Genomic DNA, 57671 nt, shown 5'->3' with positions numbered 1-57671 from the left:
GCTCATGAAAATCCCGATCAAAAAGATAATATTGATTTTTACCATTTTGTCAAGGCTTACCAAACCATCCAAAAGTTCTTTAAGGAAAAGGAACAAGATAAGCAAGCCTTCCTAAAAACTTTGCTCGATAAGTGTGTGGTGCTTTGGTATGAAACACAGGATGATGAAAATGAGGTTTTTAGACGACTCAATAGTGGTAAAATCCCTTTAATGGAAACAGAAATCATCAAAGCCTTATTTTTAAGTAAGGATTTAGGTGAGGATGTAAATACGCTTATAGAGAGATCACAAGCTTGGTATCATTGCGAAAAGACAACCCGCGCCGAGCAGGATTTCATCTACTGTGTTTTGAGCCCTGTCCATGAAAAAGACATCTTAAAAGATGGGTTTTTGCGCGATGACATCCAGAGAATAGAAATTTATTTAAAAGCCATTGTTAAACCAACGGGCAAGGATCGCTATTTGTTGGAACATTTTTACCATATTTACCAAGAAAAAGGTCAAGAGGGCATAGAAGAGGAGTGGGATCGGCTCAAAGATGCTATAGCCACCCTTTCTGGCTTTGCGTCTAAAAACAAACCAGACCGGGAGATTTTCCATCATCTAGGGTTTTTGACATTGGAGGGAGCAGATATTTACGCAATCTATAAAACATGGCTAGAAGATAGCTATAACGATAGGTTTGCTGCATTTTTATTTGCAGAAGCGAAAAAGAGAGCCCGTGCATGTTTGCAAAAAAAGAAAGGCGAGATGAGGGAGATAGAAGATCTGCAATATTCTAGCGATAAGAGGAAATTGCAAACTCTGCTTGTACTCTTTAATTTAGCATACCTCATTGATCAGCAAATGGCGGAGTGTTTTAGATTTAACCGCTTTGTTTTGGAGAGATGGAGTTTAGAACACATTTACGCACAAAACTCCCAAAGCATTGCTAAGAACATTGCTCAAGAGCAAAAAGATGAGGTGGTTGCATGGCTTAAAGAGGTGAAAGAACATATAGAGGATGATTCAGAGCTCAAAAAAGAAATCCAAGGGACTTTAGAGCAACTTAAAAACACTTCTTTAAAAAATTTAGATTTAGAGGTCTTGTTTAAGCGCATTGATCAAAATTTTGAAGATGATGAGAATTTACACCGCATTTCTAACCTCACTCTGCTAGACAGACGCGCCAATAGCCAAATAGGCAATTTAATTTTCAGCCACAAGCGCGCAGAAATCCAAGAACTGCAGAAACAAGATAGATTAATCCCCATCACTACCCAAAGGGTCTTTAACAAAGAGTTTTCTAAGGAAAAAGACAACCCCAATGTCTTCACTAGAGCCGATCAAAAAGACTACTTGGAAGAAATTAAAAAATATCTTCACAAGTATTTGGAGGTCTAATGCAAGTCTTTTCTCTTACAACATTTTTACAAACTTACAAGGCAGTCAAAGTTCCCATGTTGCAAAGAGACTACGCACAAGGGCGCAAGAGTCAAGAGAGCACCGCCAACGCCTTTTTAGAAGTTCTCTTTAACACCTTGCAAACAGGGCAAGACTTGCACCTAGATTTTATTTATGGCTATAAAGAACAGACTTGTTTTATCCCCATTGATGGGCAACAACGCCTAACCACGCTTTGGCTCTTGTATTTTTATTGCTACAAGAGAGCCAATCAACTAAATGGGGTGCGCGCCTTGCTTGCCAAATTCACTTACGCTACCCGTCTTGGCTCTAAGGATTTTTGCCAAAACCTCATCAAGAAAGATTTCAAGCTTGATGACCAAACTCCCAGCCAAACCATTAAAAATATGGGAGGAATTATTGTAGGGAAAGACGATTCAGACAACGACCCCACCGTTAAGGCCATGTTGCGCATGCTAGATTTAATCCATGTACAATATAAAGAGTGCCCCAACATCACCCTAGAACACTTGGAGTGCATCACCTTTACTGTCTTTGACATGGAAGACTTTAAATTGGGCGAAGAACTGTACATTAAGATGAACGCCAGAGGCAGACAACTTAGTGCCTACGAAAACCTAAAAGCCTTTATGGAAGCCAAGCAAAATATACCAGCTAGCCTACTAGAAAGTATAGATAATAAATGGAGCGATTATTTTTTTGAGGGGAAGCCTAATAATTTAGACAATCGGGGCTTGTGTTTTTTGCATTACGCCAATGTCTTTTTCAGTTTGGAGAGCAGCACTAGAGAAGACATCAGCGAAGCTATCAACCCCAATAAGCCCATCAATGCGTTTTACGCGCCCTTGCAAGAGTTGCAACATATCCAAACCTTAGATCACGCGATGGATTTGCTAGTAACCCATAATGCCCAGGGTTTTTTCAATATCAACGCCGCGTTTTTCCATTTAAGGACAGAAGAAGGCAGGGTGGAGTATGGGATTTTAGAATATAAAAAGATCGCTTACTTCTTTGCTTTGTTGGCTTTAGCCAAGCACTGCCCAAAGCCTAGTCAAAAAGCCTTCCAAGATTATTGGCGGGTGTGCAAGCATTTCATTGAAAACCACCGCTTGGGCGACCCTACAAACCTTAAGAGTTTTGGGCAATTGTTCAATTTTATCGCCCCCGGGGCGCAGGATATTTACCGCTTTTTAGACCAACACCCTACCCATAGCTTCCACTCTGACATTTACGCCCTTGAAGTGCGCAAAGCCCGCCTGATCTTACAAGATCGCCAAACTAAGCAAGGGTGGGAGGCAATCCTCAATGCAACCAGCGATCATGAATTTTTGCGCGGTTGGGTGGATTTTTTGCTTAACTTTAGCGATGCGCATTTTGATGAAAAAACCCCATTTAGCAAAAACTTTAACTACAACTCTCCCAACCTAGAGAAGTTCCAACAATACGCCACGCTCACCATGCAAATTTATAATGAGGATTTTTTAGACCAACACTTCCGCCTATTCCAAAGGGCATTTTTATGTGTGGGGAATTATAGCTTTTATTACACTAATTTCTTTTATGGCAACAACCCCACCCAGCACTTTTTAGATCGCGAGGCAATCCATGATCTTTTAGAGGGAAGTTTCAATACGGGACTCCCCTACTTTAAAACATTCTTGGATAAATTGAGCGGAGCGGGGGACTTAGAAAAGAAAATGCGTAATTTTTGGGGAGACTATACCAAGAGCAACGCATTTTTACAGAGGGGGTGGTGGGATCAGCTTTTGATCAAACAAAAAGGGTTATTTGAATTTGTGAATGCCAAAAAAGACATTGCTCCAAGAAGCCGTAGAATCGCTTTTGAATGGCATGATAGCGTGATGATAAGGGTATTTCTTTGCAATGGGACAAAGCTTTTTTACAGCACGGCTCTTGATTTACTAGGCTTTGGCTTTTATCTCTATTGCCAAGAAAAAAATATCACTGGGCTCAGTCCATACATTAATGACAATAAAGAGAAAAACTACCCCAAAAGCACCCACTTTAAAATCCATGGCAAACGCGTTTGCGCAGATAGCCAAAATAAAACGATTCACATTGGTAAAGAGAGTTATCCTATCGATCTAGGCAATGTATTTAGTTCTTTTGATCGGGTGTCAAAAGAGGCCTTTGATATTTGAGAGAGGTTATCGTTAAAATCTTTTCACAAAGACTATCACAGCGCGCTAACAACAAGAATATTGCATTACTGATACGCCCCGTCGATGCTAATTCTAGCCAAGTCGCTAGAAAGCGTGCGTATGTGGGCTTGGTTGGTAGAAACATTGATGCTCGCATCAGTTTTGAACAAATCGCTAGGCTGGTTGCTTTGGCGTTGTTGCAACTCTTGGCGTTTGAAAATTTCAGTGTTGTTAAACTCAAATTGGGCGGGCTTTTTGGGGCTGGGGGGTTGTTGGCATGCGTTTAAAAGGATCAAACAGAGTAGAGCCACCAACCGTTTTGCCACACCGCTACGCCTCAAAAGTTTTGGCTAATCTAGCCCCCACTAGGGCTTTTTGGCAAGCTTGGGGTTTTCTAATCTCCATATCAATATGCGTGATTGCTGGGAAGCAGATTTTAAGCCATGCGGTGATTTCCTCTAGGGCTTGTTCTAAGAGCTGATATTGCGTGGTGGCAAACTTATTTTGCACCACCTCCAGCAAGTCCATGTAGTCCAAATAGTCCTTACCCTTGTGATCATGGGGGTAGTTGTATTCCACTTGGAGATTAATCAAGATGGGCTGAGGGGTGGTCTGTTCGCTCACCATCGTGCCGATGAGCACATCTAGTTGGTAATTTTCAATCAGCAAAGTCATGACTAGCCTACAAAATCTTTTTCTCGCGCCCACTCAGCAAGTTGAGGAGGTTAGACCAATGTTTATAGAGAGTGAAAACAAAGACAAGCACCATCGGTGTAGGTGTGCCAACCTCATGCAAGATATTAACAGAGGCTGGAATGCCCCAAGAGGGCAAGAAGAACACCAAGAGAGTGGCCAAGCCCACGCCCGCAATCGAGGCTAAAGAGGAGATTTTAAGCCCCTTGCCAATGATCGCCCAAAGTGTGAGTCCAATCAAACTCTCTATAGGGATGAGCAAGAGGACTGCCCCCATTGTGGTGCTCACCCCCTTACCACCCTTGAAGTTGAGATAGGGCGAATAGCAATGCCCAATGATGGTTAAAATCGCCACCATCCACTGGGCTTCAAAATTCAAATCCGCCATTTTAGAAGCCAGCACGGGCACAATCCCCTTAAAAAGATCGAGCAAGAGACAGATACTCCCCAGCCTCTTAGCCCGTTGGGGATCAAGGCTTTTAGCCACACGGCAGACATTGGTTGCCCCAATCCCCCCACTCCCCTCTTTGGTAATATCCACTTTGTAAAGCACCTTCATCATCACAAATCCAAAAGGAATACCCCCGATCAAATAACCCAAGATATAAAAGATCACATTGACATTACTCAAAAAGATCAGCAAATTTTCCATGTAAGTCTCCTAAATGGGGGATTATAGCAAACTTCTCTTTTAAAATGAGTGGGTATAGACTCCACGCTTCCAAACTCCTAAAGGATCATCTAAAATGAAATTGACTTTATAACTTTCCTCCATCCCGTGTTTTTTATCCCTTAAAATGTGCTGGATAGAAAGTTCAACAGGGGGGAGTTTTAAGGGAGTGTTGGGCTTAAGCTCAAAGGCTAAAAATAGAGGCTCATTTTTGGCAAAATCCCAGCCCGTGCGCCATCTAGGCAAGGTGGTTTGGCTTTTGAGCAAGCGATTGCCCACCTGCACCTCAAAGCTAGCCAAGTAATAAATCCCGGGCTCTAGGATCCGTGTAGCGATTTTGGCTTGTTTGTAGGTATCCCGCCATAACAAGAAAAACCCATTATTGCCCCCCAAAACAAATTCTTGTGAGGGCTTATCGCCCAGTTTGCGCCAATAAGTTTTGACTGCCCCACCTTGATAACCAATATCAAAGGTAACCTGACTAGCCAAGCTAGAATGCTTGGGCGCACAGGCACACAGCAACAAAGCTAGGCTACAGATAATCGTTTTTGTCCTCATGGTTGGCACATCTTAGGCAGGTCTAAAACCAGCCGATCGATCTCTTGTTGCAGGTGTTTTAAATCCTTAGAATTATCTAACACAAGGGGGCTTAAAGATTTTTTGATCTCAATATCCATTTGGGCGTTGAGTCTTTGGGCGATTTGATTAGCACCCAAGCCATCTCTTTGGGCGACCCTTTTGATTTGCACTTCTCTAGGCGCATAGACCAGCACCACTTGGGTGATCCCATAACTTTTAACCCCCTCCACTTCGTAGTAAAGCGGGATGTCTAAAAAATAGGGTTGGTGGTGGCCTTCCAAACTTTGAGCTTGCTCTAAAAGTTCTTGACGGACTTTTGGGTGGATAAAGCCCTCTAGTTGGTGGCGTTTGGTTGCATCTGCAAAAACAATCTCTCCTAGTTTTGGGCGATTAACCCTACCCGCATTTAAAATATCCTCTGCAAATAGGGCTTGAATCTCTAAGGCGTGTTTGTCTAGGAGTTGGTGTGCGATTTTATCAGCATCAAGCACGCAATAGCCATGCAGGCGCAAAAGATTAGCCACCGTGCTCTTGCCCGTGCCAATCCCTCCAGTGAGCACAAAAGCGCAAGTCAAGCTCAATTTTTCAACAACCCTAAATACGCACTCTTGAGCCAGTTGGGCTGGCAAAAGGCACTGGTATGCACTTGATCGTTATAATGTTTAAGCCCCTCTAACATGGTAATCTTTTGCAAGCACATGTCTGCTTCAGGGTGGTAGTGTTTGGAGGCAAAGAGATAGCACAAGGGGCGCACATCATAGGGGTTTGTGCAAGGCATGAGCACAGAAAAATAGCAATGCAGGTGCTCTAGGGTGCTTTTAAAGCCTAGAGGGTCTAATAGGGGGTGGGGGGCGTGCAACAACAAGACACCTTGAGGGCTTAACATGCGTTGCAAGCCATCGATTTGGTGGGCGTTAGGTGTGTGCAGGTCGATGATGAGATCGTATTTTTGAATCTCCAAATCGATCATCTTGGCATGCTGTTTGAAATTAGCATGGGTGCTCACTTCCTCAAAATGGGGCAAAAAGGGCTTGAGGGCCTGCAAAATCACCTGATCTTCTTGTACAAAAGCCACGCTTTTAGCTTGATTCAAGAGGGCATACCCCACTTCCAAATCAAAACCCCCCACCACGAGGGCATGTTGAATCTCGGGCAGGACACCCCCCCCCACATGGGCTAAAAATTCGCTCTGCAAAAAGGGGTATTTTTGCAAAAACACCTCTTCCTGTGTGCCTAAAACCTTAGCCACAAGCCCCAATGCGGGGCTTTCAAAAATTTCTAAACTGCAAGCCATGCCCTCCAGATGCTGGATTTTAGAACCTAATTGCATCAATACTCTTCGCGTGGGTCATGCGCCCCATACATCATATGCGATTTGGCATCGATCACAATGGCATTCACATCCCCCATTCTAGGCTTGACCACAAGCTTATAGCCCATTCTTTTAAGATTTTCCTCCACATCTTTAACCACACCAAATTTTTCGGTGCGGATTTCATCGGGCAACCACTGCATGTGGAAACGCGGTGCGGTGATGGCTTCTGCAATGTTCATGCCATGATCGATCACATTGCTAATCACTTGTAAAACCGTGGTGATGATGCGCGCCCCGCCCGGGCTACCCACAACCATGAAAACCTTGTTATTTTTAAGTACAATAGTTGGCGACATGGAGCTTAAGGGGCGTTTTTTAGGCTCAATGGAATTAGCATCGCCCCCCACAAGCCCGTATATATTGGGCGAACCCGCCTTGATTGAAAAATCATCCATTTCATTATTGAGCAAAAAGCCCGCACCCTCAATAGCTGCAGCACTCCCATAAGAAGCATTGATGGTATAAGTGATGCTCACCGCATTCCCCCATTTGTCCGCGACAGAATAATGCGTTGTATTTTTGCCTTCGTGTAATTGCCCTAACCCGGGGTTGATTTTGGTGCTATCGGTTGCTAAGTTAGGCTGGATATTTTCATAGACCTTTTTAGCATAAGGTTTGCTGGTGAGTTTTTCAACAGGAATGGTGATAAAGTCGGGATCGCCCATGTAAAGAGAGCGATCGGCATAAGCTTGGCGCATAGCCTCTGCCATGATGTGCATCGTTTGGCTAGAACCAAAGCCCAAGCTACCAATGTCTGCATTCTCCATCGTATTTAAAATCTCAATGATATGGGTGCCTCCTGAGCTTGGTGGCCCCATGGAGACAATTTTATAGCCCCGATAAGTGCCCACAACGGGTTTGCGCCACACAACATTATATTGTGCCAAATCCTCCTTAGTGATAATCCCCCCATTGCGGCGCATATCCTCTGCGATCAATTCGGCGATTTTGCCTTTGTAAAAAGCACTGGGACCTTGCTCTTTAATGAGGGTGAGAGTCTTGGCCAAGTCGCTCTGCACGAATAAATCCCCTTCCCGGTAAGACACCATACCTTTTTTCAAAAAATACTTACGGCTACTGGCGTATTTGGCAAAACGCTCCTTGGCTGCCAACATGGTTTCCCCTTGCCTAGCACTGAGCTTAAAGCCTTTTTCAGCCAAATCAATGGCAGGTTGAATCAAGGTTGCTAATTTTTTAGTCCCGTATTTGTCTAACATCTCGCTAAGGCCCGCTACGGTGCCTGGAACCCCAGCAGCCAAATAACCATCGGTGCTCAAATTGGGGATCACTTTGCCATCGCGATCCAAATACATGTTTTTGGTGGCTCTTAAGGGGGCTTTCTCCCTAAAATCAAGGGTGAGATTATCCCCATTAGCCAAATGGATCACCGCAAAGCCCCCCCCGCCAATATTGCCTGCGGCTGGATGCACCACCGCTAGGGCATAACCAATTGCCACTGCTGCATCAATGGCATTCCCCCCCTCATCCAAGACCTTTTGCCCGATTTGATCGGCTAGGGGATTACTTGAGAGAGCTAGAGCCTTGCCCTTAATGGGTGGCCAACTAGCACCAGAGGCAAGCTGTATCCACCCTGCACTAATCAAAACAACAAGCCACAAACGCAATATCTGTAACATGAAATTCTCCTATGATTTAATCAAAAAGCCCGCTATTCTACCATAAGTTAGAGTACTCTGAAATTAAGCTATAATACAAACATGACGGAAAGGACGATTCTTGATTCTAGCACTTAAATACCGCCCCAAACATTTTAAAGAACTCGTCGGGCAAGAATCTGTCTCCACCACTTTGGCCCTCGCACTGGATCGTGCCCGTTTGGCACACGCCTATTTGTTTAGCGGGTTGCGTGGGAGTGGCAAGACCAGCTCGGCACGAATCTTTGCGCGCGCTTTGCAATGTGAGAGGGGACCTGCCAGCACGCCCTGTGATATCTGCCCTAATTGCCTAGAGGCTCTAGGCGATCACCACATGGACATCATTGAAATTGATGGCGCGTCTAATCGGCGGATTGAAGATGTGCGCAATATCATTGAGCAGACCAAATACCAGCCCGTTTTGGGGCGTTTTAAGATTTTTATCTTAGATGAAGTCCATATGCTAACTAAAGAAGCCTTTAATGCGTTGTTAAAGACTCTTGAAGAACCCCCTGCGCATGTAAAATTCATCTTGGCCACCACCGATGTGCTCAAGCTCCCAGCGACCATTTTAAGCCGCACCCAGCACTTTAGATTTAAAAAAATCCCCCCCAAACTCATCACCCAACACCTGCAATCCATTACTAAACAAGAAAATATCCCCTATGAGGAGGGCGCGCTAGAGATGATCGCTAGGAGTGGGGGGGGGAGCTTACGCGACACGCTCACCCTGTTAGATCAGGCCATCAATTACAGCGCAGGGCATTTAAAAACGGCTAGTATTGCCCAAATGTTGGGCATGGTGGATGCGCAGATTTTAGAGGATTTTTTTAACGCCCTCTCTGACAAGCAAGGCGCAAGATTGCAAACCTTGTTGGGCTTGTTAGAAGAACATGAAATTAGCATGGTCTTAGAGGAGATGGGGCTTTTTTTAAAAGCGTGTTTGTTAGATCAACGCTTCCCAACCACTTTATTAGAAAAGTTTTTAAGTACGCTTGCCCAAGCCAAACAGCTTGTGGCACTTGGGACTGATGGGAGTTTTGTGCTCACTTTAAGTGCACTTAAAATGCAAGCTTACATCCAAGAGCATGCTAACACCCTCCAAGTCCCAATGACTCAAACTCCAGCAAGCACCCCCAACACGCCCCAACCCCAAACTTCTAAGCCAATAGCCCCAACCACTAAGCCCACGCCCAGCCCAGATGCTAGCGCGCTCTTTGCAAAACTCATTGCCAACTTACGCCTCTCAAACCCTAAGTTGGGCGAGACTTTTGAGCATTGTATCCGTTTTGTCTCCTTCAAAGATCAGGTTTTGATGTGGGAATCGCGTGCCAACCAGCAGGATAAGGCAATTTTAGGCAAATACTATAAAAGCCTCATTGTGCCACAAGTGCAAGCCCTCTATGGCAAAGATGTGAGCATCAAGCCCATGAAAGCCGATGTGCTCCAAAAGCACAATAATTGTCAGGAGTTTATGGCAAATCACCAGCCCTTGATGAAAGCGATGACTCAGCATTTGAATATTACGGGTATAGAAGAATTGGAGGGTTGTTAGTGCGTCTGCAAGCCAGTTTAGAGAATCTAGGCCCCGTGCTAGAGAGCCTCCATGCAAAAATCGCCAGCCACCCCTTGCCCCTTGTGTTTTTGTTACAAGGCGATCTAGCTAGTGGCAAGACAACCCTAGTGCAACGCTTTTGTGCCGCTCTGAATGCCCCGCATGCCACTTCGCCTACCTTTAGCCTACTGCACACCTACCAAGCCCCTAAGTTTAATATTTATCACTACGATTTTTATTTAAAATCCCTACCCGAGTTAGTGGCTCTAGGCGTTTTGGAGCATTTAGAGCTAGAGGGCGTGCATTTTGTTGAGTGGGGCGGTGGTCTTAAGGAGATGTTGATTCAAGCGGGCTTTAAAGTGTGCGTGGTGGGTTTAACCCGCCTAGATCAAGACCGCTTATATGAGATTGTAGATGGATAAGCTCATTGCCAATAATTTAAGCAAGCAGATCAAAAAAACTAAGATCGTGCATGATGTCTCCTTAGAAGTGCATAGTGCGCAAGTGGTGGGCTTGCTAGGGCCCAATGGGGCGGGTAAAACCACGACCTTTTATATGATCTGTGGGTTATTACAGCCCAGCGGGGGGAGTGTGTATCTTAATGATATTGAACTCTCTAGCTACCCCTTGCACAAGCGATCCAACATGGGAATTGGCTATTTGCCCCAAGAATCGAGCATTTTTAAGGATTTGAGTGTACTGGACAATTTGATGTTGGCTGCCCAGACAACTTTTAAGAGCAACAAGGAAGCCATAAATAGAATCGAAGAAATGTTAGATGCCTTTAATATCCAAACCATCAAGGATCGCAAGGGCATGTCTTTAAGCGGGGGGGAGCGCCGACGTGTGGAGATTGCGCGCGCGCTCATCAAAAATCCTAAATTTATTTTGCTTGATGAGCCCTTTGCTGGGGTCGATCCGATTGCGGTTTTAGATATCCAAAAGATCATTGAACGCTTGGTTGAAATGAATATCGGGGTGCTCATCACTGATCACAATGTGCGTGAAACTTTAAGCGTGTGCCATAGAGCCTATGTGATCAAAAGCGGGACTTTGCTAGCTAGTGGCACCAGCGAGCAGATTTACGAAAATGCCCTAGTGCGTAAATATTACTTAGGCGAGCATTTTAAGGTCTAACATGGCAATTTTACGTCCACAATTAGCCACTAAAAACAAGCTTTGCGCCACGCTAAAAAGCTGGTTGCCCATTTTGCAAAGCGACCCCTTAGAGATTGAAGACACCTTACAGACTTATGCCCAAGATAACCCCTATTTGAGCGTGCAGAGTGGTTTGAGCCAAAATTTAAGCCACCACAGAGATACCCGCCTAAAAAATACGATGAGCGACAAGATCGAAGCCTTGAGCGTGTATAAAAAAAGCTTGTATGAGAGTTTGCATGAACAGATCATCCCTCCGCTTTTCCCCACGCCCCTATCAGTCCAAATTGCCCATGATATTTTAGATAACTTGAGTAGCGAGGGGTATTTTGAGAGCGATTTAGCTGGGCAAGCAGAGAGTTTGGGGGTGAGCCCCCAAGAGTATGAAAAGGTGCGGCAACGCTTTGCCTATCTTGATCCTCCGGGCATTGGGGCATGCACGCTACAAGAAAGTTTTTTATTCCAACTCAACCACCATGACGAACTGGACGCGCCCACCTACGATTTATGCGCCCAAATTATCCAAAATCTTGAATGCCATAAAGAATTTAGCCACCTGCCCAGCTATGCTAAGGCGATGCAAACCATCACTTCGTTTAAAAACCCACCTGCGCTTGATTTTGCAGACAAAATTCCCCCCATTATTCCCGATCTCTTGGTGCTCGAAGAAGATGGAAATATCTTTGTGCAACTCAACGAAGGGTATTATCCCAAAGTGATCATTGAAGAGATTAAAATCAAGCAAAACAACGCCTACTTAAAAGAAAAGCTCAAAGAGGCACGGGATTTAGTCGATGCCTTGCAAATGCGCCACCAGACCATCCAAAAAATCGGACTAATGTTGGTGGAATACCAGTATGATTTTTTTAAGGGTAAGGAGATCAAACCCATGCGCTTGGTGGATATTGCCAACGAATTTGGCTACGCGCCTAGCACTATCTCACGGGCAATCTCCAATAAATATTTGGAATGTTCTAGGGGTATCTTCCCTATTAAGAGTTTTTTCACCACCGCTCTAGAGGGCGATGTTTCCAACGCCTCAATCAAAGATTTTATCTTGGAGTTAGTCAAAAATGAGGATCGCCAAAGGCCCATGAGCGATTTAAAAATGTTAGAGTTAGTGGAACGCAAATTTGGGCTTAAAATGGTGCGCCGCACGATCACCAAATACCGCAAACTTTTGAACATCGCCAGTTCGTCTGAGCGTAAAAAACTTTATAGCATGCGTTTAGGCTAGTCCTTTAGTTGTGTTATAACGGGGATTTTGGAGGTCCAATGGGATTTTTAGATCACAAAAGCGTGTTGATCACGGGAGGCACGGGCAGTTTTGGCAAAGCTTGCATACAAGTCCTCTTAGACCAACACAACCCTAAAAAGATCATCATTTATAGTCGCGATGAGCTCAAGCAATACCAAATGGCACAAACTTTCAGCGATCCCAAAATGCGCTTTTTTATCGGAGATGTGCGGGACAAAGATCGTCTAGCCAGTGCGATGCAGGGGGTGGATGTGTGTATCCATGCCGCCGCACTCAAACATGTGCCCATTGCCGAATACAACCCCCTAGAGTGCATTAAGACCAATATTTTAGGAGCTAGCGCGCTCATTGAGGCGTGTTTAAAAGAGCAAGTTGGGCATGTGATTGCCCTAAGCACCGATAAGGCCAGCAACCCAATCAATCTCTATGGGGCGACCAAGTTATGTAGCGACAAGCTCTTTATCAGCGCAAACAACATGAAAGGCAAGTCTGCTTGCAAGTTTAGCGTAGTGCGTTATGGGAATGTAGTGGGCTCTAGGGGGAGTGTAGTGCCCTTTTTTCAAAACTTAGTGGCGCAAAATGCTCCACAAATTCCCATCACTGACACGCGCATGACACGCTTTTGGATCACGCTAGATCAAGGAGTGCATTTTGTGTTACGCAGTTTGGAGCGCATGCATGGGGGAGAGATCTTTGTGCCCAAAATCCCTAGCATGAACATTTTAGACCTTAAGCAAGCTCTAGCTCCTGACATTCCCATTAAGATCGTGGGGATTAGGCCGGGGGAAAAGCTCCATGAGGTGATGATTAGCAGCGACGATCGCGCCTTTGAATTTGAGGATTTTTATATATTAGAACCTACCATCTCTTTTCAAACCCCCATCGATTACAGCCTAACCCTCTTGGGTGAGAAAGGGAAGCGTGCCCCTGAGGGTTTTAGCTACAATAGTCTAGAAAACCCCCAACGCTTGAGCGCGCCCGAGCTGTTAAAAATGTTAGCCACCCTATGAAAACTCTGGATTTGCTCGCCCAAAATGCCTTGCTCAAAAATCGCCGTATTTTATTATTGGTGAGTGGCTCGATTGCCGCTTACAAGAGCTTGGATTTAGCGCGTGCTTTCATCAAAATGGGCGCAAAGGTCAAGGTGGTGATGAGCAAGCAGGCGATGCGCTTTGTTACCCCGCTAAGTTTTGAGGCACTGACTCATTATCCCGTACTCACACACAAAAGCGAACGCTGGGACTTGAGCAATCCAAATTGCCCCAATCATATTAGTTATGCTAAGTGGGCGCAGGTGGTGCTACTGGCTCCTGCTAGTGCCAACACCCTAGCCAAACTAGCGCATGGACTTGCTGATAGCCTCTTAAGCGCGGTGTTTTTAGCCAGTAGCGCGCCTAAAATCCTAGCTCCCAGCATGAATACGCAAATGTTAGAGGCGCGCGCCACCCAAGAGAATTTAGAACGCCTCAAATCTTGGGGTTGCATAGTTGTAGAGCCTAGAGAGGATTTACTAGCCTGCAACACACAGGGCAAGGGAGCGATGGCGGACATTTTAGACATGGTGTGTGCCAGCGTGCAGGCTTTATATAAAAATAGCTTTTGGGCAGGTAAAGAGGTGGTGGTGAGCGGGGGGGGGAGCTTGGAGAAGATTGATAGTGTGCGCTATATCTGCAATTTTTCTAGTGGCTTGCAGGCGAGCACTCTAGCCCTTGCCCTCTATCTTCAGGGCGCACAGGTGTCCTTGGTGGCTAGCACCTTTGCTTTGGAGTTGCCCGCAGGCATTGGATGCTTAAGCGTGCAAAGTGGGGCCGATTATCTGCAAGCCCTGCAAGAGAGGGCAAATCTGCAAGACCCGCCCTTTTTGTTCATGGCCGCTGCTATTAGCGATTACAAACCCGCTACCCCCCACAAGGGTAAGCTTAAAAAGCAAGACTTAGGCGCGTCTTGGAATTTGGAATGCGTGCAAAATGTAGATATTTTAGCCTCTTTAAAGGGTTTTATTAAAATTGGTTTTAAGGCTGAAGAGGAGGGCACTTTGGCGATCACCAATGCCCGAAAACTATTAGATAGCCCCAAAAATGGAGGTAAAGGCTGTTTGGCGGTGTGCTTGAACACCCTTGATTGCCAACCCTTTGGATCGGCACAAAACCAAATGTGGCTTTTAAGCGCGCAACATAGCCAGCGCACAAACTACCTTAACAAACTCACCTTGAGTTTTGAGATTTTAAACTTTGTGAGCCAAGTCTGCCATGCTCAATCCCATTAGCGCGCTTTTAAACTTACAGCAACTCCACAATATTATCAAGGACAACCCACAACACTTTAACGCCACCTTGCCCCTCTTTTTAAAGGTACTAGAGAAAAAGGGCGATAATAGATATTTGTTGCAACTGGGTAATCAAATTTTAGAAACCAAGAGTGCCAAACCTTTGATTACCGGGCAAAAATATTGGGCGTTGATGCAAAAAAGCTCAGTGGGGGCAATCATGCTCTCTAATCTCGTGCCCCAGCCCAAAATCATGGAGCAACTCAAAAATGCGCCCTTAAAATTGGATCTGCACCAATTAAACCAGATTTTAAAACAAGAGGATTTTAAGGGTTATCACGAACAATTAGTCACCCATTTAACCCACGCCCAGAGTCGTCAAGATTTTTGGCTCTTGGGTAATTTGCTTTTATCCTTGCAACACCAAGTGGCTAGTTTTGTGATCAAGGACAAGCACCAAGAGGCGTTGATCCAGATTAAAAATAAAAAGGGCAAGCAAAAACAGCTGGATTTTTACGCACTTTACCCACATTTGGGGGCTTTGCAAGGGCATGTGTTGTGGCAAGAGCCACATTTGAGCCTGCACATTGTAGTGCTCTACGAGAACACCGCACGCCTCTTGGAGCAATATAAAAACACCTTGAAAGGTTTTGATGCGGTGCATATCTCTGCTAGCCCACACACCATAGAGCCTCTGTTTGGATTTGAAGAAAGTTTGTTGGACACGAAGGGGTAAAATCTTTTTTGAGCACGCAACAAGAGCTTAACAGAGAGTTTGCTTTGTGCCTTTTTAGTAATTATAAGGAAACAAAAGCTAAAATAGGCTAAATAATACCCTAGAGAAGGTTGTGATGAGTAAAGAATTGGAGTCCTTAGAGAGTCGGAGCGAGTCTGAAGAATTCAGAGAATACATGAAGGAGTACATGCACGGAGAGGATGAGTCGGAACAAAAGGGGGGTGTGAAAGAGGGTGTGGTTGTTTCGATCAACGAGCAAGAGGGCTATGCCATGGTGAGTGTTGGGGGCAAAACAGAGGGTAGACTTTCTTTAGAGGAGATTTTAGATGCACAAGGAGGGTTGCTCTTTAACCTAGAAGATACAATCCCGGTTTATGTGTCGCATAAGGGTGAGCGGGTTAGTGTTTCTTATAGAAAGGCTCTAGCTTTTGGGAAAGCACAAGAAAAAATCCAAGCCTTGGGGGAGGACTATAGGGACAAGATGATCGAGGGCGAGGTTGTGCGCGAAAACAAAGGGGGGTATGTCCTTGTGGATCGCGAGGGTGTAGAATACTCTCTTTCTAAAGCGCAGTCTTCCCTTAAGCGTGGGGAAAACCATTTGGGCAAACGGCTCAAGGTTTGTATCACTTCCATAGACCCCGAGCGTGGCTTGATCAGTGTTTCTAGAAAACGTTTTTATGATGTTTATAGCAAACACCAGCATGAGGTTTCTAAGAGACTGGTCGAATCCCAAGAGATTTATAATGGGGTGGTGAAAAGTGTTACTAACTTTGGCGTGTTTGTGGAGGTAGATGGCGTAGAAGGGTTGGTGCATTACACAGAGATTAGCCACCGCGGTTCAGCCAATCCAAGTAAGCACTACAAAGAGGGCGATGGGGTGCAGGTTAAAGCCCTCGCCTATGATGAAGAAAAAAAACGCCTCTCCCTCTCTATTAAAGCCACCATGGAGGATCCATGGCATGAGATTCAAACCAAACTTAAAGTGGGTTATGCCATTAAAGTCGTGGTCAGTAGCATTGAAAATTATGGCGTGTTTGTGGATATTGGGAACGACATTGAAGGCTTTTTGCACATCTCTGAGATCTCTTGGAATAAAAATGTCAAGCATCCTCAAGACTACCTAGAACTCAACCAAGAGATTGATGTCAAAATCATTGAAATTGACAGCGCAAACCGCCGTTTGCGCGTGTCTTTAAAACAGCTTTCTGATAAACCCTTCAATGAATTTGTCTCCAAACACCGCGTGGGGGATTTGATTGAGGGCAAGGTGGCGACCTTAACCGATTTTGGTGCATTCCTCAATTTTGGGGGTGTAGATGGACTCTTGCACAATAAAGATGCTTTTTGGGAACAAGACAAAAAGTGCAAGGATCACTTCAAGATAGGCGATGTGGTGCAGGTTAAGATTTTGAAGATCAATAAGGAGAATGAGAAAATCTCTTTGGAGATGAAATTTGCCCAGCCTTCCCCTGTGGAAACTTTTAGCCAAAAGTATAAGGTCGGGGATGTGGTTCAAGGTGCGGTGGTGAATATTAAGGATTTCGGTGTGTTTGTCAATGTCGATGGAATCGATGTCTTGATCAAGAGCGAGGATTTACCCCCGCTTAAAAAAGAAGAGATCAAGATTGGTGATTTGATCACCAGCGTGGTTGTGGCAATCGAAAAAGCCAATAACAAAGTCCGTGCCTCTGTGCGCCGTTTAGAGCGTAAAAAAGAGAGAGAGCAGTTACAAGCTTTTAATGCTGGGGATGACAAGATGACCTTAGGAGATAAAATCTCAGGTAAGTTCTAACTTGATTGATGAAAATTGCAAAGGTCCGCTCGCTTGTTTTGTTGATCTTGCTTTTCTTTGCGCTTGCTCTAATCGCCTATGTGGGGCGGGGTTTGTTCATGCAACGCCCTCCCAAAATTGAGCCTAAGAGTACCCCTAAATTGTCCTTGCCCGACTTAGCTGATGTGCCCGTTGCTCCACAAAGCGATGTCTCCGTAATCTCAGAACCCGATTTTGCTTACCCAGTACTAGAAAAGCGCGTGGGAGTCGAGTTTTTAGGTGGCTCACACTCCCAAAAATTGCTCATCCGCAATTTAGACGCTTACAAGTCGTTTTGTTTGCATGAGATCTTAAGAGAAGCGCATGTCGATTTTGCACTAGACAAACAAGCGCGTGGCACGACCATTATCGTGTATTTGCCCCGCACCTCATCTAAAGCTCTCTTGGATGAGTTGCATTACTACAAAATCCCTTACCGCTTTGACTGATCCCAACTAAAGGAAATCCATGCAAATTGCCATCTGTGATCCCATCCACCCCAAGGGCATCACTTTACTTAGCGAGCAAAAAGACATCCAAATTTTGGACTATTCCCAAATGCCTAAAAGCGATCTCCCCCTAGCCCTCAAGGGTGTTGCAGGACTCATCACCAGAAGCATGACCCCCATCCATGCAACTATGCTCGCACATGCTAAAGATTTAAAAGTGCTGGTGCGCGCGGGCGTGGGCGTGGATAATGTGGATATTGATCTGTGCTCCCAAAAAGGGATTGTGGTGATGAATGTCCCTACGGCTAACACCATTGCTGCTGTGGAGCTCACCATGGCACACATGCTCAATGCCGTGCGTTATTTACCCAGCGCGAATGCCCAACTCAAACATGATAGGCTTTGGCAACGTGAGGATTGGTATGGGAGCGAGCTTTATGGCAAGAAGTTAGGCATCATCGGCTTTGGCAACATCGGATCGCGCGTGGGCGCGCGCGCTTTAGCCTTTGGTATGGAGGTGATCACCTACGATCCCTATATCCACAAGTCCAAAGCCACCGACCTAGGGGTGTCTTACACGGCAGATTTTAAAGACATTTTGGCTTGTGATGTGATTACCATCCACACGCCCAAGAACAAGGAAACGATCAATATCATTGATTACGAACAGATCGCTCAAATGAAAGAGGGCGTGATCTTGATTAATTGCGCACGGGGTGGGCTTTATAATGAAGAAGCCTTATATGAGGCACTCAAATCCAAAAAAGTGCGCTGGTTAGGGCTAGATGTCTTTAGCAAAGAGCCCGGCACTGCCAACCCGCTTTTAGAACTCGATAATGTCTATGTTACCCCCCACATTGGGGCTAACACTTGGGAATCCCAAGAACAAATTGCCCTGCAGGCGGCTAAGGCTGTGGTGGATGCTCTAAGGGGGAGTGCTTATCCTAATGCGCTCAACTTACCCATCCAAGAGGGGCAAATGGCTAGCTATGCCAAGCCCTACCTAGAGCTCACCCAAAAATTGGGTTTTTTGTCCTCCCAAATCAACAAGGGGGCTTTTAGTTCCCTAGAGCTTACTTTAGCCGGTCCCATCAAGGAATACGCGCCCTCTTTGCTCAGTGCTGCCCTTGTAGGCTTACTCAAACCCTCTTTGAGCGATAAGGTCAATTATATCAATGCCCCCTTTTTAGCCAAAGAGCGCCATATTGCCCTAAACACCAAGATTTTAGAAGATGCCACGCCCTACACCAACTTAGTTACCTTGCAATTAAGCACGCCCCACCAGACCACGCAAGTGAGCGGGAGTGTCTTTGCCAACGATCTGCTCAAGATCACCAACATTAATGGCTTTGAAATGGATGTCAAGCCACAAGGCAACATGATTTTATTTAAAAATGAGGACAGACCCGGGGTGATTGGGAATGTGGGGCAAACTCTAGCCGAACACAACATCAATATCGCCGATTTTAGATTGGGGCGCAATAACCACAAAGAAGCCTTAGCCTTGATCGTAGTGGATGATCCCATCAACCCCGAAATTTTAGCCAAGTTGCAAACAATCCCACATTGTTTGGGCGTGAATGTGGTTTCAATCTAGGTGCAAGCTCTTATCAACAAACTCAAAGCCCGTAATGAATTGCGGGTCATCTCCACGCCCCTAGACATTGAGCTAGAAATCCCACATACCGCCTATATTGAAGCCAAAAAGCCCCAAGGCGGGCAAGCCCTTTTATTCACCAATCCAGTGAGTGCCAAGCACTCCAAGCAGTTTGATATGCCGATCTTAATGAATCTCTTTGGATCGCAAGCGCGCCTAGAGCACATTATCCAAGAGCCTATTAAAACATATTGTGCGCGCCTAGAGACCCTTTTAAGCCTGCAAAAACCCCAAAACCTCAAAGACACTTGGCATTGGCTCAAAAATATCAGCACGCTCAGACACCTTGCCCCCAAGATCACCAAGTCCGCTGATACCCACACTTACAAAATGGGTGATCAGGTCAATCTCTACGATCTGCCCATCCTCACCACTTGGGAAAAGGATGGCGGTCCTTTTATCACGCTCGCCCAAATTTACACCCAAAGCTTGGATGGTAGCAAGAAAAATTTAGGCATGTACCGCCTACAAGTCTATGATCGCAACCATCTAGGATTGCATTGGCAAATCCACAAGGATGCTAATCACTTTTTTCATGAATACCGCCATGCACGGGTGAAAATGCCCGTGAGTATCGCCATTGGGGGCGATGCGCTCTACACATGGTGTGCCCAAGCCCCCCTGCCCTATGGCTTATTTGAGTTATTGCTCTATGGACTGATCAGAAAAAAACGCGCCCAACTGATAAGATCGCGCACCAATCCCATTGCCATCCCCCATGATTGTGGGATCATCATTGAGGGCTGGGTCGATGTAGAGGAATTGCGCCTTGAGGGACCTTTTGGCGATCACACAGGCTTTTACACCCCCAAAGAACCCTACCCCGTGCTGGAAGTGAGCGCGATCGCCACCAAGCCTAATGCGGTGTATCTAGCTAGCGTGGTGGGCAAACCCCCCTTAGAGGATAAATACTTAGGTTATTTCACCGAACGACTCTTTTTGCCCTTGCTCCAAAAAAGCGCGCATGGGCTACTTGATTATCACATGCCCGAAAATGGGGTTTTCCACAATTTGATCTTAGCCAAAATCAAACCCAGCTACCCCGGGCATGCTAGCCAAATCATGCACCATTTTTGGGGCACAGGGCAGATGAGTTTTGCCAAACATGCGATCTTTGTAGGTCCTAATGCGCCCAGCCTAGAGGATTACCCCAAAATCACCGAACACATCTTAAACCACCTCAATTTGCAATCTGTCATCATCACCGAGGGCATTTGCGATGCACTCGATCATGCTAGCCCCACTTACGCCTTTGGGGGCAAATTAGGCATTGATGCCACCAAACCCAGTGAGAACACCCCCAGTATCCTTAAAGATAGTGTTTTATTAGCCAAAATCCAAGAGGCAATGCCCGAAGCACAAATCTTAAAGCAATATGGGACACACACCAAAAACCCGATCGCGGTTGTGGGCGTGCAAAAGAGGCGCACCCTTTTACCCGTGGCTAAGGCGTGTAGCCTTTTAAGCCCCTTTGTGTCTGTTTTGGTATTTGTTGATGCGTGCAAAAACGATCTGAATAACCCCTACATGCTCTTGTGGCGCGTGGTGAATAACATCGATGCTAAACGCGATGTGTGTATCCATGAGGGGTTGTTGCTCATTGATGGGACAGATAAAAACGCATTAGATAACCACCCCAAAGAGTGGCCACAAGAGACCGATTGCAACTTGAGCGTTCTAGAAAAATTGTGCGCCCAGAAACTCATCCCCCCTTTAGATGACCCGCTTTACAAGCATTATCACATTTTCAACTCACCTAGCACTTAAAGGTTTGCCATGGATTTTGCTAAAAACTTGGATCAAATCATCAGCCGCATTGAAAAAGCCCGTTTGGCTTATAGCCGACACCATATCGTCCAGCTCATCGCCGTCTCTAAATATGCCAGTGCCAAGCAAATTGCTGACCTGTATGCGTGCGGGCAACGCGCCTTTGGGGAAAATAAAATCCAAGATTTGCAAGCCAAGTCAGAACATCTAGCAGATTTGCCCCTAGAATGGCACATGTTAGGCAGTTTGCAGAGCAATAAAATTAATAAAATGCTCGCTCTCAAGCCCTTTTTACTCCATAGTCTCCACTCTTTAGCCCTTGCCCAAGAAATCCAAGCGCGTAGCCCCTACAAGCTCAAAGCCCTTTTACAAGTCAATGTTTCTTTAGAAGAATCTAAAAGCGGGGTGCGTCCCGAGCGTACCCTAGAGACCTACCAGCAAATTAAACAGACCTGCCCACTAATTGAGTTGCAAGGGATCATGGTGATTGGACCCCAAACAGAAGACACCCGTCAAATTGAGCGCGCCTTCCAAAGTGCCAAAGATATTTTTGATAAGCTTCCCCAAGCCTCTATCCTATCTATGGGGATGAGTGGAGATTTTGAGATCGCCATTAGTTACGGGGCTAATATGGTGCGTATCGGGCAAGCCCTTTTTAAAGAGCCCAATTAGTCCAAACATCTTATAATGTGCCAAACATTTGAGGAGATACCATGTCCAATATGGGAACTTTAGACACCAAAAGGCCCGAGTTTGATCCTTTATTCTCAGAGATCGCGCATTATGTGGTGGATCACCCAATCACTTCATCTCTAGCCTACCAGAGTGCGCGGCTTTGCTTGCTTGACTCCATTGCCTGCGCTTTAATGGCACTCAAATACCCCGAATGCACCAAGTTACTAGGTCCTAGTGTCCCGGGGGCTGATTTTAGGCCCTTAGGGGCTAAGGTGTTGGGCACAGCCTACCAGCTTGAACCCGTGCGTGCGGCTTTTAATATCTCATGCATGGTGCGTTGGCTGGATTTTAATGACACTTGGCTAGCGGCCGAATGGGGACACCCATCGGATAATTTGGGCGCGATTTGGGCACTGGGGGATTATTTGAGCCGTTTGTATTTAGCCCAAAATAAAAAACCCTTACAGGTCAAGCACATTTTAACCGCCATGATTAAAGCCCATGAGATTCAGGGGATTTTAGCCTTAGAGAATTGTTTTAATACCGAAGGCTTAGACCATGTGTTGTTGGTGCGGGTGGCCAGTAGTGCGGTGGCTACTGGGCTATTAGGGGGGAGTTTTGATGAGGTGCGTAATGCGCTCTCTAATGCCTTTATAGATGGGGGTAGCTTGCGTTGTTACCGCCATGCGCCCAACACGGGATCACGCAAGTCGTGGGCAGCAGGGGATGCCAGTGCGCGGGGCGTGGATTTAGCTCTTAAAGCCCTTCAGGGCGAAATGGGCTACCCTTCAGCTTTGAGCGCGCAATATTGGGGCTTTCAAGATGTCTATATGAAGCAACAGACACACAATCAAGAAAAATTACATTTGCCCCAAGCACTAGGGAGCTATGTGATGGAAAATGTGCTCTTTAAAATCTCTTTTCCAGCTGAATTCCACGCCCAAACCGCCGTTGAATGCGCTTTGAGCCTACATGATGATCTCAAGGGACGGCTAGAGGATATTAGTAAAATTGTCATCACCACCCAAGAGAGCGCACAACGCATCATCAACAAGATTGGGGCGTTGCATAATTACGCCGATCGCGATCATTGCATCCAATACATGGTTGCCTATGCGCTCATCTATGGCAATTTGAATGCCCAATCCTATAGCGATGAGAGTGCAGCTGATCCACGTATCGATCGGCTAAGAGATTTAAGTGAAGTGCAGGTTGATGACACATACACGCGGGAGTATTTAGAGCCTAGTAAGCGCGCTATTGCCAATGCGGTGCAAGTCTTTTTTAAAGATGGGAGCCACACCCAAAAAATCGAAATCAAATACCCCATCGGGCATCGTTTTAGACGCGATGAGGGCGTGCCCTTGTTGTATCAAAAATTCAAGCTAGCCCTAAGGGAGGTCTTTAGCCCTAAGCGTGCTAGCCACATTGAAGAAGTTGTTTTTAACGAAAATGCTTTTGAACAGATGGATTTTAACCAATTTAGCGATCTTTTTTCATTGGTCTAAGGAGCGAGCATGACAGCTGGTCAAAGATTTAGAGAGGCTCTAGCACAAAACAAGCCCTTGCAAATTGTGGGCACGATCAATGCTTACCAAGCCTTGCAGGCTACAAAGGTGGGGCATAAAGCCCTTTATCTCTCAGGGGCAGGTGTGGCCAATGCTTCTTATGGCTTGCCAGATTTGGGCATGACCAATTTGGAGGAAGTCTGTATCGATGTACGCCGCATTTGTGCTATCTGCCCCACGCCCTTAATTGTGGATGCCGATACTGGATTTGGGCACGCTTTGAATATTGGGCGTTGCGTAATAGAGCTGATCAGAAATGGTGCTGCTGGGATGCACCTAGAGGATCAAGTCGGGGCCAAGCGTTGCGGTCATCGCCCCAATAAAGAGATTGTAGAAACCCAAGAGATGTGCGATCGCTTGCATGTTGCCCTTGAGGCTAGAAAAATAGACCCTAGCTTTTATCTCATCGCCCGCACAGACGCACGGGCTAAAGAGGGGTTAGAATCGGCTATTGAGCGTGCTTTAAGCTATGCTAAAACGGGTGTAGATGCAATCTTTGCAGAGGCCTTGCAAAACCTAGAGGAATACCACGCCTTTAGCCAAGCTTTAAGCGTGCCGTTGCTGGCCAACATTACCGAGTTTGGGCTAACTCCGATGTTTGGCTTGGAGGAGCTTAAGAGTGTAGGGGTGGCTATGGTGCTTTATCCTTTGAGTGCCTTTAGAGCCATGAATAAAGTGGCTTTAAGCGTGTATGCCGATCTCAAGTACAAGGGCACGCAAAAAGATCAAATCCCGCATATGCAAACTAGAGAAGAGCTCTACGAGATGTTGGGCTATTATGGCTATGAGGCACAGATGGACTTGTTGTTAGGGCACCAAAAATCCTAACTGGGGCACGCGCCCTCTATTTCTTCTAAAAACCCCAGTGCGTCTAAAATAATGCGTTCTTGTTGGGGGCAGGGGGTGGTGTTTAAAATGCCCTCATAAAAACTCTCCAAACAATTTGACAAAGCACTAGAGGGGTTTAATGGGGGGTGGTGGGGGGAGGGTTGTTGGGGGGTTAGTGTGGTGGGGTAGAGGGCGATAGGATTGGGGGCATTATCGTTGTAATAGAGGGTGTTTTGTGTACCCATGATGAGCATATCGCGCACTTTAAAGGGGGAGAGCCAAGAGAGATTAATAGAGACGGGGGTTGGTTTGGGTGTGGGCAAGTAGAAATTTAAATAGGTGCTGGTTGGGGTGGGGTGGCTTGGGTGGCTGGTTTGGTGGAGTGTGGGATGCGTTACAGCACAGAGGGCATTGGGGTAGAAAAAAGAGAGGATGCTTAGGTCATGCAAACCTAGATCGTAAAGGATATTGGTATCCTCACGGCAAATGCCCCCCAAACGGCGGGAGGTGATGCTAAGGACATCACCCAGCATGCCCAGATTTTCTTGAATCCAACGGATGGGTGCAGAGTAGATAAAGGTCAGATCGCAGTGTAGGATTTTTTGCCGTTGTTTGGCTAGGGTGTAGAGTTCTTGGGCTTGCACTAGACATGCTCCCAAAGGCTTTTCCACAAAAACATGTTTGTTAGCCAAAAGGGCTTGTTTGGCTAGGGCGTAATGCGTATTTACTGGGGTGATGATCAACACGGCTTGGATTTCTGGATCGCCCAACACTGTAGCAATAGAGGGCGTAACCTGCACATCTTTAAAGTCTCTTTGGGCTTCTTGCAAGCGATCCAAAGAGGTATCGCAAATGGTTTTGAGGGTGAAACGCCCCAAATGGCGCGCGATTTTTTGACCCCAATAGCCATATCCGATCAAGGCTATTTGGAACATCTTAAAGCAAGCGTAACAATCTAGCTGGATTGCCCGCATAAATCCCGCTAGTGGTGATGTTCTTAGTTACCACGCTCCCAGCCCCAATCACCACATGGCTACAAATTTGCACGGGTAAGATGGTCGCATTCGAGCCAATGCTGACATGATCGCCAATGCGGGTTTCTTTCCATGATTGGGGATTGGGGTTAGGGCAACCCTCTTTAAAGAGATCATTGGTGAAGACCACCCCATGCCCGATAAAACAAAATGCCCCAATCTGCACGCACGAACAGATAAAAGTATGGCTTTGGATACGGCTGTGTGCTCCTACTACCACGCCTTTTTGAATCTCACAAAAAGGACCCACAAAAACATGTTCTTTTAAATGACACCCATAGAGATTACAGGGTTGGCACACCACCACACTTTCATCTGCCACCACATCTTTTAGGGGTGTATTTTCTATTAGACGCATCGCTTTCCTTACAAAAGCGTTATCATAACAGATTGAGCCTTTCGTGCGCTTTTAAACCTCAGTTTAAGATAGGCACGTAATTAAATATGCTAGAATAGGGGCTATGCTTGTGGTGGCAAAGCGAGCGATTTAAGGAGAAAGATTGAAAATATTAGTTGTAGATGATAGTTCCACAATGCGCCGAATCATTAGAAATACCCTCCAGCGTTTGGGCTATGAGGACATCATGGAAGCCGAGCACGGGGTGGAAGCTTGGGGGAAGTTGGATAGCAACGACACCACAGGTGTGCTCATCACGGATTGGAACATGCCCGAGATGAATGGACTGGACTTGGTGAAAAAGGTACGCTCTGATGGGCGTTTTAAAGACCTACCTATTATCATGATCACCACAGAGGGGGGCAAGGCGGAGGTCATCACCGCTTTGAAGGCGGGGGTGAATAACTATATTGTCAAGCCTTTTACACCACAAGTTTTAAAGGAGAAATTAGAGGTAGTCTTGGGGACCAATGACTAAGCGAGGTTTGGCGGATTAGAGGCGTGCAAACAGGTTTTTACTTCAAAACTCTCATTTTACCCACTGCCTATCCCGATTTATTTGCAGATTTTTTATTAGATTTTACGCAAGAAGCTATCGAGGAAGATTGCGTGTCTAATTTGGGCGATCACCCCTACCGATACATCGGTGGGGGTAGGCAAGCCCATGTTGTACCCCATGTTGCCTATATTGTCTATTCAGATCAGGAACCTAGTGCCTTGCTCCAAGGCCTTGAGGGGTTTTGCCAGACCTTAGGCGATCAAGACCTGCCAGTTGGTTTTTACTACCATACCAGCACCCACCCCAATTTAGATTGGATCAGTGCCTACCAACAAAGTATCCAACCTATCACTTGCGGGCAATTTTACGTCACGCCCAGTTGGATACCCCCAACAGATACGCCCCTAAAGGTTTTGACAATCGATCCCAGCCTTGCCTTTGGGACAGGACACCATGAAAGCACGCGCATGCTCTTAGAGAGTTTTTCTAGCATGCCAGCAAAGACTTTTAAGGGCAAGTTAGCCTTAGATGTGGGCTGTGGGAGCGGGATTTTAGGTTTGGCTTTAGCCAATTTGGGGGCATGCGTGCATTTGTGCGATACCGACCCTTTAGCCATTGAGCAAGCCCAAAAGAATTTTGCGCGCAACCATCTTAACATCGGGCGTATTTGGCAAGGCTCTTTAAAGCAAGATGCAGTGCCCTATGATCTCATCGCCATCAACATTGTAGCCGATGTGATCCTAGGGCTCTACCCTTCTGTGTGGCAAGCCAGCCATGCGGATACCTTGCTTTTTTTATCGGGCATTTTAGACCAGCATACACATGCTGTTTTAGAGTGCTACACACAGGGTTTTGAGCTATTAGAAAAAAAGATCGAAAATGAATGGGTGAGCTTGTCTTTGAGAGCTAAACCTAGCTGATGAAATCAATTTAAGGAACTTCTATGGAGAACAATAACAAAGGACCGGGCGATCCCAATTCTAAAAAACCGCTCTTGCAAAATCCCTTATTACTTGTGATTTTATTTGTTGTGGTTGCCATCATCGCCATGCGCGTGATGAATAGCGATGAGGGCTTTGGCGATCGCTTTCTCTCTACGAGCACCAAGAACATTAGCTATCACGAGATGAAAGAACTCATTGAGAAAAAAGAAGTCGATAGCGTGAGCATTGGGCAAACCCTCATCAAGGCCACTAGCAAAGAGGGCAATAGCAAGATCATCTATGTCGCCAAACGCGTGCCCGATCTCTCTTTAGTGCCCCTCTTGGACGCGCAAAAAATCAATTATTCCGGTTTCAGTGAGTCTAATTTCTTTACAGACATCTTAGGCTGGCTCTTACCTGTGTTGGTGATCTTAGGGCTATGGATGTTTATGGCAAGCCGCATGCAAAAGAACATGGGCGGGGGGATTTTTGGCATGGGGAGTTCTAAGAAACTCATCAACGCCGAAAAGCCCAAAGTGCGCTTTAACGACATGGCAGGTAATGAGGAGGCTAAAGAGGAGGTTGTAGAAATCGTAGATTTCTTAAAATATCCCGATCGCTACGCTTCTTTGGGGGCAAAAATCCCTAAGGGCGTGTTGTTAGTGGGACCCCCTGGCACGGGCAAAACTCTCTTAGCTAAAGCGGTGGCCGGAGAGGCGAGCGTGCCTTTCTTTTCTATGGGGGGCAGTAGCTTCATTGAAATGTTTGTAGGCTTGGGGGCGAGTCGGGTGCGCGATCTCTTTGACATCGCCAAAAAAGAAGCCCCCAGTATTATCTTCATTGATGAGATCGATGCCATTGGCAAGAGCCGCGCGGCGGGGGGTATGGTGAGTGGGAATGATGAAAGAGAGCAAACCCTTAACCAGCTTTTAGCCGAAATGGATGGCTTTGGTTCAGAAAACGCGCCCGTGATTGTGCTAGCCGCCACAAACCGCCCCGAAATTTTAGACCCCGCCCTCTTAAGACCCGGGCGCTTTGATCGCCAAGTGTTGGTGGATAAACCGGATTTTAACGGACGGGTGGAGATTTTAAAGGTGCATATCAAGCCCGTTAAATTGGCTAATGATGTGGATTTGCAAGAGATCGCCAAGCTCACCGCCGGATTAGCCGGGGCGGATTTGGCCAATATCATCAACGAAGCCGCCTTGTTGGCTGGGCGCAACAACCAAAAAGAAGTCAAACAACAGCACTTAAAAGAGGCGGTAGAGCGGGGCATTGCGGGGCTAGAGAAAAAGAGTCGGCGCATTTCGCCCAAAGAAAAAAAGATTGTCGCCTATCACGAAAGCGGGCATGCAGTCATCTCGGAGATGACCAAGGGCTCGGCACGCGTCAATAAGGTTTCCATCATCCCAAGAGGGATGGCAGCCCTAGGCTATACGCTCAACACCCCAGAAGAAAATAAATATCTCATGCAAAAGCACGAGCTGATCGCTGAAATTGATGTGTTGCTGGGGGGGCGGGCGGCTGAAGAGGTGTTTTTACAAGAGATCTCCACGGGGGCGAGCAATGATTTAGAACGCGCCACGGACATCATCAAGGGCATGGTGAGCTACTATGGGATGAGCGATGTGAGCGGGCTGATGGTACTAGAAAAACAGCGCAATTCCTTTTTAGGGGGGGGCTTTGGGAGTCCTAGGGAGTTTAGTGAAAAAATGGCCGAAGAGATGGACAGCTTCATTAAAAACCTGCTAGAAGAACGCTATAGCCATGTGAAACAGACCTTGAGCGATTATAAGGATGCCATTGAGGTGATGGTGAGCGAACTCTTTGAAAAAGAAGTGATCACGGGTGAGCGGGTTAGAGAGATCATCGCTGAATACGAATCGGCAAATAATTTACAAACCCGTTTGGTGCCCTTAGAAGAACATGCAAGCTGATGTACGCTAATGCCTATTAAGCCTCTCTATCTCTTCCCCAATCTCTTTACGGCTAGCAGTATTTTTTTGGGCATGATGAGTATTCTTTATGCCTCTAGGGGGAGCTTTGTGATGGCGTGTTGGCTAGTTGTGGGCAGTTTGGTATTAGATGGGCTGGATGGGCGTATTGCGAGGCTAACCAACACCACGAGCAAGTTTGGGCTAGAATTTGACTCCCTAGCTGATGTCGTGGCTTTTGGGGTAGCACCAAGTCTGATTGCCTACTTCTATGCCGGGCATTTTTATGGGCGTTGGGGCATGGCAGCTTGTGCCCTATTTGTGATCTTTGGGGCGATCCGTTTGGCGCGTTTCAATGTAACCACCCAAACCACCGATCCCTATTCTTTCATCGGCATTCCCATCCCTAGCGCGGCAGTGTTGGTGGTGTTAGGTGTCCTCATTGATACCAAGTATGGTATTTTGAAAGAGGGTTGGGGGAAGTTTTTTTTAATCTACATTGTGTTCTTGGGTGTGATGATGGTGAGCAATATCCGCTACCCCAATTTTAAAAAAGTGCAATGGAATTTGAAGCTCTTTGTTTTGCTTGTCTTTTTCTTGCTCTTGCTCTTCGTGCGCCCTCTAGAGGTCTTGGGCACTTTTATGTTCTGCTATCTGTTTTATGGGATTATCCGCTGGCTTGTTTTGATGGTAAAAATTATTTTTAAGCACCGATGAAACGCGCGCATTTTTACATTGAGGGCATGACTTGTAGTTCGTGTTCTAGTGGGATTGAGCGATCTTTAGGGCGTAAAAAGTTCATCCAAGAGATCGGGGTGGATTTGATCAGCAAAAAAGCCTTTGTGCTCTATGATGAGAGTCAAGCCAGCCTAGAGGATATTTTCAAGCAAATTGAAAAGTTGGGCTACACGCCCAAATCAAAACTAGAGAAGTCCTCCCAAAACGCGCCTTTTTTAACGCCCAATAAAAAATTGGTTAGCGCAATTCTTTTAAGTGGGTGCGTGCTTTGTTTGTCCATGCTAGCACCATTTCTCCCCCTCCCCCAGACCTTGCAAAACCCTTTTTATAATGGATTGGTGCAACTGATCTTAACTTTAGGGGTCATGCACATGGGGAGGGATTTTTATCTCAAGGGCTTTAGCACGCTCTTTGCGCGCCAGCCCAACATGGATAGCTTGATCGCCATTGGGACAACCAGTGCCCTGCTCTATAGTTTGTTCTTACTCTTTAAAGCCTACCACCATGTGCCTTTGGAGGGCTATTACTTTGAGAGTGTGTGTGTGATTGTGGTTTTTGTGATGATAGGCAAGCGCATTGAAAACGCCTCAAAAGATAAAGCCCTGCAGGCAATGCAGGCCTTAATCAGCCACCAAAGCCCCACCGCCATTAAAGTGCAGGGGCAGGAGAGTGTCGAGGTCTTAATTGATGCGATTCAAGTGGGCGATGTGCTTAAAGTTTTACCCGGGAGCTATATCCCTATAGATGGAATCATCACAGAGGGCGAGGGCGAGATTGATGAGTCCATGCTGACAGGGGAGAGCCTGCCGGTTTATAAAAATGTGGGCATGCCCGTTTTTTCGGGCACGCTCAACACCACCACTTCTTTTTTGATTCAAGCCACGCGCACCAACGCACAAAGCACCTTAAGCAAGATTTTAGAACTCATCAACAACGCACAAGGCTCTAAGGCACAGATTGCGCGCTTAGCAGATAAAGTGGCTGGAGTTTTTGTACCCACTGTAATGGGAATTGCTGGTGTATCCTTTTTAGTGTGGCTAGCTTTGGGAGATTTTGCGCACGCTTTGGAAGTGTTTATTAGCGTGCTGGTGATCTCTTGTCCTTGCGCATTGGGATTAGCAACGCCGATGTCCATTTTAGTAGCTAACAAAGAGGCTAGCCTACTAGGGCTCTTTTTTAAAGATGCCCAAGCTTTGGAAAAGGCGCGCAGTGTGAGCTGTGTAGTTTTTGATAAAACCGGCACCCTCACACTAGGGCAACCCATGGTTAAAGAGGTGATTGCTAAGGAGGGCTTAGATATCCTAGAATTGCTAGGATTGTGTGCCAGTTTGGAGGCACAAAGCGAACATGTCATCGCCAAGGGCATTGTGGCTTATGCTAAGGATCAGGGCATTAGCCTGCAAGAGGTCAAAGAGGTCAAGGTGCAAATGGGTTTGGGCATTAGCGCACGGGTGGGGGATCGCTTGATTTTAGTAGGGAGTTTAGAATATTTTGGTTTGCCCAGTCCCTTTGAGAGCAAGATGAGCGGTATTCAGGTCTTTGTGGGCACGCCCCAAGAGATTTTAGGCGTGATCTTGCTAGAGGACACACTCAAAGAGGGAGTCAAAGAGCATATCAACCAGCTTAAAGCGATGGGCACTAAAACCATGCTTTTAAGCGGGGATCACGCCCAAAATGTGGCGACTCTAGCCCAAGAGTTAGGCATGGATCACTACCAAGCGCAGGCAAAACCACAGGACAAGCTCTATGCTATCGAACAACTCAAGGCACAGGGGGAAGTGGTGATGATGGTGGGCGATGGGATGAATGATGCACCCAGCCTAGCGCGTAGCGATGTCGCCCTAGTGATGGCTAAGGGAAGCGATGCAAGCTTGGAGGTGGCCGATGTGGTGAGTTTCAATAATGACATCCAATCGGTGATCAGTGCTATCAAGCTGAGCACGCTCACCATTGCCAATATCAAACAAAATTTGTTTTGGGCTTTTTGCTATAATAGCGTGGCGATTCCGCTAGCTTGTGGGGTAGCCTTTAAACTGGGGATCATGCTTAACCCCATGTTGGCTAGCTTGGCGATGAGTTTGAGCAGTGTCAGCGTAGTTCTCAACGCCCAACGGCTTAGAGGCGCGCATTTAAAAATTAGAGGATAACATGCAAGAGATTAGCATTAAGGTAGAGGGCATGACATGCCAGCATTGTGTGGATAAGATCGAGAAGTTTGTTGGGGAGTTAGAGGGGGTGAGCCAAATTGAGGTGAATTTGGCAAACAAAGAAGTGAAGGTCAATTACCATGCTCCAGCTAGCCCAGAGGACATTAAAGAGGCGATTTTAGATGCGGGCTACGAATTAGGCTAATTTTTGAAAGTTTTCTTAAAGCGTTTTTACCCCTATGTAAAAGGGCACTACAAGGCTTTTGTTGTGGTGTTGCTCTCTTCTGTGGTGGTGGCAGCTAGCACGGCGTGGGGGACTTATCTAGTCAAGCCGACCTTAGATGACATCTTCATTAAAAAAGATGTGCATATGCTCACCATTTTGCCCTTTTTGGTGATTGTGGCGTATTTAGGCAAGAGTGGGGGGATTTATTTGCAGACCTATTTTACCAACTACATTGGGTTAGACATTGTTAAGAAATTGCGTAACCACATGCTTGAACACCTGCTCCAAATGGAGTTGGGGTTTTTCAACCGCACCCAAAAGGGCGAACTCATCGCGCGCATCACAAACGATATCGCCTTAGTGCGTGCTAGTTTGTCTAATTACCTAGCCGAGAGCATTAGAGAAGCCCTCACCATTATAGGCTTAATTAGCGTGGTGATCTATCAAAGCCCCAAATTAGCCCTTGTAGGGCTTGTGATCATGCCCTTAGCCGCCTTCCCCTTAAGCAAGATCATCAAAAAGGTCAAAAGACTCTCCAAAGCAAATCAAGAGAGCAATGCTAGCATGACGGCTAGATTATCTGAGATTTTCCACAGTATCGAGGTGATCAAAACCTCCAATGGCGAAAACCTAGAATTGCAAGCGTTCAAAAAAGAAAACCAACGCTTTTTCCAAATCAGCCTCAATGGAATCAAATACGCCGAAATCTCCAGCCCCTTAATGGAGTTTTTAGGTTCCATCGCCATCGCCCTAGTGATTTATCTAGGCGGGTTGGAGGTGATCAAGGGGCATATTAGCGTGGGGGCATTTTTCTCCTTTATCACCGCTCTTTTTATGCTTTACACACCCATTAAACGCCTTGTTAGGATCGTTTCTAATTTCCAAGAAGCCTTAGTAGCTGGAGATAGGATTTATGAAATCTTGGAGCGTGTACCCGCTATTCAAGATGGCCATCAAGAATTAAAAGAACCCATTGAACGCATTGTATTTCAAGGGGTGAGTTTAACTTATTTGCCCAATCAATTTGCCTTGCAAAATATTAACCTTGATTTGCAAAAGGGGCAGATTATTGCCTTCAAGGGCAAGAGTGGGAGTGGTAAAAGCTCGCTAGTCAATCTCATTTTACGCCTCTATGAGCCCACAAGCGGACAAATTACGATTAATAACACCCCTTTGCAAGATTTGCAACAAAAGAGCTTAAGAGCGCAAATTGGCATTGTAACCCAAAAGGTCTTTATCTTCAGCGGATCGGTGGCGGAAAATGTCGCCTATGGTTTGGAGATTGATACCAACAGAGTTACCAAATGCCTAGAACAAGCGCAGGCCTTAGAGTTCGTGGAGCATTTAGGCGGAATAGAGGGCACTTTAGAGGAATTTGGCACCAATTTGAGCGGGGGGCAACGCCAAAGGATTGCTATCGCGCGCGCCCTCTATAGGGATGCTAGCGTGCTCATTTTTGATGAAGCCACCTCAGCCCTCGATCACGCCACTCAAGAGGGAATCAAGCAGACCATTTATGACCTCAGACATAACCGCCTCATTTTGATGATCTCGCATAACGAGTCCAGTTTGGAGATTGCTAGCCATATCTATGCCCTAGAGGAGGGGGAGCTCCAAACTTCTTAAGACTATGCTATAATAGGAAATTGTTGGATAGGAGAGTGCATGTGGTGGCGGGTTGTTTTATTGGGTGCGTTTTTGGTGGGCTGTAAAAACGATGTTTTCACCCTCCCATATTTGAATTTCACCTATAAAAGTGCTCCTGTTAAAAACAAACCCGATTTGGGTAGCTTGGTAGTTGCACCTGCCCAAGTGGTGTTTTCGCGTGAATTCCTCCCCAAATACTACCAAAAACGCTATGCCAAAGGCCTTCAAGAAGGGATTGCTAAGGTTTTGGATAATAGTGGCTATCAAGTGATTTTGCCCACTAAGAAAAACCCCAACAAAAACCCAAGTGCCCTACAAGCTACGATCACCGGCACAATTCATTTTGCCTTCCAAAATACACCCTCCGATCTCAAAGCCATTAAAGCAATGTTAAAAGCCACCCAGAATGACTATTTGGAGCCAGCAAGAGTATTGCGCATGCTAGAGATTCAGGCACATTTTAAAGTGTGTGAGGGGCCTATCTGCCAGATCATCGCCCAAACTATCCACGAGCCCATTTTAAAGGCTAATCCCATTGATAGCGATCCCAATGAGAGGGGCGGACCCAACCAAAGTTACAATAATGCTATCATAGAGGGGCTCAATCGACTTTATCAAAAGAGCTTACAAGATTTAGAGGTGCAACTGCAAAAACAACTAGAATTGATGAGGACCAATGATGCTATCTAAAGACATTGCCGAGTATGCCAAAGTCAAAAACGAGCTTTATGCCTATGTTTCCTATCTTTTGACTCAAAATATCAAAAATTACCTCAAAGAACCCACGCTCAAATATGTCCAAATTGCTATGGAACGCATCAAGCAAGAGGTGCGGATCAAAGAGGACATTTTTATCTTGGACATGAATGGGAATTTAATTGATCGTGAGGGCAAGATCAAAAGTAGTTTTGCGGAAAACTCTTTGGAGCGAGGCTATTTTTATGAGGCCGTGCAAGAAAAACGCTGTATTTTGACCAACCCCTATCCTACACGCAATAACCGCGGGCTGGTGGTAACGGCAGCCTATCCCATTTACAACAACCAAAACGAATTATTTTTTGTGGTGTGTATGCACATTCCCTTGCGTGTCGCGCTGTCATTAAACTCTTCTTCTAAGTACTACAATGTTTTTGCTGAGGGTAGCGTGGTGATGTATTTTGCCATCTCGGTTACATTGGGTCTGGTGTCTCTGTTGCTTTTTGTCAAGAGCATTTCAAGTCTGACCAATGCGCTAGCACACTTTGATAGTTTTGATGTCAAAGAAGTTTTCCACCCCATTGTTTTGCTCACCCTAGCCCTAGCCACAGTCGATTTGGTCAAAGCCATTTTTGAGGAAGAGGTGCTGGGCAAAAACAGCGGGGATAGCCACCACGCCATCCACCGCACGATGATCCGTTTTTTGGGTTCGATCATCATCGCCCTAGCCATTGAGGCCTTAATGCTGGTCTTCAAGTTTAGCATCAGTGCCCCCAACAAGATCATCTATGCGATCTATTTGGCTAGCGGGGTGTCTGCCCTTTTGGTTAGTCTGGCCATTTATGTTAAGTTTGCCTATGGGGCAGCCAATAACTCAAATAAGAAAAACTAAGACTACAACCAGCGATGCGCCACTAACTCCACCCAAGGCACGCAGAGCACACAAAGAGCGATCAAATACAGCAAGCCAAAAATAAGCCCTAACTTCCAAAATTGCGCGCCCGAGATGTAGTGGCTACCATACCACACCAAAGAGGGCCCCGTGCCATAGGGGGTTAAAATCCCCATCAGTCCTAAGCCCAACATTAAAAAGAGGGCTAATTCTTGCACATTGACTCCAGCCATGCCCGCCCCCATGCTAATAAAAAGCGTTAAAAGCGCGCTCACGTGGGCGGTGGTGCTGGCAAAGAAATAATGCAAAAGATAAAAAGCAATCACCAAAATCACCACCATGCTAAGACTAGAAAAGCCCAAATTCACCATAAAACTTTGAGTCAAATCCCCCAAATACTGCAAAAAGCCCACACTCTTAAGCCCGCTAGCTAGAGTGATCAGCCCCCCAAAGAGGAAGAAAATATTATAGGCCGCGCTATTGGAAATAATGTCCTTCCAGCTAATGATACGGCTCACCCCCATCAGCACCATCGCTAAAAGCGCGGTCGTGGTCGCCTGCACCCCAAAAGCCTTGCCCCCAATCCAAAGGGCTAGAGTGAGCAGGCTTAAAACACACATCAAAATTTCCTTATGGTGCATTTTGCCCATTTTCTTTAATTCCTCCTTAGCCCATGCGCATGCCTCTTGAGAGCCCTTAAGCGTGGGTTTGCAAAGGTGGTAAGCTAGATAGGGGGTGAGCAAAAAGAGCACTACCCCAGCGGGCAAGAATGCCAAAAACCAGCCCAGCCAAGAGATTTCAGGCACATTGCTTTTTAGCGCGGTTTCCATCGCTAGTAAGTTAGGCGCTAGGGCGGTGAAAAACATGGAGGAAGTTACACAAGTGATTGCAATCCCTACCCACATCAAATACGCCCCCAGTTTTTGGGGCTCTTTGTCCGGATGACTTCCTACTAAAGGGGGGATATTAGCCACAATGGGGTAAATGATCCCCCCAGAGCGCGCAGAGTTTGAGGGGATGAAAGGAGCTAGGATTAAATCGGCTAGAGCGACCGCATAGCCCAAACCTAAAGTGGTTTTACCCAAATGAGAGATGAGCCATAGAGCGATACGCTTGCCCAACCCGCTTTTTTCATAGCCCAAACCTAGCATAAAGGCGATGAAGACCAACCAAACAGTTTTATTAGAAAAACCTTTTAAACCCCAATCGATGGCCACACTGGGGCTTACATGTTCGGGGCTAGGACCTATGCGCAAGAGCACGCACAACGCCACTCCAATGACAGCCACAAAGGAGGCAGGCACAGGTTCGATAATGAGACCTAAAACCACGCCGATAAAAACACTAAAATACAGCCATGCGGCCAAGCTTAGGCCCTCTGGTGCTGGCAAGAAAGAAAGAATTAAGCCCACCCCCACGGGCACAAGGTAACGCCAAAAAGAGAGAATTTGAGACATCTGCATTCCTAGAGGATTTTTAGGTTATTGTAGTCTATTAAATTATCAAAAGGTCTTAATTCTACTATTATTGAGGAAAATCCAATCCCTTATTTGTTTCTGTATTAGGTGGAATACAAAGTTATGGGTTAATGTGTGAGACCAACTCAGGGCATTTGCAAAATATATTGAATATCCACTACTTTTGCAGATTGCAAAAGTTCTAGGGTGCCATCATTTCCTCCATTCTATACTTTTCATACACCATCATATGTGAGTTCATCGGGGAAAAGAGGGAAAGCCCCACCCCCAAAATATTTTTAAGCAAGGTCAGGGAGATACCCAAAATCAAATTTTTTCAAAACTGGTTGAAACAGAAATGAGACTAATTTTTTCTTTATTTTTAAAAAAGCATTAAGTAATACTAATGTAGCATGTAGTAGTATCTTATGCGAAAGGACAAGATGAAACACAGCAAAGAAGTTTTAGACCCCAATCAAGAGTTTGACAAGTTAAAACAGGAGTATTTGCGCCAAGAGATGGTTTATGCCACTTATCTTAAAGAGAGCAAACGCCATCTCTATGGTTGTAAGGATATTTTAACCCGCCACCAATTTTTTGTGGATCGTTGTCGGGCTTACAAACCTTTGAGTGAAGTGTATTTGCGCTTGCGCCACTTCTCCAAGAGGTGCAAGATCAGCATGCGCCCTATTCGCGAATCCTTTGAAAAGTTCCGCCGCACCCACAACAACACCTTGACCTCTATCAAACGCTACGAAGCCAAACTCCAGCGCATCAAAGAGGGTAAATCCCCCTCTGATTGGGCATAATTAGAAAAGTTTGATGGCATGCGTGTCTCTGGGTACGCATGAGCCGATGATCCTTACGTGTATATCCAAATCTTGCAGGCGTTGCACAAATTCCAACCCCTCTTTAGCCCCCAAAGCCACTAACAACCCCCCAGAAGTCTGCGCGTCATAAAAGAGTATATCGGGGAGTTCGCTTTGGTTGCACACGCGCGCCTGCAGGGCTTTTTTGTTTGCCACACTCCCCCCCGGGTACACCCCCTGTTTGGCTAACTCTAAAGCTCCCTCTAAAAGGGGGATTGCGCTTGTGTTGATCTCTATGGAGATGGCAGGGTTGAGCATTTCGCACAAATGCCCCACGAGCCCAAAACCCGTTACATCCGTGCAGGCATGCACGCTAAAATCCTGCAAAACCTGCATGGCCTTAAAATTTAAAGCCACCATGCTAGCAATCGCTTGGGGGGCTTCTTTTAAAACTTTGCGCTTTAAAGCGGTGGTGATGATCCCACTGCCTAAAGGCTTGCTTAAGAGGATCGCATCGCCCACCTGCGTCCCATCATTGCGCCATAGACTCTTTTCTACCACCCCGGTTACACTGAGCCCAAACTTTTGCTCCACATCGCTTAGGCTGTGCCCGCCCAAAAGAGGGCATGTACACTCACTCAGCTTATCCAAGCAGCCTTGCATGATCGCCTGCACGCTCTCTACACTTACATGCTCTTGATCCCATGCAAGGATACTCAGCGCGCTGATTGCGCGCCCCCCCTTAGCAAAGACATCGCTTAAGGCATTAGCCGTAGCAATCTGCCCATAGATATAAGGGTCATCCACCACCGGAGGGATCACATCTACACTTTGCACCAACAAAGACCCCCCCACTTTTATCGCCCCGCAATCGTCCTTATGCCGAAAATCCAACACCACGCCGGGCAAGCGGGGCTGTTTGAGCTTGGCTGTGATTTGTTTGAGGTCCTCCAGACCCACCTTCGCCGCTCAACCCGCACAGCGCACAAATTGGGTTAATGCTTCTGCCAACTTACTCCTTTATAATCGTCTTGGCCTTTGTGCCCACCGCGGTAGCCCCACTGGGCAAATCTGAAACCACCACCGCATTAGCCCCGATCTTGACATCATCGCCGATCGTGATAGCCCCCAAGACCTTCGCCCCCGCTCCCACGACAACACGATCACCTAAGGTAGGGTGGCGCTTGCCCTTGAGCTTGCCCGTGCCCCCTAGAGTTACCCCGTGGTAAATGGTAACATCATCGCCAATTTCTGTGGTTTCTCCAATCACCACGCCCATGCCATGATCAATAAAAAGCCCGCGCCCAATTTTTGCCCCCGGGTGGATTTCTATCCCGGTGATAAAGCGCATCAGCTGTGAAAGCGCGCGCGCGATAAAGTAAAGCCGGCGCTTGTGCAAGGCATGGGCTAGGCGGTGGGCAAGCAACGCATGAATCCCCGGATAGAGCAATAACACCTCCCATTTATTGCGCGCGGCCGGATCCTGTTGTAGGGCGCGCTCTAGGCTATAATCCAGATCCAGCATCATAGAGTCCGGTGGAGATGTATTTTTCTCCCCCATCGGGGGCAATAGCAAGCACAGACTTGCCCTGACCCAATTTGCGCGCCACCTGTAACCCGGCAAAAATCGCCGCTCCTGAAGAGATCCCCACCAAAATCCCCTCTTTTTCTCCAAAGAGTTTGGCACACTGCGCTGCCTCTTTTTCATCCACAGCGATCACTTCATCCACTACGCTTCTATCATAATTGGCTGGCACAAAGCCTACCCCGATGCCTTGAATCTTATGGGGGCTATGTGTCCCTCCGCTCAAAATAGGGGATTGGGCGGGTTCTACCGCGATGATTTTAGCCGGGTGGTTTTGTTCTTTAAACTTACGCCCCACGCCCGCAATCGTGCCCCCCGTGCCCACGCCCAACACCACAGCATCCACGCCGGGCAAATCCTTTAAAATCTCTTGGGCGGTGGTATCGTGGTGTTTTTGGGGATTGGCGGGGTTTTCAAATTGTTGGGGGATGAAATAGCCTGCTTGTTTGCCAATTTCTAAAGCCCTATCAATGGCTCCCTTGGTGCCCTTAGAAGCCTCCGTTAGAATCAACTCTGCCCCATAAGCCTTGATGAGCTCGCGCCTCTCCACACTCATGCTCTCTGGCATGACAATGATGACTTTATAGCCCTTGAGCAAGCCCATGAGCGCTAGGGCGATCCCGGTATTGCCACTGGTGGGCTCAACAATGGTCATCCCTGCACACAGCCGCCCATCTTGTTCTGCCTGCTCGATCATCCCCAAAGCCGCGCGATCCTTCACACTCCCCCCCGGGTTAAATTTCTCTAATTTGACAAAAAAATCTGCCGCCCCCTCCTCTAAAAGGTGGTTTGTCTTTAAAATGGGGGTGTTGCCAATCAAGTTTAAGGCATTATTGTAAATCATGAGTCTGCCTTTCTTAAGAATTAAAAGGGATTTTTCTCAAATATTCTAGCCCCTTAGGTGTTCTGTGATCAAAAAACACGCTTTGGGCGGTGTCCATTGTGGCGATTTTGGCCAAATCCTCTTGATCCAAATGAAAATCAAAGATTTGGGCGTTTTGCGCGATCCGCTCCATCTTAGCCGACTTAAATAAAACCGATATGCCCCTTTGGGTGATCCAGCGCAAAATCACTTGGGCGACGCTTTTATGGTATTTGTGGGCGATCTCTTGCAAAATGGGGTGTTTGAAAATGCCGTTCTTATCCTGTGCAAAGGGCGACCACGCTTGGGGCTGGACTTGGTGTGCTTGCATAAACTCCTGATCGTGTTGTCTTTGGAAAAAGGGATTAAGCTCAATTTGATTGACTGTAGGGGCGATCTCATTAAAGGCGATGAGATCGGCTAGGCGATCGGGGTAAAAATTGCTCACCCCAATGGCGCGGATTTTGCCCTCTTTGTGTAGAGTTTCTAGGGCGCGGTAAGTCCCATAGTAGTCGTTAAAGGGCTGATGTACCAACACCAAATCCAAGTAATCTAAGCCCATTTTCTGTAAGGATTTTTCAACTGAAAGCTTTGCCCTTTGTTCCCCAGCGTTGCTAAACCAAACTTTGGTGGTGATGAACAATTCTTCGCGGGGGACGCTTGCTTTATTGACCGCGCGCCCTAGCCCTGCCTCATTGCCATACATTTGCGCCGTGTCAAAAAGGCGGTATCCCTTGTCTATGGCTTCTAAGACGACACTCTCACATGCCTCATCGGGGATTTGAAACACCCCAAGACCTAGAATAGGCATTTTGACTTGGTTATTTAAGCTGACATACTCCATTAAGCACTCCTCAATTAAAGCCTACACTCTTAGCACAAAAAAGTTAATTAACTCCTTTCCAAGAACAAATCTTTTTGGCTAATTTGCTCCCCCTCGCTCAAAATGGCAGCCCGTTCCACTACACAGAGTAGCTCGCGGATATTGCCATGCCAGCTATAATTGAGCATGCACTCTTGTGCCCCCTTGGAAAAACTCTTCTTGCCCAGATTGTAAGTTTGCAACACTTCTTGTAATTTCCACTCCGCTAAAGGCAGAATCTCCTCTTGGCGTTCTTTTAAGGGCGGGATATGTAGGGGGATTGTTTGGAGTCTAAAAAATAGATCTTCTCTAAACTCTTTGGCGGCAATCTTCTCGTGGATATTGGTGTTGGTGGCGGCAATGAAGCGCACATCAATTTTAATAGGCTTGTGGCTACCAAGCCGCACGATCTCTTTTTCTTGGATCGCTCTTAAAAGCTTGCTTTGGAGTTTCAAGGGCATTTCGCTAATTTCATCTAAAAACACGCTCCCCTTGTGCGCGCTCTCAAACAGCCCCGCCTTGGCACTGGTCGCGTCCGTAAAAGCCCCCTTTTCATAGCCAAAGAGTTCTGATTCTAACAAGTGCTCGGGGATGGCTGCCATGTTGATCGCCACAAAGGGCGCGTCTTTGCGCTTGGAGTGTTCATGGATAAAATGGGCAAAGACCTCCTTACCCACCCCACTAGGACCTTGTAAAAACACACTCGCATCGGTGGCAGCGGCTTTGAGCGCTTGTTTTTGCACCTCTTCTAAGGCTTTTGAGCTGGCTCTAAAAAACTCTTGCGTTTTGGGGGTTTTGCTCTTAGGCGGGTGGATTTTGTGGAACTCCAACACCCGCTTGCTGCGATAAATAGACTCCAAGAGTAATTCAGGCTTGAAGGGTTTTTGGAAAAAATCCTTCACGCCTAAGCGTATCGACTCGATGGCTTTATTGAGTGTGGCATTACCCGTGATCACAATGGCTTCATAACGCCCCTCTAGTTGGCGTAAAAACTCCAGCCCATCCATCTGGGGCATGTTAATATCCGTGATGATGAGTTCAAAACTTGCATCTAGGGCTTTGAGCGCGTCTTTAGGGCTTTTAAAGGCGACCACTTCTAAATCTTCTTGATCGCTAAAAAAGAGTTCTAAACTCTTGCGCATATTAATATCATCTTCCACAATGGCGATTTTCATTTTCTTTCCTTTTCATAGACTTCAAGCACCAAAAGCCCCCCTTCTAAATAGGCATTAAGGGGCGTGGTGATACGCAAGGTGGCATAGTTTTGGTTTTGCATCTGTGTATTAAACCCATTACTCTCAATGCGCACCTCACTTTTATACAAACAATCTAGTACCGCATTTTGGTAGGTTTTTAACAAAATATCCAACAAAAAGAGCTCTTGTTTGGAATCCAGCTTGGGCTCATCCACTGGAATCTCACAGCGATAACGCAAACCCTGATACTTCTTCAATGCCCGCGCAATTCCAAAAGATTGGTGGGTAGCAATCCCATTATGCACCTGTAAGGCATAAGAGATCACAAAATCCTGCGCCCCCAAAAGCCCAACTAGCAAAAAAGCACTTCTACTCAGATTCTTTAGGGCATGTGTTAGCATAGACCACTACATCGCCTTCCACACTCACCAGTTTAACCCCGCTAGCATTGCGCCCGGTTTCACGGATACTCTCCATAGGCATGCGAATCATTTTTCCGCTTTTGGTGAGCAACATTAAATCTTGACTTTCATCCACGCTCACAATGCCGATCAAGTCCCCCGTTTTAGGCGTGATTTTCATGCCAATCACGCCCATGCCTCCCCTCCCTTGTGAGCGGTAAGCCCCCGCTAAGGTTTGCTTGCCCAGCCCCTTAGAGCTGACACTGAGCAACTTTTCTTGTTCGCCAGAGATCACGCCCCCCCCGATCACCTCATCACCCTCTCTTAAGCGCATGCCAATGACCCCCCTAGCTACACGCCCAATCTCTCTAACCCCCTCTATGCCAAAGCGGATACACATCCCCTTTGAGCTTGCCATGAAGAGTTCTTGTGTACCAGAGTTTAGGATTTGGGCAGTTACAAGGGCATCATCCTCATCAAGTACTATGGCGCGTACCCCACCGCGTGTGCGCCCAAAGGCACTTAGATTTGTGCGTTTGATTAAGCCCTTTTTGGTGAAAAAGACTAAGGATTTATCGGGACTAAAATCAGCCGTGGAGAGCGTGGCTTTAATGCTCTCCCCGGGTTGCAAGTCTATTAAATTCACCAATGCCTTGCCAATGGCGTTACGCCCCATCTCCGGGATACGATAGACTTTAAGCCAGTAGAGTTGCCCCATATTGGTGACAAATAGAATGGTATCATGGGTGTTGGCACTAAAGAAAAACTCGATAAAGTCATCCTCATGCGTGTTACCCGAGATTTTGCCCTTGCCCCCACGCCTTTGTTGCTCATAGACTTTTAAAGGCATACGCTTGACATAACCTCTGTGGCTGAGTGTAACAACCATGTCCTCATGGGCGATCAAGTCCTCCACGCCTAAAGTTTCATAGTCCTCCTCAATTTGGGTGAGTCTTGGACTATCAAATTTTTCTTTGATCTCCAAGAGTTCCTCTTTGATCAAATTGTTTAGCTTATCTGCATTCTCCAAAATACCTTGCAAATACCCGATGCGTTCTTGAAGCTGGGTATGTTCCTGCTGGATTTTTTCTTGCTCTAATCCGGTGAGGCGTTGCAAGCGCATCTCTAAAATCGCCTTGCTTTGCTCCTCGCTTAGATTATGTGTCTTGGCTAATGCCTCTTTAGCTCCCAGAGTGTCAGAACTGCTTTTAATGAGTGCAATCACTGCCTCGCTATTTTGCAAGGCGACAAGCAAACCCTCTAGAATATGCACCCTTGCCCTTGCCTTTTCGAGCTCATAAATGGTGCGCCGAATCACAATGGTTTTGCGGTGCACCAAAAAGAGTTTTAAGAGTTCCAAGAGATTAAAAATTCTGGGCTCTTTATTATAAATAGCCAACAAAATCATGCTAAAGGTGCTCTCTAGGGCACTGGATTTATAAAGATGGTTGAGTACAATTTGGGCGATCGCATCCTTTTTAAGCTCAATCACCACGCGCACCCCATCCCGATCGGATTCGTCCCTAACTTCTGAGATTCCCTCTACAATCTTATCGCGTGCTAACTCGCTGATTTGCTCCACCAACTTGGCTTTATTAGTTTGGTAAGGGATTTCCTCAATGATGATCTGTTCTCTTTGTCCGATTTGCTCAAAACGACTCTTGGCTCTGAGCTTGACACGCCCCCGCCCGGTGCTATAAGCCTCTAAAATGCCCGCCTTGCCATAAATAATCCCCCCTGTGGGGAAATCTGGACCTTGAATCACTTCTAAGATGGAGAACAGATCAACTTGGGGGTTATCTAGCACCAATACCAACGCATCAATGATTTCACTAGGGCGGTGGGGGGGGATGGAGGTTGCCATCCCCACGGCAATTCCACTTGAACCATTGATGAGCAAATTGGGCAAACGGCTGGGCAAAATATCGGGTTCTTTAAGCGTGCTGTCATAATTCTCGTTAAAATCCACCGTGTCTTTTTCAATATCCCTCAAGAGTTCCTCGCTAGGAGTTGCCATGCGCGCCTCAGTGTAGCGCATTGCCGCGGCATTATCCCCATCAATGGAGCCAAAATTGCCCTGCCCATCCACTAGAGGCAGGCGCATAGAAAAATCTTGTGCCATGCGCACTAAGGCTTCATACACCGCGCTATCGCCATGGGGGTGGTATTTCCCAATCACATCCCCCACAATGCGCGCACTCTTCTTATAGGGCACTTTAGAACCCAAACCCAATTCGTGCATGGCATATAGAATGCGCCGATGCACCGGCTTTAGCCCATCCCTAGCATCGGGCAAGGCGCGCCCTACAATCACGCTCATGGAGTAGTCTAAATAACTTTCTTGTAAGGACTCCTCAATTTTGACATCTTTAATTTCCATTTACTCTCCTAAAATACAAAATAACCCCCCCATACAAGGATAAAAAAGACCAATGCCACAAACTGGGCCGCACTGCCCATGTCTTTAGCCTTTTTGGCTAGGGGGTGCTCATGTGTGCCCGTAAAATCTACGGCATTTTCAATGGCACTATTGAGTAACTCCACAACCAAGCACAACACCCCGGGCACGATCAAAAGCACAAACTGTACAAAAGAGTGTGCCAAAAAGCACGCCCCAATAAAGCCCAAAAGGGCTAAGAGCACCACTTGCCTAAAAGCAGGCTCATCTGCAAACGCTGCCTTCAAACCCGCCTTAGAGTAAAGCCAAGCTTGCAGAATGCGTTTCATGGCAAGACTTTAAGGCTAAAATGGGGCAAATACTCCCAATAGTCCTTAGAGTGGATCAGCTCCTCCAAACGCCTGAATTGCTGATCCTTGCTGACCAGCTCCACGCCTACATGATCACGCTCATTTTTGGCAAAAGCTAGGAAGTTTTTAGATAATTCTTGAACCTTACTCACTTCATCTTGCAAGCCCGCCATTAAGAGCATCACCATCGTGGTCCCTTGGAAAGAAGTATTGATTTGGTTGAGAGCTTTATCATAGGCTTGTGCGTCAAAGTCTTTGCTTTGGATATCTCCAGATTGTTGCAAGAGAGGATAGAGAATGGCGCGGAAATCTTTAGATTGGAGCTTGATACCCAGTTGCTCGACCAGCACTTCTAAATCCTTAGTCTGCACTTGTGAGCCTAGTAAATTACTGAGGTTAATGGGTTGGTGGGAATCTTTGAGGCGCGCATGCAAAGAAACTTGATAGGTCAGCTTGGGGGATTTAAAATGGCAAGTATTTTGCCCGAATAACACCTCTTTGAGGCTCAAATCCACCACACAAGTTGCGCTTTGTGGCATCCAGGGCTTGGAGGCGTGGATTTTAGGCAGATCGATATGGAATTGCAGGGCGTTGGATTTAACAGGGGCTAGGCGCACTTGGATTCCCTCAATTTTGTCTGACACGCCCGCACTGGTGCAAGTGATATTTTTAAAACCCGTGCAAGTAAAAGGGGTGGCATGGATACGCTTGGCAATGACATTCAAACTCTCTTCTAACTTGCCCTTGATATCGCCACTCAGTTTGAGCCCCACGCCCAAGAGCACCACTACCAAAAACGCCCCAATACCCAAAAAAATCGCCATTATTTTTCTACTCATGATGCTAATCACCTTAAAAAGCAATGTCTAACTCAATGCTACCGATGTTGTGGTTGCGGGGTTGTTCCCTAAAAGTCTTGCTCCAATCAATCGCGCTAAAGGAAAAACGCCACCCCTTGTAAGCGATCGCTACCCCCACCTGGGCGTTGTAAAGAAAATAGGGCAGTTGTGTTTGTTGGCGTGTCTGGGGGTCATTACCTTGCACAAACACATCTAAGGGTTGGAATAGACCCGTGGCCCCTGCAAAGAGATAAAAAGAAAAGTGGTTGCTATAGGGCATTCCCCCAGCAAATGCGCTATGGATAGAATTAGGACCAAAATCGGCTTCTAAGTTATAGCCCATCCTGAGCATAGAGCCAATTTTAAAGTTGGTCAAGGCATTGCCCAGTTGCAAACCCGCCCCGGGGAGCATATCGATACTAAAAAAACGGCTTTTATAAAAATCGAGTTTTTGCAACCACGCATAGTTAATCTCAAAAATGAATTCGTTTTTGATCTGGTTATGCCAACCCAAAAACTTAGGATCGTGTGCCCATGTGTGGATCAAATTTTGGGTTTGTTCAGCCAAAGAAGCTGGACCGACCATGCCCACAGAGATTGAAAGCCTCTCCAAAGCATGCGCACTTCTTTGGAAAATCCCAAAATTTAGGCGCAGCCAACCTCCGTAGAGATGATCGCCCTTGACAATCTCTGTCAATAGGCGGTGGGCTAGCGTGGGGGTGTACATATCTTGGGTCAAATAAATATTAAAGCGAGTCATGCGCTCTTTTTTGCCTTGCAAACTCACAAAGCGTGCCCAAGACATGGGCGATTTTTTTTGAAGATCGTATTCTTTGCTCACCCAGCCGATGCGCGTGCCGGCTGTGTAGTAGCGATCGATGTAGGGATTAATATAGCCATCGTTTTCGGTTACCAACTCAATATATTGTTTGTGGTAAGGAGTTAGGGTAGTGGCTTTTACGAAACACAGCAAAACACAAAAAGAAAAGCAGAACAACCGCATGGGTGCATTATAGCAGAAAAAGCCTAGAGGGGGCTTTAGAGCTACTTTTAAAAATACCAAGTGTGGGAGACAAAAAGACTATAATTGCGCACAAAACGCGAGCCAATCTCGGAGTCAAAGGGAAACTTAAAGCCCACCTCGATTGAGATGTCATGGTAGAGAATCACGGTTTGGAAGCGCACGCCAACTTGTCCAAAGAGTCTAAAATAAGTACCTTTAAAAGAAAAGCTAGTAAAGGAGCGGTAGTTTTCAATAAAAAAGTTTTTAGAGAACTTAGAAGTGGTCCATGTATTGGCAGCCACCATCATGCCATAGAAGAGTCCCCAAACATTCAGCGGGTTTTTATTGTATTCGATCACAATGTCTGCGCCCGCTCCATAGGTAAACATATTGGTCTCAACATTGCTACTTTTATCCAAAATCACAAAACCATAGTCCAAAAAGCCGTAGTAGCGTGTGTAAAGCCAGCGATCTAAAGGGTTATACTCATAACCAAATAAGATACCAGCCCCTTCAATGGTACGTACATTTTTGATGCGATCTTTCCCCTCACCGGTGTAAAACTGCATCTGCCCCAGCTGGTATTGGCTGAGCAAGAAAGTCCGGCTTTTGGCAGCAAAAAGAACGGAGGGGAGAAAACCCCCTAAAAACCCTGCGGTAAGAATCAGTGCTTTAACTTGGATGCCACACCTTAGTAATTGCCATTGAGGGGTGAGGCTAAGTTATCTTGGTGGTTAGTCCAATTTTGCAAGATATTGCCCCCTTGTGGTGTATAGATAGGACCTGTGCCCTGTGTCGCATCTTGAATGGCATTTTCTTCATTGATGATATTATCCACTTTCTCTGTGGTTTTTTCATCATCAATTTTGTGTTCCAAGCTTTTTTCCAATGTGGCATCTTGGGTGGCTTGCTGTTGTTGGGGTGTTTCTTTACTGGCCTGCTGGTTAGCACCTTTAGCTTGCGTGGGTTGTTGGCTAGAGGATTTGGAAGTGTCTTTGCAAGCATGCAAGGCTAAAACGCCCACCACAGACAAAAACAAAACCCCAAGCCCCCTAAGAAATCTACCTGTATCCATCATCTGTCCTTTTTGAGTATAATTGTGTTGCAGTTTAGCATATTTATAATAAATATCCTCATAGGCTGTGGCAGATGAAAATAAGTTGTGATTTGGATTTGGAGGGTGTTTTGCTCCCAGACTTTTTAGGGTTGCTGTTAAACCCACCTAAAAGTTATGCGAGTTACTACCTACTCAAAGAGTTGGAGCTAGGTCATAAGGGCTGTGTAGAAGTGGAGCGTTTGGAAGTGGTGGTTAAAAACACCCTGCAAGTCAAGACCCAAGCCCTTTTATTCAAACAACCCCTAGATTTGGTGGTTTTCCACCACACCCCCTACCACCTCAAATTATTTGTCCCCAAGCGTTTTTATGTCTATGGCAAGTTGGAACACAACCCTTACACCCACACCCTCCAAATGATCAACCCCCAAGTCATCGACCAACCTAATAGCATTGAACTACACTTCAAACGCCCACCCACAAATGCCTACAAACAACAGGGCTATCAAAATTACAAAGATTATTGCTTGAGCTTGATCAATGCGCCGCGTTTAGAGAAACTCAAAGATTTGGGCGTGCCTTTAGAAGTGGTGGAAAATTTGCAAACCCTCTTTTACCCCACCCTTGAATTTGTGCGCGCTTTTGAAACCCATAAAGGCTTGTTTGGCAAATACCTAAGAGCCCTTAAATTCATTGAGGCGATGGCACATATGCTTGCTTTGAGCACTAAAAAGGTGCATTTTCCTAGCAAATTTAAAGGGCATGCCAACACCCAAGCCCTCCGAGCCTTTTTACAAAATCTGCCCTTCCAACTCACACGCGATCAAATGAGCACGATTGGGAGTATCCAGCAAGACATGCAAGCGGATAGGGCGGCTAAACGGCTTGTGATGGGCGATGTTGGCTGTGGTAAGACCATCATTATTTTAGCCAGCGTGGCTCTTGCTTCCCCCTATAAAAGCGTATTGATGGCCCCGACCACGATTTTAGCCAAGCAAATTTACCAAGAGGCACTTAAATTTTTGCCCTCCAGCATTAAACCTTATTTGTTTTTGGGAGGCTCGTCTAAAAAAAGCCTAGAAGCCCTTGAACAAGCCGATTTTATCATCGGTACAACCGCACTTTTATACACACCCTTTGACACCTCTAAGGTCGCCTTAGTGCTGAGTGATGAACAACACCGCTTTGGCACCAAACAACGCCATGCTCTAGAAGTGCTCTCAGGCTCTAGCCCGCCCCATCTGCCCGTAGAAGACCTAGAGGATTTTTATCAAGAAGAGAGTATATCCCAAGTTGCTATCCCCAGTGCCAGACCCCATTATTTGCAATTTTCCGCAACGCCAATTCCTAGAACCCTAGCCTTGATGGGGGCTAAATTCATCGCCACTAGCATCATCAAAGATAAACCTTATCATAAAGATATTGCAACCCGCATCATCTATAGAGATCATTTCTCCGACTTAATAACACACATTAAAACCCAAATTGCACAAGACAAGCAAGTTGCTATCATCTATCCTTTGGTGGAAGAGAGTCAAAAACAAGATTATCTTTCCTTGAGTCAGGGCGCACCATTTTGGCAGAAACATTTTAAAAGAGTCTTTATCACCAGTGGGAAGGACAAAAATAAAGAAGAAGTGGTGGAGAGTTTTGCTCAACAAGGTGATATTTTGCTCGCCACAACATTAATTGAAGTCGGGATTAGTCTCCCCAAACTCTCCACCATTGTCGTTGTGGGGGCTGAGAGGCTAGGTTTAGCGACCTTGCACCAGTTAAGAGGGCGTGTGGCACGCTTGGGGGGCAAGGGCTATTGCTATCTCTTTACCCACAAGACCCACAACCCACGCTTAGAGGACTTTAGCCAAACCCTAGATGGGTTTGAGATTGCCAACTTGGATTTGAAATACCGCAATGTGGGCGATCTCTTGAGTGGGACACAACAGAGCGGGACTCATTTTAATTATTTAGACTTGCGTGCCGATCAAAAAGTGGTAGCAGAGGTCAGCGTGTTATTTTAAAGAATATTTGCAGTGCAATTAATCCAATTTGTGCTATACTTTGGAGTTCATTTTTTAGACTATTTAAGGAGAGAGCATATGGAAGTGGGCATGCGGCAGAACTATGCAAGTTCTGTGAGCGTCTCTGCTAAAGAGGCCGCACAGTACGATTATTCCATCGCTAGGCTATTCATCATTGCCATGATCGTTTTTGGCGTGATTGGCATGGTGGTGGGGGTGGTTTTGGCTTTCCAGCTGGCATTTCCCGGGCTAAATCACGTCTTGGGTGAATATAGTTATTTTGGGCGTTTGCGCCCCGTGCATACCAATGGTGTAATCTATGGCTTCACTTTGGGGGGGATTTGGGCAAGCTGGTATTATATTGGACAAAGAGTCTTAAAAATTACCTATAACGACTATCCATTTTTAAAGACAGTGGGCTATCTGCATTTTTGGATTTGGATCGTTGCTTTGCTATGGGGGGTTTTTAGCCTTCTGGCCGGGGAAACCCAAAGCAAAGAATATGCCGAGCTCTCATGGCCCATTGACATTTTGGTCGTGATTGTGTGGGTGCTTTGGGGGGTTAGCATGTTCGGGAGCATGGGGGTGCGTCGCGAGAACACCATTTATGTCTCTTTGTGGTATTACATTGCGACCTATGTCGGGATCGCTGTGCTCTATATCTTTAACAACCTCTCAATCCCGACCTACTTAGTCGCCCACACCGGAAGTATCATGCACTCTATCTCCTTATATGCGGGGAGCAATGATGCGTTGGTGCAATGGTGGTGGGGGCATAATGCTGTGGCGTTTGTTTTCACCAGTGGGGTGATTGGCACGATTTACTACTTCTTGCCCAAAGAGAGTGGGCAACCCATCTTTTCTTATAAATTGACCTTGTTTTCTTTTTGGAGCTTGATGTTTGTCTATATTTGGGCAGGCGGGCACCACTTGATTTATTCCACCGTGCCTGATTGGGTACAGACTCTCTCCTCTGTGTTCTCAGTCATCCTTATCTTGCCCTCATGGGGAACGGCAATCAACATGCTCTTAACTTTGCGTGGGCAATGGCACCAGCTCAAAGAATCCCCCCTGATCAAATTCTTAGTCTTGGCTAGCACTTTCTATATGCTCTCTACTTTAGAAGGCTCCATCCAAGCAATTCGCTCGGTCAATGCTTTAGCCCATTTCACCGATTGGATCATCGGGCATGTGCATGATGGCGTGCTAGGTTGGGTGGGCTTCACACTCATTGCAGCGGTCTATCATATGGTCCCCCGCGTGTTTAAAAGAGAACTCTACTCGGCCAAATTGATGGATATTCAGTTTTGGTTAATGACCTTGGGAATCGTGCTCTACTTCTCTTCCATGTGGATTTCTGGGATCACACAGGGCATGATGTGGCGTGATACCGATCAGTATGGTAACTTGGTCTATCAATTTGTAGATACCGTGCGCGCCCTATTCCCTTTCTACATTATCCGTGGCATTGGGGGTAGCTTGTATCTCATTGGATTCTTCATCTTTCTCTACAATGTGATCATGACAATCCAAAAAGGACGGCTACTTGAAAAAGAGCCTGCCTATGCTACGCCTATGGGCACAAAATAAGGAGGATTGATGTTTGGCTTCCTAGAAAAAAACCCGTTCTTTTTCACTTTGGCATTCGTGGTCGCCTTTGCAGTTGCTGGGATTGTTGAAATCCTGCCCAACTTCTTTAAATCTGCGCGCCCTATCGAGGGCTTGCGCCCTTATACCGTCTTGGAAACAGCGGGCAGACAAGTTTATATTAAAGAAGGGTGTTACAACTGCCACTCCCAGCTGATTCGCCCCTTCCAAGCTGAAGTGCAACGCTACGGGGCTTATAGCTTGAGTGGGGAATATGCCTACGATCGCCCTTTTTTGTGGGGGTCTCGTCGCATTGGACCAGACTTACACCGCGTGGGCGATGTGCGCACCACTGCTTGGCATGAAAAACATATGCTAGACCCATTAAGCGTGGTGCCCGGAAGCATCATGCCTGCCTATAAACACCTATTTAGCAAGGATAGCGACTTTGAAACGGCATTTGCAGAGACCTACACACAAAAAAAGGTCTTTGGCGTGCCCTATGATACACCCAATGGCGTTAAGTTAGGCGACATCAAAGAGGCTAAAAAACTCTTTTTAGAGCAAGCACAGGCAATTGTGAATGACATGCAAAGTCCTCAAATTAAAGAATCGCTTAAACAGGGCAAAGTGAAAGAAATTGTCGCTTTGATTGCCTATCTCAATAGCTTGGGCCAAGCGCGCGTTTTAAAACCGCAAGCCACTGGTTTTAACCCCAGCAAGCCTAACTTGGCCCTAGCTCCGCAACAAGGAGGCGAGTAATGGATTTAGACACGCTTAGAGGTTTTGCTTATGTGTTCTTTACCATTCTTTTTACCATTTTCTTGTATGCTTATATCGTCAGCATGTATGTCAAGGACAAAAAAGGCATCACAGATTATGAGCGTTATAGCCAACTTGCCCTACAAGATGAGCTAGATGACGTTGTGATTGAGCCCCGCTCTCCCCTATCCCAGTCTAAGAGAGGCTAACTATGGATATTCTCAAGGATCATATTAATTTGTTTGCCTTAGGGGCTGCCCTTGTCATTTTAGTTCTCACCCTGAGTATGGCTTCCTCCCTGTTTAAAGCGATGCGCGAAAGAACCAGCAGTGGTGATCTGTATAATAACGGGCACCAATACGATGGGATCGCCGAGTTTCTCAACAATATCCCCTCGGGTTGGTTAGTGAGTTTTTTGGCCATCATCGTTTGGGGGTTGTGGTATATTTTCTTGGGCTATCCTGTATTCAATTACTCCCAAATTGGAGAATACAATAAAGAGGTTACCCAATACAACCATAACTTTGAAAATAAGTGGAAAAACTTAAGCCAAAAGGATTTGGAGCAGATGGGGCAGGGCATCTTTTTGGTGCAATGCTCGCAATGCCATGGGCTGGAGGCGACCGGGCTAGACAATACAGCCAGAAACCTAGTGAGTTGGGGCAAAGAAGAAGGGATTGAAGAGATAATCAAGCAGGGCTCTGTGGGCTTGGGTTATCAAGCGATGGAAATGCCTCCCATTGAGATGAGCGCAGAAGATGCCAAAGCAGTAGCCAGTTATGTGATGGCAGAAATCTCTACTTTGAAACGCACGAAAAATCCCCAGCTAGTCAAAACAGGGGAGGGCATTTTCCAAAACATGTGTGCCAGTTGCCATGGGGCTGATGGGAAGGGTCAAGGGGGCATGGCAGCCGATTTGACTCACTATGGCACACAAGAATTCTTAAAAGAAATCCTAGAAAAGGGCAAAAAGGGGCATATTGGGGAAATGCCTAGCTTTGCTTATAGGCATTTTAATGACATTCAGGTGCGCGCTCTAATGGGCTTTATCCAGTCTTTGCAAGGAGAAGAGGAATGAATGGCTTATTTGGTCTCAATGGGATATTAGGTTGTTTGATCGTCGTGGCGATCTTGTTGTTGGTGGTGGTCTTATTTGGCACGCAAGCAGTCAAAATCCAGCAAAGAGAGGCAACCCACTACTACCAGCTGGACACGAAAAACATCCAAATGTTTGAGAAAAATAAACAATTTTACCAGTACAAGGAGTAGCGATGTTTACCGGAATGGAAAAATTACTGGGGCTTTTTTTGTTTGTGTTGTTCTTCGTAACCATCGTTTTGTATTTTATTAAGCCCCAATTCTTATTTGCGGTTTGATTATTTGTGGTGGCTTTTGTGGTTACCATGGATTCTGTGTGCTGGGCAAGGTCTGTTTGTCCAGGATAATGGGGAGGGGCATCTTGTGCCTAAAAGCGTGGCACTGGTGGAGCAAGTCTCTAACGAGTTATTGGCAAAAGCTAAAATCTCTTTGGTCGTGTTCATGGGAGGCTCCAAGGATTTAGAAACCAAGGAGCAACGCCAAGTCTATCAAGAAAGCAAGCTAAAAACTTTGCATGCCCCCTTTGTTGCCCTCTTTGCTTATTATAAAGCCCAAAAGATCGAGATTGTTGCCAATCCAACCAATCTTTTGGACAAAGATAAGATTTTTTTTGAACACATGGCCCCTTTTTTACCTAAAAAGTGGGGAGAAAATGAGGCGCAAAACAACGCCCGCTTTTCTTTTGCCCTGCTAAATGGTTACACCTACATGGCAGAGGTGCTGAGCAGAGCCCGCCATGTGAGTTTGGAGAGCAATATCAAAGAGGACAACCCCAACAGTTTTATGAAAACTACACTTTATATTTTGCTCTGCTCCCTTTTAGCTCTCTTTTTTTATGGTTATTTTTTTGGAAGTAAGAAATCTCAATGAAAACAAGAAACAAAAAAGAAAAGAATTATTGGCCCCTAGGTATTTTGTCTGTTTTATTAGTGGGATTAAGTTTGGTGGTGGCATTAGTGGTGGTGGCGATCAAATACACCCCCCAAAGCGATACCACCTATCTACACCAGCACACCTACACCGATAGCCACATCAATACCATGCTCCAAAGTTACCATGCATTCTTGCAAGATTATGATGTCAAAATTGGTAATGCTGATCAACAGCTCATCCCGACATTTCCTTACTACCTGAACCAAAACACCCCCTTGCTTTGGCTGACTTTGGAAGATAACCGCATCGATCTATGGGTGCAAAAACGCCAAAAAGACATGGTGTTTCCGGAGTTTTCTGTTACTTTGTTAAGACTCAAGACCCCCCCAAAGGCACTCCAGCTAAACTGCAAGCAAACCGATCGGCAGTTGCTCACCTGCCACTTGCCTGCCTTTAGCATCCCTGAAGGGCGCTACCAACTCTTAATTAGCGTGAAGTTCAAAGACACCACGCTATCGCTGATTCAGCCCGCCTATGCGCGCAAACCCTAGAAGGTGAAGGCGTAGTTGATATACCACGAATACATCCGCCGGATGTAGAGCGTGCCGTCATTTTTACTCTGCAAAAACGGGTTATTTTTGAACATGGGGAATTTGATCCCCGCCTCTATGCTACTGTGTTTGAGCAAGCGCAAACGCCCTCCCACATTCAACAAGAGCTGGAATGCGGTCGCCTGCTTATCCAATCCCGCATAGGTCAAGGTGACATCTTTAAAATCTGGCGTGGCTAAAATCCAGCTATTACCCGCCAACTGGACTCCCCCAAAAACCCCCAAAGCCATGACTTGGCTATTGATAATATTAATCACAATATCGCCCCCCCCGCCATAGGTGAGCATATTAGGCTGGACGGGCTTTTTGCTCCCAGCAATTTGTTGCAAAATCCCCATGACATTGATTTTACATTGTGGCTTGATAACGGGGGGGATAGCAGGGGGCACTGGCAGACCGGGGGGAACACCGGGAGGCACTTGAATACCGGGTACACCTGTGGGCAAACCAGTACAACTTACCGGACTAGAAACACTATTAGCATTGGGGTTTGGGAACTCAATCCCATCTGTATGGGCGTAGTCAAAAAAGCCATAGACTTTAAAACCAATGTATTTGATTGGATAGGCTTGGTAACCTATTTGGAGCCCAAAACCCCGCAGAGGAGTGGTGGTAGTTACTTCATTCCCCCCCTTTTGCATACGGACTTGCGCCTTACCTTGTTGGTAACCACCCTCTATAAAAATCCCATTAGGTGCTGCACCCAATGTGCCTAAAGACAACACTGCCAAAGAATACCGAAAAAAAGCATGCATGAAAACCCTTTGTTTTAATTTAAAATATCGGTTAATCCGTAGTTTAATATAACATGCTTAGACAAAATTTGAGCAAAATTCTTAGAAAGGCGCACCACTAGATGCTAGGGCAACAAAAACAGGAAAATTAAAAGTCGCGAATATAGCTCACTTGTAGGGCGTAGATACGGCGCACATTGGCTTGTAGGGTTTGGCCTTGGGCGTTGGTCAAGCTAAAATAGCGGTGTGTGATGGTGGGAATCTTAATGCCCAACTCAATGCCATTTTTCTTAGAAACTTGAGCGCGTAAGGCAAAATTCACCAAAAATTGGAAATTAGCCGGGCTGTAGCTAGAGTGTTTGTTGCTTTTTACATAGCTTTGTAGTTGCTTTTGTAAAGAACTCGCCCAGCTATCCCCAGCTAGCTGGAAACCCACCGCAAAACCAAAGATAAAATCCTTAGTGCTCACAAAATTATAAATCATGTCCATCCCCGCTCCATAGGTGTAGAGATTAGAAGTGTATTGCCCAGCATAGCTATCTTTTTCGGTCATGGTGTAAGCACCAAATGGAAACTCTGTATCGGCTTTTAGCGAGCCAAAGCGGTTGTGGTTATAATCAAAGAAGACAAAATAGCGCAATCCAAAGGACCTTTTGGGGCCAAAAAATTGTTTGTAGCCCAGTTGCAACCCAACACCCACTAATGGGGGGAAATTCATGGTCATTTTGGTGGGTTGTGGGAGATTTGAACTCAACACTTGGTTTTGAATCCCACTGGCTTGGTAGTTAAAGCCAATGAAAAAATTAGAGAGCTCCCCAATGGGGGCATCTTTTTTCTTGATCTGATGGGTGTTCTTAGAGGCTACCACCTCGTGATTGTGATCTCCATGTTCATGTTCATGTTCCACACTCTCCATTTTTTTCATGTCATTTTCTAAGTCGTTGGTGGGTGGCATGCCCATCATCGGACTATTGTCTAGACCTCTAATCCCTACCCCATGCAGTATGGGGACACAAATCCCGCTCAAAAGACATGTTTTCAGTAGCAGATGACAAAAAGAAAGCCCTTGTTTATTAAAATTTTCATATTTGTATCTACGCACAAAAGTCCTTGTATGTTCAATTTATTATTATTAGATAGTATAATCATATTACTTAATATTTACTAAAATTTTAAGATATTGTTTATTGGATTTAGTAATATCAAAAAACATTTTTAAAAGCGGAATGGAGTATTTTATATTCCATTAAATGTTAATATGTTAGCATAAGAGACTACAATGCTGGACTAAGCTGTAGGGATATGGTTATTTGCAGGAGCGCATATGTCCGTCCATTACTATTTCTCTCTGGTTAGCTCTGGTTTGAAGTGCTTGAGCCTATTGGTTGGGGGTGCGTCTTTTTTATTGGGCACACCCGCTATTTTTACCCCCAAAGATAAAGCCAGTTTGCAGGCTTTGTTGCAAAACCCCCATATCTCTCTCCAGCAGATCGATACCAAGCACGTTAAAGACATGAGCTATTTATTTTGCTTGCAGGAACCTTTGCACAAAAAAGGGATTTGCACCGCTTATCGTGAAGATTTTAAAGGGATTGGCAAATGGGATGTTAGCCATGTGGAGAATATGGAGGGTATGTTTATGAATCAGGTGCATTTTAATGAACCCTTACGCAAATGGAATACCCTACGGGTTAAAAATTTTAGCTACATGTTTGCCAATGCCACCAGTTTTAACCAACCCATCAACAACTGGAACACTTCTAGCGGGGTAGAT

Annotated in this window: 59 protein-coding genes (1 of these 59 running past the window's edge); 35 read left to right on the top strand and 24 right to left on the bottom strand. The window is 46.0% G+C overall.

What is annotated here, in order from left to right; all coding sequences use genetic code 11:
- Positions 1-1383 carry the 3' portion of a DUF262 domain-containing protein gene (locus tag FNE76_RS01225; protein WP_120948345.1) on the top strand. The gene continues 330 nt to the left of window position 1, outside the view, so only the last 1383 of its 1713 coding nucleotides appear in the window; its start codon lies beyond the left edge, outside the window; the stop codon is at positions 1381-1383.
- Positions 1383-3566 (top strand): DUF262 domain-containing protein, encoded by a 2184-nt coding sequence (locus tag FNE76_RS01220; protein WP_120948307.1) that lies wholly within the window; start codon positions 1383-1385, stop codon positions 3564-3566. The genes FNE76_RS01225 and FNE76_RS01220 overlap by 1 nt, the downstream gene beginning before the upstream one ends.
- Positions 3567-3631: 65 nt before the next feature.
- Here FNE76_RS01220 and FNE76_RS01215 read toward each other — a convergent pair whose 3' ends face one another.
- Genes FNE76_RS01215 through ggt form a run of 7 tightly spaced genes read right to left on the bottom strand, consistent with a single transcriptional unit; the run spans position 3632 to position 8520 of the window.
- Positions 3632-3892 carry a hypothetical protein gene (locus FNE76_RS01215; RefSeq protein ID WP_120948306.1) on the bottom strand — a complete coding sequence of 87 codons (261 nt, stop codon included), beginning with the start codon at positions 3890-3892 and terminating at the stop codon, positions 3632-3634.
- A 4-nt stretch (positions 3893-3896) separates the two neighbouring features.
- On the bottom strand, positions 3897-4241 hold the full coding sequence (locus FNE76_RS01210) for a dihydroneopterin aldolase (protein ID WP_120948305.1): 345 nt from the start codon (positions 4239-4241) through the stop codon (positions 3897-3899).
- Positions 4242-4248: 7 nt separating this feature from the next.
- Complete coding sequence (plsY, locus tag FNE76_RS01205) at positions 4249-4911, bottom strand: glycerol-3-phosphate 1-O-acyltransferase PlsY (protein WP_120948304.1); 663 nt, start codon at positions 4909-4911, stop codon at positions 4249-4251.
- A gap of 39 nt (positions 4912-4950) precedes the next feature.
- Complete coding sequence (locus FNE76_RS01200) at positions 4951-5487, bottom strand: hypothetical protein (protein ID WP_120948303.1); 537 nt, start codon at positions 5485-5487, stop codon at positions 4951-4953.
- A complete protein-coding gene (coaE, locus tag FNE76_RS01195) occupies positions 5484-6089 on the bottom strand; it encodes a dephospho-CoA kinase (RefSeq protein WP_120948302.1) in 606 nt (201 codons plus the stop codon). The genes FNE76_RS01200 and coaE overlap by 4 nt, the downstream gene beginning before the upstream one ends.
- A complete protein-coding gene (locus FNE76_RS01190) occupies positions 6086-6838 on the bottom strand; it encodes a spermine/spermidine synthase domain-containing protein (protein WP_120948301.1) in 753 nt (250 codons plus the stop codon). Before FNE76_RS01190 ends, coaE begins: the two co-directional genes overlap by 4 nt.
- Complete coding sequence (gene ggt, locus FNE76_RS01185; RefSeq protein WP_120948300.1) at positions 6838-8520, bottom strand: gamma-glutamyltransferase; 1683 nt, start codon at positions 8518-8520, stop codon at positions 6838-6840. Before ggt ends, FNE76_RS01190 begins: the two co-directional genes overlap by 1 nt.
- Before the next feature lie 100 nt (positions 8521-8620).
- On the opposite strand from ggt, the gene FNE76_RS01180 reads away from it, so the two are divergent.
- The 14 genes from FNE76_RS01180 (at position 8621) to prpB (ending at position 24265) form a co-directional block, all read left to right on the top strand.
- Positions 8621-10093 (top strand): DNA polymerase III subunit gamma/tau, encoded by a 1473-nt coding sequence (locus FNE76_RS01180; RefSeq protein WP_120955851.1) that lies wholly within the window; start codon positions 8621-8623, stop codon positions 10091-10093.
- Entirely contained in the window at positions 10093-10515 is a 423-nt protein-coding gene (tsaE, locus tag FNE76_RS01175; protein WP_120948299.1) for a tRNA (adenosine(37)-N6)-threonylcarbamoyltransferase complex ATPase subunit type 1 TsaE, read from the top strand. Before FNE76_RS01180 ends, tsaE begins: the two co-directional genes overlap by 1 nt.
- Positions 10508-11230 carry an LPS export ABC transporter ATP-binding protein gene (lptB, locus tag FNE76_RS01170; RefSeq protein WP_120948298.1) on the top strand — a complete coding sequence of 241 codons (723 nt, stop codon included), beginning with the start codon at positions 10508-10510 and terminating at the stop codon, positions 11228-11230. The genes tsaE and lptB overlap by 8 nt, the downstream gene beginning before the upstream one ends.
- Before the next feature lies 1 nt (position 11231).
- Positions 11232-12488 carry an RNA polymerase factor sigma-54 gene (locus FNE76_RS01165; RefSeq protein ID WP_120948297.1) on the top strand — a complete coding sequence of 419 codons (1257 nt, stop codon included), beginning with the start codon at positions 11232-11234 and terminating at the stop codon, positions 12486-12488.
- Between the two features lie 38 nt (positions 12489-12526).
- Positions 12527-13519, top strand: a complete 993-nt coding sequence (gene pseB, locus FNE76_RS01160) for a UDP-N-acetylglucosamine 4,6-dehydratase (inverting) (protein ID WP_120948296.1) — start codon at positions 12527-12529, stop codon at positions 13517-13519.
- Positions 13516-14775, top strand: coding sequence for a bifunctional phosphopantothenoylcysteine decarboxylase/phosphopantothenate--cysteine ligase CoaBC (coaBC, locus tag FNE76_RS01155; RefSeq protein WP_143928342.1), 1260 nt, complete (start codon positions 13516-13518; stop codon positions 14773-14775). Before pseB ends, coaBC begins: the two co-directional genes overlap by 4 nt.
- Positions 14759-15511, top strand: a complete 753-nt coding sequence (locus tag FNE76_RS01150) for a hypothetical protein (protein ID WP_120948294.1) — start codon at positions 14759-14761, stop codon at positions 15509-15511. Before coaBC ends, FNE76_RS01150 begins: the two co-directional genes overlap by 17 nt.
- A 115-nt stretch (positions 15512-15626) precedes the next feature.
- Positions 15627-17303, top strand: a complete 1677-nt coding sequence (locus FNE76_RS01145; RefSeq protein WP_120948293.1) for a 30S ribosomal protein S1 — start codon at positions 15627-15629, stop codon at positions 17301-17303.
- 8 nt (positions 17304-17311) lie between these two features.
- Positions 17312-17770, top strand: coding sequence for a hypothetical protein (locus FNE76_RS01140; protein ID WP_235852255.1), 459 nt, complete (start codon positions 17312-17314; stop codon positions 17768-17770).
- 19 nt (positions 17771-17789) lie between these two features.
- The gene (gene serA, locus FNE76_RS01135) at positions 17790-19367 is read left to right on the top strand and encodes a phosphoglycerate dehydrogenase (RefSeq protein ID WP_120948292.1); all 1578 of its coding nucleotides are present in this window, start codon (positions 17790-17792) and stop codon (positions 19365-19367) included.
- The gene (locus tag FNE76_RS01130) at positions 19368-21194 is read left to right on the top strand and encodes a menaquinone biosynthesis decarboxylase (protein WP_120948291.1); all 1827 of its coding nucleotides are present in this window, start codon (positions 19368-19370) and stop codon (positions 21192-21194) included. It abuts the gene before it with no gap.
- A gap of 9 nt (positions 21195-21203) precedes the next feature.
- Entirely contained in the window at positions 21204-21866 is a 663-nt protein-coding gene (locus tag FNE76_RS01125; RefSeq protein ID WP_120948290.1) for a YggS family pyridoxal phosphate-dependent enzyme, read from the top strand.
- A 41-nt stretch (positions 21867-21907) separates the two neighbouring features.
- Positions 21908-23377 carry a 2-methylcitrate dehydratase gene (gene prpD / locus FNE76_RS01120; RefSeq protein WP_120948289.1) on the top strand — a complete coding sequence of 490 codons (1470 nt, stop codon included), beginning with the start codon at positions 21908-21910 and terminating at the stop codon, positions 23375-23377.
- Between the two features lie 9 nt (positions 23378-23386).
- Positions 23387-24265 (top strand): methylisocitrate lyase, encoded by an 879-nt coding sequence (gene prpB, locus FNE76_RS01115; RefSeq protein WP_120948288.1) that lies wholly within the window; start codon positions 23387-23389, stop codon positions 24263-24265.
- Here the strand turns inward: prpB and FNE76_RS01110 are convergent.
- Together FNE76_RS01110 and FNE76_RS01105 are read right to left on the bottom strand one after the other, a co-directional pair.
- On the bottom strand, positions 24262-25239 hold the full coding sequence (locus FNE76_RS01110; protein ID WP_143928341.1) for a Gfo/Idh/MocA family protein: 978 nt from the start codon (positions 25237-25239) through the stop codon (positions 24262-24264). The genes prpB and FNE76_RS01110 overlap by 4 nt on opposite strands.
- The gene (locus FNE76_RS01105) at positions 25202-25657 is read right to left on the bottom strand and encodes an acyltransferase (RefSeq protein ID WP_120947814.1); all 456 of its coding nucleotides are present in this window, start codon (positions 25655-25657) and stop codon (positions 25202-25204) included. The genes FNE76_RS01110 and FNE76_RS01105 overlap by 38 nt, the downstream gene beginning before the upstream one ends.
- A 142-nt stretch (positions 25658-25799) precedes the next feature.
- Here FNE76_RS01105 and FNE76_RS01100 point away from each other — a divergent pair, with 142 nt between their 5' ends.
- From FNE76_RS01100 to FNE76_RS01060, 9 genes are read left to right on the top strand one after another with little or no spacing between them, the layout of a single operon-like run.
- Positions 25800-26174, top strand: coding sequence for a chemotaxis response regulator CheY (locus FNE76_RS01100; protein WP_006017263.1), 375 nt, complete (start codon positions 25800-25802; stop codon positions 26172-26174).
- A gap of 23 nt (positions 26175-26197) precedes the next feature.
- Positions 26198-27115, top strand: coding sequence for a 50S ribosomal protein L11 methyltransferase (gene prmA, locus FNE76_RS01095; protein ID WP_120947813.1), 918 nt, complete (start codon positions 26198-26200; stop codon positions 27113-27115).
- Between the two features lie 23 nt (positions 27116-27138).
- The gene (gene ftsH / locus FNE76_RS01090; protein ID WP_120955664.1) at positions 27139-29055 is read left to right on the top strand and encodes an ATP-dependent zinc metalloprotease FtsH; all 1917 of its coding nucleotides are present in this window, start codon (positions 27139-27141) and stop codon (positions 29053-29055) included.
- A 9-nt stretch (positions 29056-29064) separates the two neighbouring features.
- Positions 29065-29769 carry a CDP-diacylglycerol--serine O-phosphatidyltransferase gene (gene pssA / locus FNE76_RS01085; protein ID WP_120947811.1) on the top strand — a complete coding sequence of 235 codons (705 nt, stop codon included), beginning with the start codon at positions 29065-29067 and terminating at the stop codon, positions 29767-29769.
- Positions 29766-31937 (top strand): heavy metal translocating P-type ATPase, encoded by a 2172-nt coding sequence (locus FNE76_RS01080; protein WP_120947810.1) that lies wholly within the window; start codon positions 29766-29768, stop codon positions 31935-31937. Before pssA ends, FNE76_RS01080 begins: the two co-directional genes overlap by 4 nt.
- Position 31938: 1 nt before the next feature.
- On the top strand, positions 31939-32142 hold the full coding sequence (copP, locus tag FNE76_RS01075; protein ID WP_120947809.1) for a copper-binding metallochaperone CopP: 204 nt from the start codon (positions 31939-31941) through the stop codon (positions 32140-32142).
- 3 nt (positions 32143-32145) lie between these two features.
- Positions 32146-33789 carry an ABC transporter ATP-binding protein gene (locus FNE76_RS01070; protein ID WP_120947808.1) on the top strand — a complete coding sequence of 548 codons (1644 nt, stop codon included), beginning with the start codon at positions 32146-32148 and terminating at the stop codon, positions 33787-33789.
- Between the two features lie 39 nt (positions 33790-33828).
- Entirely contained in the window at positions 33829-34500 is a 672-nt protein-coding gene (locus FNE76_RS01065) for a hypothetical protein (RefSeq protein ID WP_120947807.1), read from the top strand.
- The gene (locus FNE76_RS01060) at positions 34490-35398 is read left to right on the top strand and encodes a PDC sensor domain-containing protein (RefSeq protein WP_120947806.1); all 909 of its coding nucleotides are present in this window, start codon (positions 34490-34492) and stop codon (positions 35396-35398) included. The genes FNE76_RS01065 and FNE76_RS01060 overlap by 11 nt, the downstream gene beginning before the upstream one ends.
- Before the next feature lie 2 nt (positions 35399-35400).
- On the opposite strand, the gene FNE76_RS01055 is transcribed toward FNE76_RS01060, so the two are convergent.
- Entirely contained in the window at positions 35401-36855 is a 1455-nt protein-coding gene (locus FNE76_RS01055) for a DASS family sodium-coupled anion symporter (RefSeq protein WP_120947805.1), read from the bottom strand.
- A 443-nt stretch (positions 36856-37298) separates the two neighbouring features.
- On the opposite strand from FNE76_RS01055, the gene FNE76_RS01050 reads away from it, so the two are divergent.
- Complete coding sequence (locus FNE76_RS01050; protein ID WP_104638436.1) at positions 37299-37664, top strand: serine protease; 366 nt, start codon at positions 37299-37301, stop codon at positions 37662-37664.
- Here FNE76_RS01050 and selD read toward each other — a convergent pair whose 3' ends face one another.
- From selD to FNE76_RS00990, 12 genes are read right to left on the bottom strand one after another with little or no spacing between them, the layout of a single operon-like run.
- Complete coding sequence (gene selD, locus FNE76_RS01045; RefSeq protein WP_143928340.1) at positions 37665-38624, bottom strand: selenide, water dikinase SelD; 960 nt, start codon at positions 38622-38624, stop codon at positions 37665-37667.
- 52 nt (positions 38625-38676) lie between these two features.
- Positions 38677-39189 (bottom strand): serine O-acetyltransferase, encoded by a 513-nt coding sequence (gene cysE / locus FNE76_RS01040; protein WP_120955667.1) that lies wholly within the window; start codon positions 39187-39189, stop codon positions 38677-38679.
- Positions 39170-40093 carry a cysteine synthase A gene (gene cysK, locus FNE76_RS01035; RefSeq protein ID WP_120947803.1) on the bottom strand — a complete coding sequence of 308 codons (924 nt, stop codon included), beginning with the start codon at positions 40091-40093 and terminating at the stop codon, positions 39170-39172. The genes cysE and cysK overlap by 20 nt, the downstream gene beginning before the upstream one ends.
- A gap of 13 nt (positions 40094-40106) precedes the next feature.
- On the bottom strand, positions 40107-40955 hold the full coding sequence (locus FNE76_RS01030) for an aldo/keto reductase (RefSeq protein WP_120947802.1): 849 nt from the start codon (positions 40953-40955) through the stop codon (positions 40107-40109).
- Between the two features lie 47 nt (positions 40956-41002).
- The gene (locus FNE76_RS01025) at positions 41003-42148 is read right to left on the bottom strand and encodes a sigma-54-dependent transcriptional regulator (RefSeq protein WP_120947801.1); all 1146 of its coding nucleotides are present in this window, start codon (positions 42146-42148) and stop codon (positions 41003-41005) included.
- Positions 42145-42528 (bottom strand): hypothetical protein, encoded by a 384-nt coding sequence (locus FNE76_RS01020; RefSeq protein WP_235852200.1) that lies wholly within the window; start codon positions 42526-42528, stop codon positions 42145-42147. Before FNE76_RS01020 ends, FNE76_RS01025 begins: the two co-directional genes overlap by 4 nt.
- A 10-nt stretch (positions 42529-42538) precedes the next feature.
- On the bottom strand, positions 42539-44950 hold the full coding sequence (gene gyrA / locus FNE76_RS01015) for a DNA gyrase subunit A (protein WP_120947799.1): 2412 nt from the start codon (positions 44948-44950) through the stop codon (positions 42539-42541).
- Positions 44951-44958: 8 nt separating this feature from the next.
- Positions 44959-45297, bottom strand: a complete 339-nt coding sequence (locus FNE76_RS01010; RefSeq protein ID WP_120947798.1) for a diacylglycerol kinase — start codon at positions 45295-45297, stop codon at positions 44959-44961.
- Positions 45294-46157: a hypothetical protein gene (locus tag FNE76_RS01005; RefSeq protein ID WP_120947836.1), complete on the bottom strand. Its 864-nt coding sequence runs from the start codon at positions 46155-46157 to the stop codon at positions 45294-45296. The genes FNE76_RS01010 and FNE76_RS01005 overlap by 4 nt, the downstream gene beginning before the upstream one ends.
- Before the next feature lie 13 nt (positions 46158-46170).
- Positions 46171-47160 (bottom strand): lipid A deacylase LpxR family protein, encoded by a 990-nt coding sequence (locus FNE76_RS01000; protein ID WP_185962952.1) that lies wholly within the window; start codon positions 47158-47160, stop codon positions 46171-46173.
- 47 nt (positions 47161-47207) lie between these two features.
- Complete coding sequence (locus FNE76_RS00995) at positions 47208-47843, bottom strand: outer membrane protein (protein ID WP_407925302.1); 636 nt, start codon at positions 47841-47843, stop codon at positions 47208-47210.
- 8 nt (positions 47844-47851) lie between these two features.
- Complete coding sequence (locus tag FNE76_RS00990) at positions 47852-48235, bottom strand: hypothetical protein (protein ID WP_120947797.1); 384 nt, start codon at positions 48233-48235, stop codon at positions 47852-47854.
- Between the two features lie 74 nt (positions 48236-48309).
- Between FNE76_RS00990 and recG the strand changes: the two genes are divergently transcribed.
- The 8 genes from recG to FNE76_RS00950 all read left to right on the top strand — a co-directional run bounded on the left by recG (position 48310) and on the right by FNE76_RS00950 (position 55103).
- Positions 48310-50232, top strand: coding sequence for an ATP-dependent DNA helicase RecG (gene recG / locus FNE76_RS00985; protein WP_120947796.1), 1923 nt, complete (start codon positions 48310-48312; stop codon positions 50230-50232).
- A gap of 90 nt (positions 50233-50322) precedes the next feature.
- Positions 50323-51822 carry a cytochrome-c oxidase, cbb3-type subunit I gene (ccoN, locus tag FNE76_RS00980; protein WP_120947833.1) on the top strand — a complete coding sequence of 500 codons (1500 nt, stop codon included), beginning with the start codon at positions 50323-50325 and terminating at the stop codon, positions 51820-51822.
- 9 nt (positions 51823-51831) lie between these two features.
- Complete coding sequence (ccoO, locus tag FNE76_RS00975; protein WP_120947795.1) at positions 51832-52581, top strand: cytochrome-c oxidase, cbb3-type subunit II; 750 nt, start codon at positions 51832-51834, stop codon at positions 52579-52581.
- Positions 52581-52790, top strand: coding sequence for a cytochrome c oxidase, cbb3-type, CcoQ subunit (locus FNE76_RS00970; RefSeq protein WP_120947793.1), 210 nt, complete (start codon positions 52581-52583; stop codon positions 52788-52790). The genes ccoO and FNE76_RS00970 overlap by 1 nt, the downstream gene beginning before the upstream one ends.
- A gap of 2 nt (positions 52791-52792) precedes the next feature.
- Positions 52793-53659, top strand: coding sequence for a cytochrome-c oxidase, cbb3-type subunit III (gene ccoP / locus FNE76_RS00965; RefSeq protein ID WP_120947791.1), 867 nt, complete (start codon positions 52793-52795; stop codon positions 53657-53659).
- Positions 53656-53850, top strand: a complete 195-nt coding sequence (locus FNE76_RS00960) for a DUF4006 family protein (protein ID WP_120947789.1) — start codon at positions 53656-53658, stop codon at positions 53848-53850. Before ccoP ends, FNE76_RS00960 begins: the two co-directional genes overlap by 4 nt.
- A 123-nt stretch (positions 53851-53973) precedes the next feature.
- Positions 53974-54549: a hypothetical protein gene (locus FNE76_RS00955; protein ID WP_235852198.1), complete on the top strand. Its 576-nt coding sequence runs from the start codon at positions 53974-53976 to the stop codon at positions 54547-54549.
- Positions 54546-55103: a hypothetical protein gene (locus tag FNE76_RS00950; RefSeq protein WP_120947787.1), complete on the top strand. Its 558-nt coding sequence runs from the start codon at positions 54546-54548 to the stop codon at positions 55101-55103. The genes FNE76_RS00955 and FNE76_RS00950 overlap by 4 nt, the downstream gene beginning before the upstream one ends.
- Here FNE76_RS00950 and FNE76_RS00945 read toward each other — a convergent pair.
- Both FNE76_RS00945 and FNE76_RS00940 read right to left on the bottom strand, forming a co-directional pair.
- The gene (locus tag FNE76_RS00945; RefSeq protein ID WP_120947785.1) at positions 55100-55918 is read right to left on the bottom strand and encodes an outer membrane protein; all 819 of its coding nucleotides are present in this window, start codon (positions 55916-55918) and stop codon (positions 55100-55102) included. The two genes, FNE76_RS00950 and FNE76_RS00945, sit on opposite strands and share 4 nt — an antisense overlap.
- A gap of 127 nt (positions 55919-56045) precedes the next feature.
- Complete coding sequence (locus FNE76_RS00940; protein ID WP_407925301.1) at positions 56046-56738, bottom strand: outer membrane protein; 693 nt, start codon at positions 56736-56738, stop codon at positions 56046-56048.
- Positions 56739-57221: 483 nt separating this feature from the next.
- On the opposite strand from FNE76_RS00940, the gene FNE76_RS00935 reads away from it, so the two are divergent.
- Positions 57222-57671: BspA family leucine-rich repeat surface protein (locus FNE76_RS00935; RefSeq protein WP_143928339.1), on the top strand; the 450-nt coding region annotated here is incomplete at its 3' end.

The sequence above is a fragment of the Helicobacter mehlei genome (genome assembly GCF_007280785.1).
In the GTDB taxonomy this organism is placed as follows: domain Bacteria; phylum Campylobacterota; class Campylobacteria; order Campylobacterales; family Helicobacteraceae; genus Helicobacter; species Helicobacter mehlei.
Note: the sequence above shows the minus strand (reverse complement) of the source record. Positions and strands in the feature narration are given on the sequence as shown.

What these genes read in the sequence shown, in the direction of transcription:
- FNE76_RS01080 (WP_120947810.1), top strand. Translation starts at nt 29,766, where the DNA reads ATGAAACGCGCGCATTTTTACATTGAGGGCATGACTTGTAGTTCGTGT.
- plsY (WP_120948304.1), bottom strand. Translation starts at nt 4,911, where the DNA reads ATGGAAAATTTGCTGATCTTTTTGAGTAATGTCAATGTGATCTTTTAT.
- cysE (WP_120955667.1), bottom strand. Translation starts at nt 39,189, where the DNA reads ATGCTGGATCTGGATTATAGCCTAGAGCGCGCCCTACAACAGGATCCG.
- lptB (WP_120948298.1), top strand. Translation starts at nt 10,508, where the DNA reads ATGGATAAGCTCATTGCCAATAATTTAAGCAAGCAGATCAAAAAAACT.
- FNE76_RS01105 (WP_120947814.1), bottom strand. Translation starts at nt 25,657, where the DNA reads ATGCGTCTAATAGAAAATACACCCCTAAAAGATGTGGTGGCAGATGAA.
- ccoN (WP_120947833.1), top strand. Translation starts at nt 50,323, where the DNA reads ATGCGGCAGAACTATGCAAGTTCTGTGAGCGTCTCTGCTAAAGAGGCC.
- FNE76_RS01060 (WP_120947806.1), top strand. Translation starts at nt 34,490, where the DNA reads ATGCTATCTAAAGACATTGCCGAGTATGCCAAAGTCAAAAACGAGCTT.
- pssA (WP_120947811.1), top strand. Translation starts at nt 29,065, where the DNA reads ATGCCTATTAAGCCTCTCTATCTCTTCCCCAATCTCTTTACGGCTAGC.
- FNE76_RS01110 (WP_143928341.1), bottom strand. Translation starts at nt 25,239, where the DNA reads ATGCGGGCAATCCAGCTAGATTGTTACGCTTGCTTTAAGATGTTCCAA.
- FNE76_RS01190 (WP_120948301.1), bottom strand. Translation starts at nt 6,838, where the DNA reads ATGCAATTAGGTTCTAAAATCCAGCATCTGGAGGGCATGGCTTGCAGT.
- FNE76_RS01200 (WP_120948303.1), bottom strand. Translation starts at nt 5,487, where the DNA reads ATGAGGACAAAAACGATTATCTGTAGCCTAGCTTTGTTGCTGTGTGCC.
- FNE76_RS01165 (WP_120948297.1), top strand. Translation starts at nt 11,232, where the DNA reads ATGGCAATTTTACGTCCACAATTAGCCACTAAAAACAAGCTTTGCGCC.
- prpB (WP_120948288.1), top strand. Translation starts at nt 23,387, where the DNA reads ATGACAGCTGGTCAAAGATTTAGAGAGGCTCTAGCACAAAACAAGCCC.
- FNE76_RS01125 (WP_120948290.1), top strand. Translation starts at nt 21,204, where the DNA reads ATGGATTTTGCTAAAAACTTGGATCAAATCATCAGCCGCATTGAAAAA.
- FNE76_RS01000 (WP_185962952.1), bottom strand. Translation starts at nt 47,160, where the DNA reads ATGCGGTTGTTCTGCTTTTCTTTTTGTGTTTTGCTGTGTTTCGTAAAA.
- copP (WP_120947809.1), top strand. Translation starts at nt 31,939, where the DNA reads ATGCAAGAGATTAGCATTAAGGTAGAGGGCATGACATGCCAGCATTGT.
- recG (WP_120947796.1), top strand. Translation starts at nt 48,310, where the DNA reads ATGAAAATAAGTTGTGATTTGGATTTGGAGGGTGTTTTGCTCCCAGAC.
- serA (WP_120948292.1), top strand. Translation starts at nt 17,790, where the DNA reads ATGCAAATTGCCATCTGTGATCCCATCCACCCCAAGGGCATCACTTTA.
- ggt (WP_120948300.1), bottom strand. Translation starts at nt 8,520, where the DNA reads ATGTTACAGATATTGCGTTTGTGGCTTGTTGTTTTGATTAGTGCAGGG.
- FNE76_RS00950 (WP_120947787.1), top strand. Translation starts at nt 54,546, where the DNA reads ATGAAAACAAGAAACAAAAAAGAAAAGAATTATTGGCCCCTAGGTATT.
- FNE76_RS01005 (WP_120947836.1), bottom strand. Translation starts at nt 46,157, where the DNA reads ATGAGTAGAAAAATAATGGCGATTTTTTTGGGTATTGGGGCGTTTTTG.
- FNE76_RS00960 (WP_120947789.1), top strand. Translation starts at nt 53,656, where the DNA reads ATGAATGGCTTATTTGGTCTCAATGGGATATTAGGTTGTTTGATCGTC.
- FNE76_RS00990 (WP_120947797.1), bottom strand. Translation starts at nt 48,235, where the DNA reads ATGGATACAGGTAGATTTCTTAGGGGGCTTGGGGTTTTGTTTTTGTCT.
- FNE76_RS01140 (WP_235852255.1), top strand. Translation starts at nt 17,312, where the DNA reads ATGAAAATTGCAAAGGTCCGCTCGCTTGTTTTGTTGATCTTGCTTTTC.
- FNE76_RS01220 (WP_120948307.1), top strand. Translation starts at nt 1,383, where the DNA reads ATGCAAGTCTTTTCTCTTACAACATTTTTACAAACTTACAAGGCAGTC.
- cysK (WP_120947803.1), bottom strand. Translation starts at nt 40,093, where the DNA reads ATGATTTACAATAATGCCTTAAACTTGATTGGCAACACCCCCATTTTA.
- ftsH (WP_120955664.1), top strand. Translation starts at nt 27,139, where the DNA reads ATGGAGAACAATAACAAAGGACCGGGCGATCCCAATTCTAAAAAACCG.
- coaBC (WP_143928342.1), top strand. Translation starts at nt 13,516, where the DNA reads ATGAAAACTCTGGATTTGCTCGCCCAAAATGCCTTGCTCAAAAATCGC.
- pseB (WP_120948296.1), top strand. Translation starts at nt 12,527, where the DNA reads ATGGGATTTTTAGATCACAAAAGCGTGTTGATCACGGGAGGCACGGGC.
- FNE76_RS01030 (WP_120947802.1), bottom strand. Translation starts at nt 40,955, where the DNA reads ATGGAGTATGTCAGCTTAAATAACCAAGTCAAAATGCCTATTCTAGGT.
- FNE76_RS01150 (WP_120948294.1), top strand. Translation starts at nt 14,759, where the DNA reads ATGCTCAATCCCATTAGCGCGCTTTTAAACTTACAGCAACTCCACAAT.
- FNE76_RS01050 (WP_104638436.1), top strand. Translation starts at nt 37,299, where the DNA reads ATGAAACACAGCAAAGAAGTTTTAGACCCCAATCAAGAGTTTGACAAG.
- gyrA (WP_120947799.1), bottom strand. Translation starts at nt 44,950, where the DNA reads ATGGAAATTAAAGATGTCAAAATTGAGGAGTCCTTACAAGAAAGTTAT.
- FNE76_RS01025 (WP_120947801.1), bottom strand. Translation starts at nt 42,148, where the DNA reads ATGAAAATCGCCATTGTGGAAGATGATATTAATATGCGCAAGAGTTTA.
- FNE76_RS01145 (WP_120948293.1), top strand. Translation starts at nt 15,627, where the DNA reads ATGAGTAAAGAATTGGAGTCCTTAGAGAGTCGGAGCGAGTCTGAAGAA.
- prpD (WP_120948289.1), top strand. Translation starts at nt 21,908, where the DNA reads ATGTCCAATATGGGAACTTTAGACACCAAAAGGCCCGAGTTTGATCCT.
- ccoO (WP_120947795.1), top strand. Translation starts at nt 51,832, where the DNA reads ATGTTTGGCTTCCTAGAAAAAAACCCGTTCTTTTTCACTTTGGCATTC.
- FNE76_RS01210 (WP_120948305.1), bottom strand. Translation starts at nt 4,241, where the DNA reads ATGACTTTGCTGATTGAAAATTACCAACTAGATGTGCTCATCGGCACG.
- FNE76_RS01055 (WP_120947805.1), bottom strand. Translation starts at nt 36,855, where the DNA reads ATGTCTCAAATTCTCTCTTTTTGGCGTTACCTTGTGCCCGTGGGGGTG.
- FNE76_RS01065 (WP_120947807.1), top strand. Translation starts at nt 33,829, where the DNA reads ATGTGGTGGCGGGTTGTTTTATTGGGTGCGTTTTTGGTGGGCTGTAAA.
- FNE76_RS00970 (WP_120947793.1), top strand. Translation starts at nt 52,581, where the DNA reads ATGGATTTAGACACGCTTAGAGGTTTTGCTTATGTGTTCTTTACCATT.
- FNE76_RS00945 (WP_120947785.1), bottom strand. Translation starts at nt 55,918, where the DNA reads ATGCATGCTTTTTTTCGGTATTCTTTGGCAGTGTTGTCTTTAGGCACA.
- FNE76_RS01010 (WP_120947798.1), bottom strand. Translation starts at nt 45,297, where the DNA reads ATGAAACGCATTCTGCAAGCTTGGCTTTACTCTAAGGCGGGTTTGAAG.
- ccoP (WP_120947791.1), top strand. Translation starts at nt 52,793, where the DNA reads ATGGATATTCTCAAGGATCATATTAATTTGTTTGCCTTAGGGGCTGCC.